Below are 56,192 nucleotides of genomic sequence, written 5' to 3' on the forward strand. Positions count from 1 at the left end.
GGTGCCCCCACCGCGTCGATTTCCTCCTCCGCCTTGCGATGTACGGCACCAGACCCCGCTCACTGATCCGGCCTGATCGACCGGACAGGACCTAGAGGTTCTTGAGCGCCTCGCGCGCGGAGAGCGGTGCGAGCCGGTCACGGGCTCCGGCGACGAAGTCGCGCACCGCGTCCGGGTCGGTCTTGGCGTACTCCCGCAGGCTCCAGCCGATCGCCTTGCGGATGAAGAAGTCGGTGTGGCCGGACTGGCGGAGGCAGTACCGGAAGAGCCGTTCGGCGTCGGTGGTGTCCTTGCGGCGGAGTTGGTGGAGGAGGGCGGTGCGGGCGATCCAGAGGTTGTCGTCCTCGATCCACTCGTCCATGACGGGCACGAGCTGCGGATCGGCGGCCACAAGTGGGCCGACGACATGTGCGGCGAGCGCGTCGACGGTGTCCCACCAGGGGACGGTGGCGATGAGGTGCCGTGCGACCGGCAGGACTCCGGATGAGCAGCGTCCGACGTGGCGACGCAGATAGTCGACCGCGAAGTAGTGGTACTCGCGCTCGGGCAGCTCCCAGCAGCGCAGTGCGACGGCCGTGCAGTCGGCTTCGGCAGGGCTCGGGGTGCCTTCGAGGACGGTACGGGACAGGGCACGCCGGTCGGGTGTGCGGATGCCGAGAAACGGCGCGACGTCCTTCATGTACGCGGCGGCCTCCGCGGCCCTGTCCGGGTCGGCCGCCGCGGCGTATGTGGTGGTCAGCCGCTCCAGCAACGTGTCGGCGAGGGCGCTGCGGGGCGTGGCCGGGTGCGTCATGCGGCACAGGTTACGGCGATCAGCCGGTTGCGTCGGTTACTCTCCCCGAATGCTCGACCCCGTCCCCGGGCCGCGCGACGGCCTCGTTCTCCGCTGCGGCCGGGCCTTCCTCTCACCCTGGGCCCGGCTGGCGCTGCTCGTGCTGCTGCTGGCGTGCGCGGCCTCCGCGATGGTGCTGTACGAGCCCGAGCGGCTGCTCGCCACGGGGCTGCCGTTCCAGGTGAGCGGCGGCGCGGCGGTGGTCCTGTTCGGTGTGGCGTACGGCCTGTGCACGGCAGCGTTCGTGCCACGGCCCCTGCTGAACCTGGCCGCGGGCGCGCTCTTCGGCTCCCAGGCCGGCCTGGCCGCCGCGGTCGCCGGCACAGTCATCGGCGCGGGCATCTCCTTCACCCTGGGCCGCCTACTGGGGCAGGACGCGCTCCGGCCGCTGCTGCGCGGCCGCTGGCTGACCGCTGCGGACGGCCAGCTCAGCCGCAACGGCTTCCGCTCCATGCTTGCCCTGCGTCTCTTCCCCGGCATCCCCTTCGCCGCGGCCAACTACTGCGCCGCGGTGTCCCGCATGGGTTACGTCCCCTTCCTCCTGGCGACGGCCCTCGGCTCGATCCCCAACACGGCGGCCTACGTCGTCGCGGGCAGCCGCGCGGCCTCGCCGACCTCGCCGGCCTTCCTCGCGGCGACGGGCTTCATCGCACTCTCTGCCGTGGCCGGGGCCCTGGTGGCCTGGCGCAAGCGGCACCGGCTCCGCAAGGTCTGACGGCCAGGACCCCCGCGGCTCGGACGCCGGCGGGGCCGAGGTTCAGCCCGTCCGGCGTTTGATGACGGACACGCGGGCGGCCACCGGACGGTACCGGTCGCCCCCGCGCACCCCGCACCCCGCACCCCGCACCCCGCACCCGCGCGCACCGCACCGCACCGCCGTACGGCTACAGCGCCTCCAGGATCGTCGCGTTCGCGAGGCCGCCCGCCTCGCACATCGTCTGGAGGGCGTAGCGGGCACCGCGGGCCCGCATCGCGTGGACGAGGGTGGTCATCAGGCGGGTGCCGCTCGCACCGAGGGGATGGCCGAGGGCAAGGGCGCCGCCGTGGACGTTGAGCCGGGAAGGATCCGCGCCGGTCTCCTGGAGCCAGGCCAGGACGACGCTCGCGAAGGCCTCGTTGACCTCGAAGAGGTCGATGTCGTCGAGGGCGAGGCCCGCGCGCTGCAGGACCTTCTCCGTGGCCGGGAGCACTCCCGTCAGCATGAGGAGCGGGTCGGAGCCGGTGACGGCGAAGCTGTGCAGCCGGGCGAGCGGGCGCAGGCCGAGCCGGTCGGCGGTCTCGCCCGCCATGACGAGGACCGCCGACGCCCCGTCGTTCACGGGGCTGCTGTTGCCCGCCGTGACCGACCATTCGATCTGCGGGAAGCGCTCGGCGAAGGCCGGGTCCTCGAAGGAGGGCCGCAGGCCCGCCAGGATCTCGGCCGTCGTCCCCGGCCGTACGCTCTCGTCCCGCGTCAGCCCGGCGATCGGCGCGACCTCGGCGTCGAAGAGCCCGTCCGCCCACGCCGCGGCCGCCCGCTGATGCGACGTCACCGCGTACGCGTCCATCGCCTCCCGCCCGATGGACCACTTCGCGGCGATGAGCTCGGCGCTGATCCCCTGCGGCACCAGCCCTTCCGGATACCGCTCGGCGACCCCCGGCCCGAAGGGGTCGGCGCCCGGCGGCACGTTGGACCACATCGGTACGCGGCTCATCGACTCGACGCCGCAGGCGATGACGACGTCGTACGCGCCCGCCATGACGCCCTGGGCCGCGAAGTGCACGGCCTGCTGCGAAGAGCCGCACTGGCGGTCGACCGTCGTGGCGGGCACGTGCTCGGGGAACCCGGCGCCCAGCCAGGCGTACCGCGTGGTGTTCATGGCCTGCTCGCCGACCTGGTCGACGGTGCCGCCGACCACGTCGTCGACGACGGCCGGATCGATTCCGCTGCGCTCCACGAGGGCGCGGAGGGTGTGGGAGAGCAGTGCGACGGGGTGGACCTGGGCGAGCGCGCCGTTCGGCTTGCCCTTCCCGATCGGCGTACGGACGGCTTCGACGATGACGGCATCACGCATGGAGCGCGCCTCCTCCGCTCACGGCATGGCACTGCACCGCGGCGCAACACGGCGCGGCGTGTGCATGAGTTGGAAAATTGGACTCACTGGCTACTCAACAGTAGCCGGGTAGGTTGGGATTTCCAACCCACCCCCCTCTAGGCTGGGACCCATGAAGACCCCGCGACCCTGTTCCATCGCCGACACACTCGCTCTCGTCGGCGAGAAGTACGCCTTGCTCGTCCTGCGCGAGGTCTTCCTCGGTGTCCGCCGCTTCGACCGGATCGCCCGCAACACCGGCGCGCCCCGCGACATCCTCACGGCCCGGCTGCGCCGCCTCGTCGAGGCCGGAGTCCTGGAGAAGGTCCCGTACAGCGAGCGCCCGCAGCGCTTCGAGTACGTCCCGACGGAGGCCGGCCGCGAACTGCAGCCCGTCCTGCTGACCCTGATGGCCTGGGGCGACCGGCACCTCACGGAACGCCCCCCGACGGTCCTGGAGCACGCCTGCGGCGAGCAGCTCACCCCGGTGGTCGTCTGCGCGTCCTGCGGTGGCGAGGCGACCACGGACAACCTCACCCCGCACGTCCATGCGCCGGGCTGGACGGTGACGGGCCCGGCGGACGACTGAAGGCCCGCTGCGGCCCGAACCGAAGCCGGCACCGCCGGCCGCCCTGGTCGGCGGCAGCGGCCGGGCGTCGATCCGGTGGGGAGTTCGCCGTGCGACAGCCCGCCCGCGGGCCGGAAATCCGATGACGCTACGCTGCCACGCGACGGACGCATGATCGCGGTCCGCTTCACCCGTTCAGACCTGACCAGCACTTGGATGGCTTAGCTTTCATGTCGTGGTTCGAATCACTCATCCTCGGGCTCGTCCAGGGGCTGACCGAGTTCCTGCCCATCTCGTCCAGCGCGCATCTGCGCCTGACGGCGGCGTTCGCGGGCTGGCACGACCCGGGGGCGGCGTTCACCGCGATCACCCAGATCGGTACGGAGACGGCCGTCCTGATCTACTTCCGCAAGGACATCGCACGGATCGTCTCCGCCTGGTTCCGCTCCCTGACGAACAAGGCGATGCGCCATGACCACGACGCGCAGATGGGCTGGCTCGTCATCGTCGGCTCGATCCCGATCGGTGTGCTCGGCGTCACGCTGAAGGACCAGATCGAGGGTCCGTTCCGGGATCTGCGGCTGATCGCCACCACGCTCGTCGTGATGGGCATCGTGCTCGGGATCGCCGACCGCCTCGCGGCCCGCGACGAGACGGGCGGCAAGCACCGCGCGATCAGGCACCGGAAGTCCCTGGAGGAGCTGTCCGTCAAGGACGGTCTGATCTACGGCGTCTGCCAGGCGATGGCCCTCATCCCTGGCGTTTCCCGTTCGGGCGCCACGATCAGCGGCGGTCTGCTGATGGGTTACACCCGCGAGGCGGCAGCCCGCTATTCGTTCCTGCTCGCGATCCCCGCGGTGCTCGCTTCGGGCCTGTTCGAACTGAAGGACGCGGGCGAGGGCGGGCATGTGTCCTGGGGGCCGACCATCTTCGCGACGATCATCGCATTCGGTGTCGGATATGCAGTGATCGCCTGGTTCATGAAGTTCATCTCGACGAAGAGTTTCATGCCCTTCGTCATCTACCGGATCCTGCTCGGCATCCTGCTCTTCATCCTCGTCGGCACGGACACGCTCAGCCCCCACGCGGGCGAGTCGGCCGGCTGACGACGCCGGGGCCGAGCGACCGTCGGCGCCTGCCGGCCCGCTACCGCACCGCCGGTCCGCCAGTGGCGCCGCCTTGCGCACCTCGTCGGTCGCGTGCGGCAGGTGCGGAGTGTGGTTCACGAGCCGGGCCGGGTTTCCGAACGCGGCAGCCACGATGGCCGCCATGGGCATCGACCGACGGACCGTACGACCGACAGACGGACGCGGCCCCGGCACCCACCCCCTCCCGCACCCCTACGACCCCGTACGGACCCCGCTTCGCGTGTGGGCCCGCCCGGCGCGGCGGGGCGCGGCGGGCGGGGCTGCCCCGCATACGCTCGCGTCCGTGTTCAACGTCACGGCGTTCCTGAAACGGCTGGTCATCGGGCGCGCGCTGCGCAGCGAGGAGCTGGGCGAGACGCTGCTGCCGAAGCGGATCGCGCTGCCGATCTTCGCCTCCGACCCGCTCTCCTCGGTCGCGTACGCCACGCAGGAGATCCTGCTGGTGCTCACTCTCGGCGGGCTGGCCTATCTGCACTTCACGCCGTGGATCGCGGCCGCGGTCGTGGCGCTGATGACGATCGTGGTGCTCTCGTACCGCCAGGTGGTGCACGCCTATCCGAGCGGCGGCGGGTCGTACGAGGTGGCCTCCACCAATCTGGGCCCGTCCGCGGGGCTGGTGGTCGCCGCGTCGCTGCTGGTCGACTATGTGATGACGGTGGCCGTGTCCGTGGCATCCGGCGTCGACAACATCATCTCGGCGATTCCGGAACTGGCCGAGCACCGGGTGCTGATGGCGCTCGTCTTCGTCGCCCTGCTCACCGCCATGAATCTGCGCGGGGTGCGCGAGTCGGGCCGGGCGTTCGCCACCCCGACATATCTGTTCATCGCCGGCGTGCTGATCATGTGCGGCACGGGGCTGCTCCGCTATCTGCTCGGCGACGCTCCCGTCGCCCCGACCGCCGCGTACGGCATCGAGCCGGATCCGGCCGACGCGAACCTGGCGGGTCTGGCGCTGGTCATGCTGGTCCTGCGCGCGTTCTCCAGCGGCTGCACGGCACTGACCGGCGTCGAGGCGATCTCCAACGGCGTGCCGGCGTTCCGCAAGCCCAAGTCCCGGAACGCGGCAGCCACGATGGCCGCGATGGGCATCATCGCCATCACGATGTTCGTCGGTGTCACGACGCTCGCGATCGTCGCGAAGGTGCACATCGCGGACGACAGTTGCCGCCTGACGGGTCTGCCCGACTGCGAGAACTACACGCAGCGCACGGTCATCGCCCAGCTGGCGGCATCGGTCTTCGGCGGCGAGAACAGCTTCGGCTTCTACTACGTCCAGGCCGCCACCGCGCTCGTCCTGATCCTCGCGGCGAACACGGCCTTCAACGGCTTCCCGCTGCTCGCCTCGATCCTCGCCCAGCACCGCTATCTCCCGCGGCAGCTCCACAACCGCGGTGACCGGCTGGCGTTCTCCAACGGCATCCTGGCCCTCGCGATCGTGGCCGGACTGCTGCTCTGGGGATACAAGGCGAACGTCACCAACCTCATCCACCTGTACATCCTGGGCGTCTTCACCTCCTTCACGCTCTCCCAGACCGGCATGGTCCGGCACTGGAACCGGGAGCTGCGCACGGTGACCGCCCCCGCCGTGCGCCGGCGCTGTCACACCGCACGGGCCGTCAACGCGACCGGTGCGGTCACCACCTGTCTGGTTCTGGCCATCGTGCTGGCCACCAAGTTCACCCAGGGCGCCTGGCTGGCGGTGCTCGCCGCGATCGTGCTGTGGGTGATGATGCGGGGCATCCGCCGCCACTACGACGCCACATCGGCCGAGCTCATGGTCACCGACCCACGCAGTGAACTGCGGCCGCCCTCCCGGGTCCTGGCGATCGTCCTGGTGTCCACCCTGCACAAGCCCACCCTGCGCGCGCTCGCCTACGCCCGTGCCTTCCGGCCGGACCGGCTGGAGGCGCTGACCGTCGCCGTCGACCGGGATGCGGCAGCGGAGCTGCAACGGCAGTGGGAGGAGTACAGCATCGAGGTGCCGCTCAAGATCCTCGACTCCCCGTACCGGGAGATCACCAGCTCGGTGCTGATGTACGTGCGCTCCATCAGGCGCGAGAGCCCCCGGGACGTGGTCGCCGTGTTCATCCCGGAGTACGTCGTCGGGCACTGGTGGGAGAACCTGCTGCACAACCAGTCGGCGCTGTGGCTGAAGAGCCGGCTGCTCTTCACCCCCGGGGTCATGGTGATCAGCGTGCCCTGGCAGCTCAGTTCCTCGGCCCACGCCGACCACCCGGCCGCCCGCGCCCCCGGAGCGGTCCGCCGCGGCGAGCCCGCGAGCCGGTACAAGCGGTGATCCCGGATCCTGCGTGGACCCTTGGCGTGGCGCGGTCGCTGACCCACACTTGGCCGATGACGCAGCGCGTGAATCTCGCGACGGTGATGGACCGGTTGGCGATCGACGACGTGATCACCGGCTACGCGGTGGCCGTGGACGACGCCGACTGGACCGGCTACCGGGCTCTGTTCACCCCGGACGGCCGTGCCGACTACCGCGCCGCGGGCGGTATAGAGGGCCCGGCGACGGAGGTCGCGAGCTGGCTGGCGGAGACGATGCGGCTGTTTCCCGTACGACAGCATCTGATCGTCAACCGGTGGGTGCGCATCGAGGATCTCGGCGGCTATCCGGGCGACACGGCGGATGCGCAGGCCGACTACGTCAATCCGATGCGGCTGGAGTCGGGCGACGACTTCGTCTCCGGCGGGCGGTACGCGTTCGGCCTCGCGCGTACGGACGGTGGGTGGCGGCTGCGTTCGGTGACCGTGCAGGAGAAGTGGCGGCACGCCGCGTTCCTGGCCGCGGCCGCCGACTGATCGCCCGCGCACTGTCCCGGCCGGCGCGGCTCCTTCACACTGGAGACACACACTGCTCTCGGGGCTCCGGGCCCTCGGGTCTGGGGCGAGGAGGCGCGGCATGCGGATTCCGGTCGGCCGGCGGGAGCAGCTGACGAGGCTGTCGGCGTCGCCGTGGTGGCGCGGCGCGGCCGTGTTCGCGGCGGGCGCGCTGCCCGCGCTCGCGTTTCCGGCGCCGGGGCTGTGGTGGTTCGCGTATGTGGCGCTCGTACCGTGGCTGCTGCTGATCCGTACGGCTCCGACGGGTCGTCGCGCGGCCGTCGACGGCTGGCTCGGCGGCACCGGTTTCATGCTGGCCATGCATCACTGGCTGACGCCGAACCTCCATGTGTTCATCCTGCTGATCGCGGCGCTGCTCGGGGTGCTCTCGGCGCCCTGGGGGTGGCTGGTCCGCTCGATGCTGGGCGGGGCGGGCGGTCCGGGTGGACCCGGCGGGGCGCCGTCGGCGGGCCGGGCCGCCGCCGCGATCGCCGTCGTGCCGTCGGGCTGGCTGATGGTGGAACTGGTCAGGTCCTGGGAGGGGTTGGGCGGCCCGTGGGGGCTGCTCGGGGCCAGTCAGTGGGAGGTGCCGCCCGCGCTGCGGCTCGCCTCGGTGGGCGGGGTGTGGCTGGTGAGCCTGCTGGTGGTGGCGGTGAACACGGCGGTGACATTGCTGGTGGCGCTCCCGACGGCACGTGTCCCCGCGGTGGCGGGTGTCTGCGCGTGCGCGCTGGCGGTCGGGGCGGTGTGGCTGTGGTCGCCGCGGCCCGAGCGGAGCGGTGAGGTGTTCCGGGTCGCCGTCGTGCAGCCGGGGGTCATCAACGGGGTCGGCGGAGCCGACCGGCGTTTCGCGCGCGGCGAGCAGCTCACCCGGGAACTGGCGGGCCGGGACGTGGATCTCGTGGTGTGGGGCGAGAGCAGTGTCGGTGCGGATCTGGCCGCGCGGCCGGGATACGCGGCGCGGCTCGCCGCGGTGTCGCGTGCCGTGGGCGCCGACGTGCTGGTCAATGTGGACGCCCGGCGCTCGGACCGGCCCGGCATCTTCAAGAGCAGCGTGCTGGTCGGACCCGACGGCCCGACCGGGGACCGCTACGACAAGATGCGGCTGGTTCCCTTCGGCGAGTACGTCCCGGCCCGCGCGGTGCTCGGCTGGGCGACGTCCGTGGGCAAGGCTGCGGGGGAGGACCGGATGCGCGGCAGCCGTCAGTTCGTGATGGTGCTGCCGGACGGCGAGGGCCGCGCGGGTCTTCGGGTGGGTCCGATGGTGTGCTTCGAGTCGGCGTTCCCCGACATGAGCCGCCGGCTGGTCAGGAGTGGCACCCAGCTGCTGGTCGCGCAGTCCGCGACATCGACCTTCCAGGCCAGCTGGGCGCCCGCGCAGCATGCCTCGCTGGCGGCGCTGCGGGCGGCGGAGACGGGCAGGCCGATGGTGCATGCCACGCTCACGGGTGTGAGCGCGGTGTACGGGCCCGAGGGTGAGCCCGTGGGTGAGCGGCTGGGTACCGATGCCAGTGCCTCCGCCGTGTACGAGGTCCCGCTCGCCGGCGGCACGACGCCGTACGTCCGGGTCGGAGACTGGCCGGTGTACGGGGCGCTGGCGGTGCTGGCGGCGCTGTGCGCGGCCGAGGGTCTGCGGGCTCTCAGGAAGCCTGCGCCAGAGACTGCCGTACCACCCGCTCGCACAGCTCATGGGTCAGCAGTGCGTCCTGGGCGCTGAGGAACTTGCCCGCGCGGACGGCGTCGAGGAAGGCGGACACGCACTGCTCGATGCCGCGCTGGCGGGCCACCGGCACCCAGTCGCCGCGCCGTCGCACGGTCGGCTGGCCCTTGTGGTCGATGACGTCGGCGAGGTTGAGCACCTCCCGCTTGGTGTCCTGGCCCGCGACTTCGAGGATCTCCTCGGTGGAGCCGTTCAGCCGGTTCATCATGCCGATCGCGGTGAAACCGTCCCCGGAGAGCTGCAGGACGACGTGGTGCATGAGCCCGTCGCGGATCCGGGCCCGTACGTCGGTGTGCTCGACGGGGCCGGGGACGAGGAAGCGGAGGGTGTCGACGACGTGGATGAAGTCGTCGAGGACGAGGGTGCGGGGGTCCTCGGGGAGGCCGATGCGGTTCTTGCGCATGAGGACGATCTCGCGCGGGTGGTCCAGGCACTGGGCGTAGCCGGGGGCGAAGCGGCGGTTGAAGCCGACGGCGAGGCTCGTGCCGGTCCGTTCGGAGAGCTCCACGAGGCGTGCGGAGTCGGCGAGTTCGTAGGCGAGCGGCTTGTCGACGTAGGTCGGTACGCCGGCCTCCAGCAGCCGCGCCACGAGTTCGGGGTGGGCGGGTGTCGGGGCGTGCACGAACGCGGCGTCGAGGCCCTGGGCGAGGAGGGAGTCCAGGGTGGTGTGGCAGTGGGCGCCGGGGATGTGGTGGGCCGCCGCGATCCGGTCGAGGGTGGCCGGGGTCCGGGTGTGCAGATGCAGTTCGACATCCGCACGGGTGGTGAGCACCGGCAGGTACGCCTTCTGCGCGATGTCTCCGAGCCCGATGCAGCCGACCCTCACCGTTGGCCTCCCTCTCGCGTCATCGCGTCGCCGTGTGCGTGTCCGCGGTTCCGGCAGCACCGGCAGCATACGTGTGCTGCGGCGGTCGCCAGTCGGCGATGCCGTCGAAGCTGCGCAGGACGAGGCCGGGGCCGAAGCGGGAGACGGTCGCGACGAGGGTGTCGCGTACGGCGACGGCGACGGGGCTGCTGAGCATCGCCGTGCGACCCGTCCTCGTGGCCTGCCGCACGATCCCCATGGTGCGGGGCAGCCGGTTGCGGGTGTACTCGGCGAGGTCGTGGACGGCGTCCGCGCCGCGGCGTGCGTGGTGGGCGAGCACGATCGCGTCCTCGATGGCCTGGTTGCCGCCCTGGCCGAGGGTGGGCTGCATGGCGTGGGCGGCGTCGCCGACGAGGGCGACCCGGCCGTGGTGGTAGGCGGGCAGCGGCTCGGTCATGTGGTGCACGTCGTGACGCAGCACTCCGTCGGGCTCGGCGGCCGCGATGATGCCGGGGATCGGCTCGTGCCAGTCGCCGAAGCGGCGGAGCAGCTCGGCCTTCTCGCCGTCCGGGGCGTGCCCGCCGGCGGGCGTCACGGCGGCGGCGTACGCGTAGACGCGGCCGCCCTTCAGCGGCTGGGTGCCCCAGATGCGGCCCCGGCCCCAGGTCTCGTGCGGCGCGAAGGGGCGGTCGGGGGCAGGGACGACGACACGCCACGTGGTGAAGCCGGAGTACTGCGGTCCCCGGTGGTCGGGGAACAGCGCCCGGCGCACGGCGGAGTTGATGCCGTCCGCGGCGACGACGAGGTCGGCCTCCAGGTCGCCGCCGGGGGTGGCGACGACGGCGGGGCGGTGGTCGTCCCCCGCGTCCGCGAGGGTGGCGTTCACTCCGGTCCGTACGGCTCCGTCGGGCAGCGCGGAGGCCAGGATGTCCACGAGGGTGGCGCGGTGCAGCAGGACGAGCGGGCCGCCGAACCGCGCGGTGGTGGCGGCGCTGTCGGTGCGGTTCAGCCAGCGGCCCCTGGGGGTGCGCAGGCCGCCGTCGCCCTGCCAGGCGGAGAGGGACCTGACCCGCTCGCCGAGGCCGATGACGTCGAGGGCGCGCTGGGAGTTGGGGGCGAGGCCGATTCCGGCGCCGACGGGGGTGAGGGCGGCGGCACGCTCCAGGACGGTGGTGTCCCAGCCCTGCTGGTGCAGGGCGACGGCGGCGGTGAGTCCGCCGATGCCGCCTCCGACGACGACGGCGCGGGGAGCGCGGGTCCGGTCCATGACTCCTCCTCGTTACTACACCTGTAGTGACCTCGTCACCGTACTACAGGTGTAGTGCCAGAGGTAGGTTGTCCCCATGACCGCACGCACGTCCGCCACCCGCTCCGAACTGATCGCCGACGCCGCCCTGACCCTTCTCGCAGAGCGGGGCATGCGCGGGCTCACCCACCGGGCGGTGGACGAGGCGGCGGGGCTGCCGCAGGGCTCGACGTCCAACCACGCCCGCACCCGGCAGGCGCTCCTGGAGGCGGCCGTGCGCCGCCAGGCGGAGCGCGAGATGCAGGTGCTCACACCGGACGAGATGCCGGTCCCCGAGGGCGGTGCCGAGGCCCTGACCGACGCGCTGGCCCTCGCCCTCCACCGCTACCTCACCGACCACCGGGCGCTGCTGGTGTCCCGTTACGAGCTGGCCCTGGAGGCCACCCGCAGGCCCGAGTTGCGCGCGTACTACGACCGGGCGGGCGCCGCGTTCCGGGAGCCGCTGGTCGCGCTGATGGCGGGGGCCGGGTCGGCCGAGCCGGAGCGGCACGCCCTGTCGTTGGTGGCGTGGTGCGAGGGGCTGATGTTCTCCTGCGCCGCGGGGTCGTACCACGCGCGGGTGCCCAGCAGGGCGGAGCTCAGGAAGGGTTTCGTCGAACTGCTGCGCGGCATGCTGGGAGACCGGGCAACGGACCGTGGTCGCGCCGCGGACGCGGGTCCCGGCACGGACGCGGGTCCCGGCACGGACGGGAATCACCGCACGCTCGCCGGTTAATGCCTGGCCACGGGCCGGACCCATCGGCCAGGATGCCCGCCATGACAACAGCCGATCTTCGTACCGAGCCCTCCACCGTCGCCGACGAGCGCGCGCTGCTGGAGGGCTTTCTCGACTACCACCGCGAGACCCTGGCCTGGAAGTGCGCGGGGCTCGACGACGAACAGCTGCGCCGGGCTCCCCTCGCGCCGTCCGAGCTCTCTCTCCTCGGACTCGTACGGCATCTGGCGGATGTCGAACGCCACTGGTTCCGCCGCGTCCTGGCCGACGAGCAGGCCCCTCCGCTCTACTTCTCCGAGGAGGATCCCGACGGCGAGTTCCACGTCGGGGAGCAGGACACGTGGGACGAGGCCCATTCCACGTGGCGGGCGGAGATCGCCAGGGCCCGCGAGCTGACCGCGGCCCGTTCGCTCGACGACGTCTCGACACGGAAGGGCCAGGCAGGCGAGCCGTTCAGCCTCCGCTGGATCCTTCACCACATGATCGAGGAGTACGCCCGCCACAACGGGCACGCCGATCTCATCCGCGAGCAGATCGACGGCGCGACGGGCGAGTAGGACAGGGCCTGGCCGCGGACCGGTGGGCGGGACCGGGTCAGCCCTCCGCCAGCTGCCGGTCCAGCCGCGCGATCGCCGCGCGCACGCCGTTCCCGTACCCGTCGTCGCCGAGGGCGTCCGACGCCGCACGAGCGCGGTCCAGATGGGCGCGCGCGGCCTCCGGGCGGTGGAGCTTCACATAGTCCGCGGCAAGATTCAGATGCAGCGAGGGGTACATTCCGCGCACCGCGACCGCCGAGTCGTGCCGCGCCAGGCGCTCGTCGGTCAGCCCCTCCGCCGCGGACAGCGCCCGAAGATCCCAGGCCAGCTCGTCCCCGGGGTCGTCCTGGGTGTCGGCCATGTAGTGCGCGAGGGTGCAGCGGTGCAGCGGGTCGCCGACCTCGCCGATCTGCGCCCACAGTTCCCCGAAGCGGTTGCGCGCCTCCTCGCGGTCCCCCGCGTGGAGCAGCATGACCGCCTGCCCGATCCTGGTCATGACGGCGTCTTCCGACGTCTCGTGCTGCTCCCTCACCGCGGCCTCCAGCGCCTTGATCGCATGGACATGCGTGATCCAGACGCTAGCGGCCGCCACGGGTAATCCGGCACAGGCTCGGACCGGGGCCCGAGCCTGTCAGCCAGGTGCGCCCATACAGGCTCGGCTCACCCCCGGTGCGCTCCAGTGGCTGTCGACGGTCGATCGTGCTCGGCCCTTCGCTCCTCAGGACCTCCGCGCGCTCTTCCTTTCACTGTGCTCGACAGCGGCCTCCGGCCGTCGGCCACGCGCCTCTTCGCCCCACTCGCCAACCGTCAGCCGAGGTCCGGGATGCGCCAGTCGATCGGCTCGTGGCCCTGGGCCGCCACGGCCTCGTTGATCTGCGTGAACGGGCGGGAGCCGAAGAACTTCTTCGCGGAGAGCGGCGACGGGTGGGCACCCTTCACCACCACATGGCGCTGCTCTTCGATCAGGGGCAGCTTCTTCTGGGCGTAGTTGCCCCAGAGGACGAAGACCGCCGGGTCGGGCCGCGAGGCCACGGCGGTGATCACCGCGTCCGTGAACTTCTCCCAGCCCTTGCCCTTGTGGGAGTTCGCCTCGCCGGCCCGCACCGTCAGCACCGCGTTGAGGAGGAGGACGCCCTGCTGGGCCCACGGCATGAGATAGCCGTTGTCCGGCACGGGGTGGCCCAGCTCCTCCTGCATCTCCTTGTAGATGTTCCGCAGGGAAGGCGGGGTCTTGACGCCCGGGCGCACCGAGAAGCACAGGCCGTGGCCCTGGCCCTCCCCGTGATACGGGTCCTGGCCGAGGATCAGCACCTTGACCCGGTCGAAGGGCGTGGCGTCCAGCGCGGCGAAGACCTCCTCGCGCGGCGGGTACACCGGCCCCTTGGCGCGCTCGTCCTCGACGAAGTCGACGAGCTCCTTGAAGTAGGGCTTCTGGAGCTCCTCGCCGAGGACGCCGCGCCAGGACTCGGGCAGCATGGCGGTGTCGGTCACGTCAACAACCTCCGGTATGCGATCAGTTCTCTGATCCGGTTCTCTGATCACAGAACCTACCCGCGGCCACTGACAACCGCCGCCGGCGGCCGGGCGCAAGCCCGGCCGCGGCTCGTCTACCAGCTGGTCTTCCGCTGCAGCTCCCACACCTGCATGATCGTCTGCGGGTCCATGGCGCGCTCGCAGCCTGCGATCTCCTCGCTGGCCGCGATGTGCAGCTTGCCCTGCCACAGCGGGAGCAGCCGGACGTCCTGCACGAGGACGTCCTGCGCCCGCTCGAACGGCTTCGACACGGCCCCACGGTCGCTCTCCTTGCGGGACAGCGTGAGCTGCTCGGCGATCTCCGGGCTGTCGTAGGGCGTGCCGAGCGCGTTGTTCTTGCCGACGAACGGCGCGATGAAGTTGTCCGGGTCCGGGAAGTCCGGGAACCAGCCTCGGCCGAACACCGGGTACTCGCCGTTCTTGTAGCCCGCCTGGTACTCCTTCCAGGGCTTGCTCTTCAGCGTGATCCTGAACAGTCCGGACGCGTCCAGCTGCCGCTTGAGCTCGGCGAACTCGGGAGCGGTGGACGAGCCGTAGCGGTCCGTGGTGAACCAGAAGGTCAGCTCGACCGGTGCGTCGATCCCGGCCTCCCGGAGGATCTTGCGGGCCTTGTCGACATTCGGGTCGCCGAACGTGTCGAAGAAGCTGGTGGTGTGCCCGGCGATGCCCTTGGGGACCATGGAGTACAGCGGCTCGGCCGTGCCCTGGTAGACCTTGGCGACGAGCGCCTCACGGTCGACGACCTGGGCGATCGCCCGGCGTACCGGGAGCTTGGCCGCGGCCGGGTCCTTGGGGTTGAAGACCAGGTAGCGGATGTCGGCGCCGACGGTCTCGACGACCTGGAGGCCCTCGTTCTCGGGCGTCTTCTCCTGCAGGGCGACGACCTCTTCCGCGGTCAGACCACGGTTGGTGACGTCGATCTCCTTCTTCTTGAGCGCGCCCACCATCACTTCGGAGTCCTTGAAGTACCGGATGATGACGGCTTCGTTCTTGATGTCGGCGAACCCGTTGTAGCTGACGTTCCTCTTCAGCCGGGCCTCGGAGCCCTCCGTGTACGACTCCAGGGTGTAGGGGCCGGAGCCGAGGAGCTTGCCGTCCTCGCGGAGCTTGTCGGCCGGGTACTCGGCAGGGTCGACGAGGGACATCGCGGGCGTGGCCAGGATGAACGGGAAGGTGGCGTCCGCCTTGGTGAGCCGGAAGGTGACGGTGCGGTCACCTTCGGTCTCCACCTCGCTGAGGGATCCGAGCAGTCCGTTGGGACCGCCGTTGACGTTGATCTTCTGGATACGGTCGATGGAGTGCTTGACGGCGGCGGCGTCCAGCTTGTGCCCGTTGGAGAATTTAAGGTTTTCGCGCAGCGTGCACTGGTACGCCGTATTGGTCGGATCAATGAATTTACAGCTCTGAGCCGCGTCGGGCTGCGGGCTCGTGCTCCCGGTCGGGAAACTCAGGAGCGTCTGGAACACATTGCGGTACAGCTCCCACGAGCCGTCCCACGCGGCGGCTGGATCGAGTGTGCTGGGCTCACTCGTCGTACCGACCACCACTGGCTTGGCCCCATCGGCGTCATCGTCCGAAAACAGACCGCATCCCGCTACCAGGGATATGGACGCAAGGGCTGCAGCCGCCCGCAGCATCGTCCGGTTGAACACGTGCACGCTCCTCGTTCAGCCATGGGTCGGCGAACCATACCGCAGTGCCCCGCCGGATCAACGGGGAGGTCCGACGGGGCACTTGAGGTAATCCTGAGCCATTCAGGCACAAACCGGCTCAGTGAACTCCGGCATTAAGGAAAATACCTCCGTCGACCACGAGTGTCTGACCCGTGATCCAGTCCGACTGGTCGGAGGTGAGAAACGCGGCGGCCCCGCCGATGTCCCGGGGAACGCCGAGCCGGCCCAGCGGATAGGCCGCGGCCGCCTCCGCCTCCCGGCCCTCGTAAAGGGCTTCCGCGAACTTTGTCTTGATCACCGCGGGTGCGATCGCATTGACCCGGACGGCCGGGGCGAATTCGTGCGCGAGCTGGAGGGTCAGATTGACCATCGCCGCCTTGCTCATGCCGTACGCCCCGATGAACGGGGACGCGGAGATCCCGGCGATCGACGCGATGTTCACGATCGCACCGCCGTTCTCCTTCTGCCAGGCCTTCCAGGTCTGCTGGGCGAAGCCGAGCGCCGAGATCACATTGGTCTCGAAGACCTTGCGGGCCACCCCGAGGTCGAGTTCGGCGATCGGGCCGAAGACGGGGTTGGTGCCGGCGTTGTTGACGAGGAAGTCGACGCGGCCGAAGGCGTCCATCACGTGCTCGACGGCGGCCGCCTGGTGCGCTTCGTCATGGGCCTTGCCCGCGACGCCGATCACCCGGTCGGCGCCGAGCTGCTCAACTGCCTCCTTGAGGGCGTCCTCGCCGCGGCCGGTGATGCAGACGCGGTCACCGCGGGCGACGAACGCCTCGGCGATGCCGTAGCCGATGCCCCGGCTGCCGCCCGTGACGAGGGCGACCTTGCCGGAGAGCGGGGGAAGTTCCTGTGCGCTCATGTCTGTCGCCTCCGATTCAGTTGAGCGGGCCGCCGGCCACGTACATGACCTGGCCGGAGATGAAACCGGCGTCGTCGCCCGCGAAGAAGGCGATCGCGTTGGCAACGTCCTCCGGCCTGCCGACACGCTGGACCGGGATCTGGGTGGCCGCCGCGGCCTGGAACTCCTCGAAGCCCATGCCGACGCGCGCGGCCGTCTGGGCCGTCATCTCGGTGACGATGAAGCCCGGCGCGACGGCGTTGGCCGTGATGCCGAACTTGCCGAGCTCCTTGGCGAGGGTCTTGGTGAAGCCCTGCAGCCCGGCCTTGACGGCGGAGTAGTTGGCCTGGCCGCGGTTGCCCAGCGCCGAGCTGGAGGAGAGGGACACGATCCGCCCGAAGCCGGCGTCCACCATGTGCTTCTGGCAGGCCTTCGCCATCAGGAACGCGCCCTTGAGGTGCACGTTCATCACGATGTCCCAGTCGGACTCGCTCATCTTGAAGAGCAGGTTGTCGCGGAGCACACCCGCGTTGTTGACGAGGATCGTCGGCGCGCCGAGCTCGTCGGCGACCCGCGCCACAGCGGCCTCCACCTGGGCGGAGTCCGAGACGTCGCAGCCGACCGCGATGGCCTTCCCGCCCGCCGCGGTGATCTTCTCGACGGTGTCCTTGCACGCCGCCTCGTCGAGGTCGAGTACGGCGACGGCACGGCCCTCGGCCGCCAGACGCACGGCAGTGGCGGCGCCAATGCCTCGCGCCGCTCCGGTCACGATCGCGACGCGCTGCTCGGTGGTGGACATGGTTGGTTCTCCTCGCCCTTGGATCCCGTTGGATGCGGTCGCCCGGCACGGCCCAGATGAATGAGCGACCGCTTAGTACCTTCAGCAGACGAGACGCTAGAAGCCCTGGCACCCGGTGTCAACGTTCCCCCCTCTTTGGAGGGCTCGGTTCACCTCCGGGGCGCTTCGGCGTGCGCCGACGGTCGATCGCGCTCGGGATCGATCAGCGCACCAGCACATCGAGCAGACGCTCGATCTCGGCCTCAGGATCGGCCGTGAGTCCGGTGTGCACGGGACCCGGCTGGACGACCGTCGAACGCGGCGCGATCAGCCAGCGGAAGCGCCGGCCGGCGTCGTCCCGCGCCGCCTGCCCCGCGTCCTCCCCGCCCTTGCACACGCCCTCGACGGCGTGCAGTGCGGCTCGCACGCCGACGACGTCGGCCTGCGGGTCCAGGGCCCTCAGCTTGGTCTCGTCCAGGTACGTACGGGCGGCCACATAGGACCGCGCGCGGCAGTAGACCACCACGCCGGCGTTGAAGCACTCGCCGCGCTCGACGCGCGGCACGACGCGCAGCAGTGCGTACTCGAAGACATCGCGGTCGCTCACTTGCCCCCGCCCTTCTTGGTGGGGTGCGGCCAGGGGGTGAGGTGCTCGATCAGCCAGCCCGGCGCCTGCGAGGGGCGGGGCTTGGAGGGCGCGCTCAGGGTGATCCGCTCGTGGATGGTGGCGGCCCGCGACAGGAGCGCCTCCACATAGGCGCGCCGCAGTGCGTCGGTGGAGTGGAAGCCGGGCTCGTCGACCAGCCACTCGTCGGGGACGTCGGCGGCCGCCTCGGTCAGCAGCTCTTCGGTGACGCGCGGTGCCAGCTCGGCGGCAGCGGCCGCGATGTCCGGCGCAAAGGGCGCAAGCGCGTGGTCCGAGGCGTCGTACGTCTTGGCCGCGGAGGCCTGCGCGCCCGGCCAGTTGTGGTGCCAGATCATGGTGGCGCCGTGGTCGATCAGCCACAGGTCGCCGTGCCAGACGAGCATGTTGGGGTTGCGCCAGGACCGGTCGACGTTGTTGATCAACGCGTCGAACCAGACGACCCGGCCGGCCTCCTCGGCACTCACCTCGTACGCGAGCGGGTCGAAGCCGATCGAGCCGGGCAGGAAGTCCATCCCGAGGTTGAGGCCGCCGCTGGCCTTCAGCAGCTCCTGCACCTCCTGGTCCGGCTCGGAGAGGCCGATGACCGGGTCGAGCTGGATCTGCACGAGCTCCGGGACCCGCAGTCCGAGCCGGCGCCCGAGCTGTCCGCAGATGACCTCGGCGACCAGGGTCTTGCGGCCCTGTCCGGCTCCGGTGAACTTCATGACGTACGTACCGAGATCGTCGGCCTCGACGATGCCCGGGAGCGAACCGCCCTCACGCAGGGGCGTGACGTAGCGGGTCGCTGTGACTTCTGTCAGCATTTCCCCAGGCTATACGGCTCCGCTCCCTGGCAATCCACGGACAAGGCCGGCGCCGTCCAGCCTGGGGAATCGCCTCCCAGGCCTGGGGAGAATCTGGGGAGTTTCGACCGGCCAGCAGTCCGTCGATGACGGCGCGCCCCTTCGTCCCGGCCTCCGGCATGAAGTGGGCGCAGTAACCGAGCGTGACAGCGGGCGAAGAGTGCCCGAGCCACCGCGCCACAGTCACCACAGACTCCCCCGCCTCCAGCATGATCGAGGCGTAGGTGTGCCGTAGCACATGAAAGCCGTCCCCTTCCTCGTGGACCGCGAGAACGAACGGCTGATCCGGACTGCTACCAGCCGACCCGTGCGGCAACAGGTCGCCGACTACGAGCGTCGTCTGCGACGCGAGGTCGCCCACGCTCAGAACGCGGTGGTGAAGCGGGCTGACCGGGAGGAAGGTGGCCAACCCCTGGGCGCACGCTCGTGCCCGATCCGTGTCCGACAGGTGGAGCCAGAGGTCCTGGAGCAGATCGTGGGTCACGACCGTTCATGATCGCGGGCCCGGTGACCCTCCGTGGCTCCGGCACCAAAAGTGATCCAGAACCTCATTTCACCCGTCGACGACAATCGCCCGGGCGGCTGACAGGACCGCCACCGGCGTCGGTGGCGGTCCGTCCTTGCCACTGGTCACCGCACCGGGCCGGGAGGAACTGCTGACGCGGGGAGTCGGTCGCAGCGGGGCGGCCTCCTCCTACGAGGGGAGGGCGGTTCCGCATTTCTGAAGGGGTGCGAGATCGAGGAGCAGCGGGTGGAGAGATGTGGTCGGATCGATCCATGGAGCAGAACGTAGGAGCGCCCCACGGTGCGCGGCGCCCCGGGGCGGAGCCAACGGGCGTGGGGCAGCTTCGACGCGTTCGTCCAGCTCTGCGAGGCGCCGTACGGGAGGTGCGCGCGGGTGTGACTTGCCGCGGCGTGATGGTTCAGCCGGGCCCGGCGAGGCCGGTCAGCGGGCCCAGTGAGGCGATCTGGCGAGGCGGTTCGTCGGCGGCGGGTCCGTCCGGCAGGGGTACGGCGTGCAGGTGGCCTGCAAGGTCGGAGACGTAGGCGATGCCTGCCTGGCTGTCGAGGGCCAGGCCGATCGCTTCGTGGAAGCCGTCTGCGAGGATCTCGGGTGCCCGGCCCGCTTCCCCGTCCGCCGGCAGGGGTGCCCGGTTCAGGGTGTTACCGGCCGGTGGTGCGCCGCGGTCGGTCCAGTACAGCCAGTCGCCGTCGAGGTGCAGGTCGATGGGTTCGGGCAGGTCGCTCCAGAGGACTTCGATGTCGGAGCGGTTCTCGGCGCTCTGGCCGGCGGGGATCTGAAGGCCTGCGCGTAGGATCCGGCCTTTGCCGCCCTTGGACGGGCCTTTCTGTGTCCAGTACAGGTGGCCGCGGGCGGTATCGACGGCCACGCCGACGCATTCGCCCATGACGGCGTCGTCGGCCGGGGTGATCACCAGGTCGGTCAGGCCGGTGCCGTCGGTGCGTACGCGGCTGATCCGGTGGCCTTCGCGGTCGGCCCAGTACAGCGTGCCGACGCCGTCCGAGGTCAGCTGTTTGCCGGTGGTGATCGTCCCGGGCGGGAGCAGGTCGTGCTGGTTCCCGCCGTCCAGGGCCACGGCGTGGAGGCCGCCGTTGCGGGGGGAGAAGTCCCAGGCGGCTTCTCCGGGGGTGGCGGGGCCGACGATCGGGGTGCCCATGGTGGTCCAGTGGACGGTCCCGGCCTCGACCACGATGCCGTCCGGAAAGGGCCCGGCGTCCTCGACCAGGGTGTCCACCCGGCCGTCCGGGATGCCCACCCGCAGCACCTTGCCCGGTCCGGCTTGGAGGGCCAGCAGTTCCTGCCACATGGGGGTCGTCGTCTCCTTCTGTTCTCTGTTCGTGCTGTCCGGCGCGTTGCCGGTCACTTGCCCGGGCCCTTCGCGGCCGGCGGTGTGGGCCAGCCCAGTGGCTCAAGGACGGCGCGGGTGCGGGTGTCACGCAGGTCGGCCAGCCGTTCGTAGGCCGGTTCTCCGGTGCCGTAGGAGGCCTCGACCGCGTCCAGTACCTCGCCCATCCGGGCCGGGTCCGACCTGCCGGTCTCGAAGGTCATCTGCGAGCCGACGTGCGAGGCCAGGTGCCGCATGCCTTCCGGTCCGCCGCCCAGGACACCGCTTTGGAACGGGCCAACCGTCGCCCAGCGCAGGCCGAGCGAGGCCCTCACCAGATCATCGAGGTCCGCCACGTCGATCACGCCCTGCTGCACCAGGTAGAACGCCTGGTCGTTGAAGACCTTCTGCAGCCGGTTGCCGACGAAGCCCGGGATCTCCTTCTTCAGCCGGATCGGCAGCTTGCCCAGCGCGCGGTACACCTCGACCGCCCGCTCCACCGTGCTCGCCGAGGTCTGCGGTCCGGGGACCACCTCGACCAGCGGCATCAGCTCAGGAGGGTTGAACGGGTGGCCGATCACAATCCGGCCGGCCGCCGGGTTGCCGTTCGCGATGGCGGACGGCAGCAGCGAGGACGAGGAGGAGGCCAGCACCACGTCGTCGCGGGTGTGCGCGGCGAGGGTGGCGAACATCTGCTCCTTGATGTCGATCCGCTCCGGCCCGGCCTCCTGGACGAAGTCCGCGCCTTCCGCGGCGGCCGCCAGGTCCGCGGTGAGCGTGACCTCAAGGCCGGCCAGGTGCTCGTCCGCCACGTCCTTCAGGTCCGGCCTGGGGTCGCTGATACGCACCTGCCAGCCCGCCCCGGCGAACAGGCGGGCCCAGGAGATCCCGATCACGCCGGCACCGACGATCGTCACCACAGCCATGAAGAACCACTCCGACCGAAGAATTGAGGACACCGAGAAGCAGACAGGTGGAACGCGGGGGCCGGCCCGGGGGCGCGCCGGGCCGGGGCGTGGGGGGTCAGTGCGGCGCGGTGCGCCACACGGGCTCGTCGGCGCCCATGGGGCTGAGCACGGTGGTGAAGTCCCCCTGGCGCAGGGAGGTGAACTGCAACTGGTCGGTCATCCCCTGGTAGAGGCCCAGCGGGGTCCGGGCGGTGAACAGGTCCGGGTCGACCAGCGTGTGCTCCGGCGTCGAGCCGACCGCGGTACGCACGTAGTCGCGGTCGAAGACGCCCAGCGAGATCAGCCACAGGCAGGTCTTCGTCAGCGAGACCCGCACCCGGTATGAGCCGCCCTCGGTCGCCCGGCGGCGCAGCGCGGTGAGGGTGCCGATGGTGGCGAGCCAGCCGACGATGTTGTCGACGACGGGGAGCATGGGGGGCTGCTTGGGGTCTTCGAGGGTGCCTTCGATGGCGAAGACGCCGCTGACGCAGGCGCCGATTTCGTCGAAGCCGGGGCGGTGCTTCCAGGGGCCGGCGGGGCCGTGGAGGGTGACCTCGGTGTGGACGATGCCGGGGTGGTTGGCGGCGAGGTCCTCGGCGGTCAGGCCGTGCTGGGCGAGGTATCCGGGATGGCGGTTGGCGAAGAACACGTCGGCGCCGGCGAGGAGCTGGTCGAGGCGTTCGCGGTCGGCGCCGGAGTCGCCGAGGTAAGCCGAGCGCATGCCGACCTGGGTGTCCCAGTAGAACGGCTCGATCTCGACGTCGTCGGGGCGCCAGATGTTGAGCACGTCCGCGCCGAAGGAGGCGAGGTCGCGTCCGATCGCGGCGCCGGCGATGACGTGGCCCATGCCCAGGGCCCGGATGCCGTCGAGCGGCTGGCGGGCGCCGTCCGTGAACGGCACCGGCGCGCTGTCGGCGATCTTCTGGACCTCGATCAGCGGCAGGTCGGCGAGCACCTCGGTGTACTGGGGCTCGGCGAGGAACTCCTCAAGGGAGCGCACCTTCGCCAGGACGATGCCCGCGTCCGCCGAGGCCTGTTCGAGGTCGTCGGCGTCCCACTGCGCGATGGCCGCGTTCACGGCCTCGGGGGTTTCCGGGCAGCCCAGCAGGTCCAGTGCCCGGGTGCGCAGGCCGGGGTAGATGTTCAGCGCGACCACGCTGCGGCCGTCCTTCGTGCGGCGGAACAACGGCATCTCGACGAAGGGGTTGCGCTTGTTCCACTTGATCGACGGCTGTCGGCCGTTGATCAGCTCCCACCGGAAGTCCGCGAAGCCGGCGAAGCGGCGGAATGCCTTGCGGACGTCGATGGTGACGTCCTGGTCCTCCCCGCCCCGGTCGCGCCAGATCGCGGATGCGGCGATGCCCTTGCCCGCCAGTGCGAGCGCGGCGGCGGAGCCGAACCGGAAGCGGCCGGGCACCAGCGGGTCGGCCCCGGAGGTGAAGGCCACCGTCCCGCCGCAGTCCATCGGCGTCAGGCCCGCCTCGCGCAGAACCTCCTCCAAGTGCTGCTCGAAGGGGAAAACGTTTGAGGAGACCGGGTTCTCGGCCGCCTTGCGAAGCCGTTCGGTCAGGTTCACTGGTTCACCGTCCTGGGGGTGTTCGGCCTGCCCGATCGGGGCAGGGCCGTTTCCGCTGGTACCGCCGCCCGCCGATGCGATCGGCGTCCGCATCACCCAGTGCACACCCCCCACACCAGTCTGTCCAATATATGATCTAGTCATGGTTTATATGAGTGAGGATATGAGTCTGTCGAGGCGCCTGCTGGAGCAGTTCCTGGCGGTGGCCGAGGAGAAGCACTTCGGCCGCGCCGCCGCACGCCTGTCCATGAGCCAGCCACCGCTCAGCCAGTCGATCCAGCGCCTCGAACGCACCCTGGGAGTGCGGCTGTTCGACCGCGGGCCGACCGGAGCCACCCTCACCCCGGCGGGCGAGACCTTCGCCGCCGACACCCGGCGCCTACTCGCCACCCAGGCCGCGGCCGTCGAACGGGCCAGGCGCGTCGCCAACGGCCTGGAGGGCGACATCCGCATCGGCTACACCAGCATCCTCAGCCACCACTACCTGCCCCACATCCTGCAAGCCGCCGCCCAGGACCTGCCAGGACTGCGCCTGCACCTGCACCAGGGCCCGGCGGGCACCGTCGCCGAGATGGTCCGCTCGGGCACCCTCGACCTGGGATTCCTGCGCGACCCCGCCACGCTCCCCGGCGACCTCGTCGGCCATGAACTCGCCGCAGAACGCATCGCCGCCGCCCTACCGCACGACCACCACCTGGCCGGCGCGGACACGATCACTTTGGCGGACCTGCGCGATGAGGACTTCGCCCTGCCCGACCCACGCGCCCTGCCCGCCCTCGCCCAGCGCGTTCACCACGCCTGCCTCGAAGCCGGCTTCGCCCCCCGAAGCCGCGCCGAAGCCGACGACCTCACCGGCCTGTTCAGCTACGTCGCCTCCGGCCTGTGCGTGAGCCTGCTGCCCGAACGCCTGCGCGACTTTCTGATCCCCGGAGTCCGGTTCCTCACCCTGCGGGACACCTCACCCCACCTGGAGACCACCATCGTCGCCGTCCGCCGCCCCGAAGCGGACCCGGCCGTCCTGCGGCTCCTCGACCTGATCAGCCGAGTCGCCCGGTAGAGAGGTAGAGAGTAGGCGGGGCGGGAGTTCACTCCTCGCCTTGCTGCGGGTCACAGCCCTGCCGAGCCCCGCCGCGACCTGTCCCATGTCCTGCGCTGGTCGGCCTGGCGCCGCCGCCAACAGCACCGCGCAGCCGCCTGCGGTGTGATCGGCCTGGAGGACTTCCACACCAAGCGCCACGGTGCCGACGAGGTCGTCACCGCCCGGATGCGCCCCCGCGACCAGCTGAGGACGGCCCCGTCCACGATCAGCCTGTCGGAGGCGAACGAACTCATCTGGGAGCACCGACTGGACGTACTGCCGGTCGTGGACGGAGATAGGCTCGCCTCGCTGGTCCTCAAGCGGGACTACCAGGCACACAAGACGTTCCACAATGCGTCCGTGGACGACCAGAAGCGATTCCGGGTCGGCGCCGGCATCAACTCCCGTGACTTTGAGGAGCGCGTCCCCGCTTTGGTCGAGGCCGGAGCGGACGTCTTGTGCCTCGATTCAACGGACGGCTATTCCGTCTACCGGAAGAAGGCCCTGGAATCCGTGCGCACAAAGTACGGAAATGACGTGTTCGTAGGCGCGGGAAATGTCGTCGACGGACGCGCATTCCGGTATCTGGCGAGGCCGGGGCCGATTTCGTGAAGGTCGGAATCGGCGGCGGATCGATCTGCATCACCCGTGACCAGAAGGGCATCGGCCGAGGTCAGGCCTCCGCGCTGATCGACGTGGTCAAGGAGCGGGACGCGTACGCCGCCGAGACCGGCATCTACGTACCGATCTGCTGCGACGGCGGGCTGCTCAGCGACTACCACATGGCGATCGCCGTCGCGATCGGCACGGACTTCATCATGCTGGGCCGGTACTTCGCACGCTTCGACGAGTCCCCCTCGCGCAAGGTCCGCGTGGACGGCCAGTACTACAAGGAGTACTGGGGCGAGGGATCAAGGCGCGCCCGGAACGCCGCCCGCTACGGGCAGAGCGACGAGATCGCCTTCGAGGAGGGCGTGGACGGCTTCGTGCCCTATGCGGGCAGCCTGTACGACAACGTAGAGCTGACCAGGTCGAAGCTGACCGCCACCATGATCAGCTGCGGTGCGACCACGCTGAAGCAGTTCCACCAGGAGGCGGTCATGGTCCAGGTTTCCGAGCGCTCCTACGAGCAGAACATCGCCGAGGTGCGGCTGCGGGAGCGGTCCGTCGACTCCGGCGAGTGACACACGATCTGCCGGCCGCGTCGTCCCCGCCACCCCCATTCCGGGTGGCGGGGACGACGTACTCACGGGCGAGATGAAGCCGGGGACGCCGTACCGGCGGTCGCCGGGCCATCGCGCTCGCGGTGCGCGGACCGTGCCGGCCTGGTCGGCGGCGGTGCGATACCGGCCGCCTGCGCCGGACTCGTCCTGTACGGTGCGCTCAACCCCGGCGGCGCCGAGCGCCCGGCCCGACGCTCCGCCCTGGAGCGCCGCCAACGGCGCTTCGGCCGTCACCATGCGACGGATCTGGCGCGGTGTGACCCCCACCGCCCACAGAAATGCCGTCTCGCGGCGGGCGGGCGGCCGCTCTGCCCGAACCTGTCAACGCCGACCGGACCCGGCTGTAACCACACGGCGGCGCGACACCACCCTGCCCAGGGCAAGCGTCCCTACGGTCACAACCGGACCGGACCGGCTACTTGGCCTCGATGCCCGTGGTACCCACGCCGAGCAGGGCGTTGGTGGAAGTCATCGACGATATCCGGCCGGCCGGGTGCGAAGAGGCTGCCCGCCACTCTCACCTCACCTGAGAGCACTGCCCAGTTGCTACCTGCCGAACCGGGCGAGGTCGGCATCGGCGTGCCGTGCCGGCGGTCCTGCCGGCACGGCGGGGGCTGGTCGGGGTCGTCCGGAGGGCGGGCTCGGCCGCCCGCGGCACCGACTTCAGGACATGCCGAATCGCACCACGTCGCCCGCCCTGCTGCCTGCGAGGACGTCGATCCGGACGCCGGTGTCCGGGTCCGTGAACGTCTGGCCGGGTGTGTACGCCGCCAGGTCGAGCTGGGTGCAGCCGACGGGCGGTGTCGCGGCCGGGTTGCCGTTCATGATCCGGACCGGTCCCTCACCGGTCGGGATCGCGGAGTCGACCTTGTAGATGAGGATGCCGGTCGAGCACGCGGCCCGGTCATTGCCCTCGGCGCGGCGGGATTCCGCCACATACGCTGTCGTCCCGCTGGTGCGCAGTACGGCGATCTTGGTGCCGCCGGGGCGTTCCACAGGGGTCAGCCGTACGGTGCGGTGTCCGGGTGCGGACAGGCAGGCGACCTGGTCGTCGCGGGTCCATCCGAGTTTCCAGGAGTGCCAGCCCAGGTACTGCGGGGCGGGGCCGGCGATGTTACCCATGACGTCCCAGCCGCCGACGTGCTGGTGGGTGGCCCCGGTGAAGGAGTACAGGTCGGGGAGACCGAAGGTGTGGCCGGTCTCGTGGGCGGCGACCTTGGGGCCCCAGCGCCAGATGTCCTGACCGAACGTCACGGCCCACTTGAGGCGGATGCCGTCGGCGGTCACGCCTGACGCGGTGGGGTCGTAGAGGTACGTCGGGGAGAAGGAGATCGCGGACGCCGCCCTCGTGGGGACGACGTAGACCATGTCGTAGCGGGAGAAGTCCGCGTACGGATCGGCGGCCTTGATCGCGTCGCGTACGTACTTCTCGTGGGTCTCGAAGGTGAGGCCGCGTGCGAATCCGTACGAGTCCGAATCCGCCGGCATACGGATCCAGCGGTGCAGTGAGGTGACCGCGAGACGGGAGCGGCCGTAGCTGGCTGCGCGCATCCAGTCGGCGGCGGGGGCGAGTTGGGCGGCGTATGCATCCGTGGAGTCGGTGGCCCCGGCGTCGGGGAAGTCCACGAAGAGCATCAGGACACGCCGGGTTCCGGTGGAGGGCTGGAACTGGGTGCGGTCGGTGTCGTGGCCCTCGTCGGTCCAGCCGGTCCTGCCGGGCAGCGCGCATTCGGCGGCGGGGGCGGAGGAAGCAGGCAGCGGGGGTGGGGCGGCCGCGGTCGCCGTAGTGGAGGCGGCGAGACACGAGGCGAGGGCGAAGGTCGCGGCGAGGGGGCGCAGGCGGGTCGGCAGGACAGGCATGTCTCTCCCGTCGGAGGCGGTGGCAGGGGAAGGACGGAGAAGGGAAGAGAAGGGGAAGGGAAGAGAAGGGGAAGGGGAAGGGACGGCGCGAGGAACAGCGCCGAGGAACAAGGGGGTTACGCGCGGCCTGCGGCCAGGTCCATCAGCCGGGCGAGTACGCGGCCGCCTGAGGCGGTGACGCCGTCGTGCTCCCACTCATTGGTGACCCAGACGCGGGTGGCGCCGACCTCGCGTGCGGTGCGCACGGAGAGTCCCGCGTCGACGTACATGTCGTCGTGGTAGACGACCGCGGCAAGGGGGACATGGTTGGTGGCGAGGCTGTGGGAGTCGTAGAGCGGGGGCCAGTCGGTGCGCCCGGCCAGGATGTCTGCGGCGTCCGCGAAGGGGCGCAGGCCCGCGATCTCCCGGAACATCCAGGGGTAGATCATTTCCCCGGTGAGGAGCAGGGGGTCTGCCTCCTCGGCGAACTCGGGGAAGTCGGCGAGTACCCGGGAGGCCGCCCAGCCGGTCGGGCCGGCCCCCTGCCCGTACAGCGTCTCCTGCATGACGGCGAACAGCGGGTTGTCGGTGAAGCCGGTCAGGGCCACCACCTGATGGAGGAAGCTGTCGGTCAACTCGCCGTCCGCGTCGAGTGATTCGTCGAGCAGCCAGTGGATCCGTTCGAAGCCGTCGCCCATACCGAGGGCGAGGCCGAGGGTGCGCAGACGGCGGGTCGTGAGGCGGTCCCCGCCGGGCAGGCGGACGTCGTCGGCCGCGAGGAGATCGGCGATCTTGCGGAGGCGAGGGGCGTCGCCCGGGTAGCGGGCGTAGAAGTCGAGGACCCGGTCCCGCACCCGGGGGTAGGTGCGGGCGTACACGTCGTCGGCGGTTGCTGCCAGACCGGGCAGGCCGCCGGTCACGTAGCAGGCCCGCAGACCTTCGGGGGCCCGGGAGAGGTAGGTGAGGGTGATGAAGCCGCCGTAGCTCTGGCCGAGCGTCTCCCACGGTGCGTCGCCGCACAGCCGGGTGCGTATCAGTTCCGCGTCGGCGACGATCGCGTCGGCACGGAAGTGGGCCAGATACGCCGCCAGTTGGACCGGGGAGGCGAACCGGGAGGCCATCCGCGCGGTGACCGGGGTGGAGCGGCCGGTGCCGCGCTGGTCGAGGAGCAGAACCCGATGGGTCTTCAGCGCCTGGGGCAGCCAGCCCGGCGAACCTGCCGACGGACGGGGGGCCTTGCCGCCGGGACCGCCCTGCAGATAGAGCAGCCAGGGCAGTTGTTCACCGGCGCGAGCCGGGTCGGCGACCTCGCGCGCGAACACCTCGATGGTCGGACCGTGCGGGACGGAGTGGTCCAGCGGGACGGTGAAGAAGTGATCGGTGGTGGCGTACGCGGGGTTCATGGATCCCTTTCACGGCATGGGGGCCGCAGATGAGGCGTGAGGATGTGAGGTGTGACATTGCATACCTCAGCGTGAACCAGTCGCACCTTGCCGAGGAGCCCTCACTTACGCATAACCCCGTGTTATGGGGGACCCGCCCCGCCTCGGTCGGGGCGCTACCCGGCGCGTCCCGCCGGTCTCGTGGTTGCGGCCGAGGCAGAGCCGGCGCTGGTGGCCCACAGAGAGCGGACATGGCCCAGGTGCTTGGCCATGCACCTCTCCGCGCCCTTGGCGTCACCCGCGAGCATCAGGTCGAGCAGCTCCAGGTGCTCCTCGGCCGAGGGGATCAGCTGGTCGCGCTCGTCCAGGGCGGTGAGCCCGTACAGGCGGGAGCGCTTGCGCAGGTCGCCGACGGTCTCGACGAGGCGGTCGTTGCCGGAGAGCGCGAGGAGCGACAGATGGAACTGCCGGTCGGCCTCCAGGTAACCGATGAGGTCGTGGTCACGGGCCGCCCGCACGATCTCCTCGGCGACCGGGCGCAGCGCCTCCAGCTCGTCGCGGGTGGCGCTGCGGGTGACCCGGCCGACCATGGGGATCTCGATCAGTGCGCGGATCTCGGTGTACTGGTCGAGATCACGCTCGCTGACCTCGGTGACCCTGAAGCCCTTGTTCCGGACGGGCTCGACCAGGCCCTCGCGGGCCAGGTCGAGCATCGCCTCGCGCACCGGGGTGGCGGAGACGCCGAAGTCCTCGGCAAGCGCGGGCGCCGAGTACACCACGCCCGGGCGTAGCTCACCGGAGATCAGGGCGGCCCGCAGGGCGTTGGACACCTGGTCACGCAGCCGCTCCCGGGTGGCACTGAGGTCGCGGTGCTTCAGGTTCCCCATGACGGTGGCGATCCCTTCGTTTGGTATGGACCACCACTGTACAATGTCACGTTGCGCTTACAGGTGACAGGGTGTAGGTGCGGCCGGAGGTGTAGAACTCAAGAGCCGCCCGGCCCTGTTCGCGCGGCCCGTGGCTGGATGCCTTGGCGCCGCCGAACGGCAGGTGGAAGTCGACGCCGGTGGACGGGGCATTGATCCGGATCATTCCGGTGTCGAGCCGGTCGAGGCCGCACAGAGCCGTGTTCAGATCGGCGGTGTGCACCGAGGTGACCAGTCCGTACGGCACGGAATTGGTGATCCGCACCGCGTGGGCCAGGTCGTCGGCGGGCAACAGGGCCGCGATGGGGCCGAAGACCTCCTCGCGCAGCAGGCGGTGCCCCGGGGGGACCTTCTCGACCAGAGTCGGGGCCGTGTACCAGCCGGGCACGTCGGGCACGGTGCCGCCGGTCAGCGCGCACAGGCCGTGCCAGGCGCCGCTGACCTGATCGCGGGCGTGTTCGTTGATGAGCGGCCCGCACACGGTGGCCGCGTCGGCCGGGTCGCCGACCGGAACGGCCCGCAGCGCCTCGGAGAGTGCCTCGCGCAGGGGGTCGAGGGCCGCGCCGACCACGATGACACGACTGGTGGCGGTGCACTTCTGGCCCGCGTACCCGGCGATGGAGGCGGCGATGTGGGCCGCGGCCTGCTCGATGTCGGCGTCCGGAAGGACGATGGCCGCGTTCAGGCCGCCCATCTCGGCCTGCACCGGGATGCCCCGGGCCGTGGCGGCGCGTGCGACGGCCTGGCCAACGGCGGTCGAGCCGGTGAAGGAGACGACATCGGCGGAGGAGACGAGCGCGTTGCCCTCCGTCGCTCCGCCGGGCAGGACGGTGAACACCCTGGCCGGCAGGGCCTGCTGGACGATCTCGGCCAGGCGCTGTGCACAGGCGGTGGCCTCGGGGGCGGGCTTGAGCACCACCGCGTTGCCGACCGCGAGCGCCGGGGCGGCCTTCCAGCTCGGGATGGCGAAGGGAAAGTTCCACGGCGTGATCAGCCCGGCGACACCGTGCGGGCGGCGACGGGTCATGAGCAGGCCGGGACCTGCGGCGGTCTCGTGGACGGCGCCGGTGGGTTCATAGGGGGCCTGGGCGTAGTAGTGCCAGATCGCGGCGGTGCGCGCGACTTCGGTCCGGGCTTCGGCAAGGGGCTTGCCCACCTCGCGGACGGCGAGCGCGGACAGCTCGGCCCCGGCGGCATCGATGGCGGCGGCGACCGCTCCGAGGGCGGCCGAGCGGGCGGCCGCCCCGCCGAGCAGCCAGCCGGGCTGCGCGGCGCGGGCCCGCTCGACGGCGTCGGCCACCGCGAAGGCGCCGGGCGCCGGGATCTGCAGGAGTACGTCGGAGGGGTCGGCCGGGTTGTGTGAGGTGAGGGAGGATACGGGGGCGGTCACAGGAGGAAACCTCCGGGGAAGGGGTCGTCCGGGTCGAGGAAGTACTGGGCGGTGCCGGTGATCCAGGCGCGGCCGGTGACGGTCGGCACGACGGCGGGCACCGCGCCGACGGTGGTCTCCTCGGTCAGGCGGCCGGTGAAGCGGGTTCCGATGAAGGACTCGTTCACGAAGTCATGGTCGAGGGGCAGTTGGCCGCGGGCGTGCAGCTGGGCCATCCGGGCGGAGGTGCCCGTGCCGCACGGGGAGCGGTCGAACCAGCCGGGATGGATGGCCATCGCGTGCCGTGAGTGGCGGGCGTCGGAGCCGGGAGCGGCCAGGTACACGTGCTTGACTCCCGCGATCTCCGACTGCTCGGGATGGACGGGCCGGTCCGGCGAGGCGTTGATCGCGTCCATGATGGCGAGTCCGGCGGCCAGCAGGTCGTCCTTGCGGGCACGGTCGAACGGCAGCCCCAGCGCCTCGAGCTCGACGAAGGCGTAGAAGTTCCCGCCGAACGCGAGGTCGTACGTCACCGCGCCGTATCCGGGCACCTCGACCCTGCGGTCCAGAGCGGCGCAGAACGCGGGCACGTTGGTGAGCGTGACCGACGTGGCCGCACCGTTCTCCACCTGGACGTCGACGGTCACCAGCCCGGCCGGGGTGTCGAGCCGCACCGTGGTGACCGGTTCGCTCACCGGCACCATGCCCGTCTCGACCAGGACGGTGGCGACCCCGATGGTGCCGTGCCCGCACATCGGTAGGAGTCCGGAGACCTCTATGTAGAGGACTCCGAAGTCGGCGTCGGGGCGGGTGGGCGGCTGGAGGATCGCGCCGCTCATGGCGGCATGGCCGCGCGGCTCGTACATCAGGAGCGTCCGGAGATGGTCCATGTGCTCGATGAAGTACAGCCGGCGCTCGGCCATGGTGGCGCCGGGGACGACCCCGACGCCACCGGTGATCACGCGCGTGGGCATGCCCTCGGTGTGCGAGTCGACTGCGTGAAAGACACGACGCGTACGCACGGGCTTCCTTTCGACGAGCGGATGTTGTGGTCAGCGGTGGCCGTTGGCGACGGCCTTCTCGGTGGCGGCCCGCACTCCCGCTTCGATCTCCCCAATGAGCGGGGAACGCGGCGGGCGGGTGGGCCCGCCGGGCCGTCCGACGATGTCCATGGACAGCTTGATGGACTGGACGAACTCGGTCCTGGAGTCCCAGCGCAGCAGCGAGTGCAGGGACCTGTAGAGCGGGAGGGCCTTGGCCAGGTCGCCTGCGACGGCGGCGTGATACAGCGCCGCGCAGCTGGCGGGGAAGGCGTTGGGGTACCCGGCGATCCAGCCGACGGCACCCGCGACGGCGAGTTCGAGCAGGACGTCGTCGGCGCCGATCAGCAGGTCGAGCTCCGGGGCGAGTTCGGCGATCTCGTACGCCCTGCGGACGTCGCCCGTGAACTCCTTCACAGCGACGATGGCGCCGTCCTGGTGCAGCCGGGCCAGCAGGCCGGGGGTGAGATCGACCTTGGTGTCGATGGGATTGTTGTACGCGACCACCGGCACCCCTGCCCGGGCGACCTCGGCGTAGTGGGCGTGCACGGTCTGCTCGTCGGCCCGGTAGGCGTTCGGGGGCAGCAGGAGCACCGAGCCGCAGCCCGCCTCGGCCGCCCGCTCGGCCCAGCGGCGGGCCTCGGCACTGCCGTAGGCGGATACGCCGGGCATGACCCGTGCGCCGCCGGCCACCTCGACCGCGGTCCGCACCACGCGGGCCCGCTCCTCGTCGCTGAGCGTCTGGTATTCACCGAGCGAACCGTTGGGCACGACGCCGTCGCAGCCGTTGTCGATCAGCCAGCGGACGTGCTCGGCGTAGGCGTCGTAGTCGACGGACAGGTCGTCGCGCAGCGGCAGGGCGGTGGCGACCATGATGCCTCGCCAGGGACGGGCACTGTTCCAGGTGGTGGTCATACCGGCAGAACCTCTCTATATCATGTGACATTTCATTGATGGATGTGCGACAGCCACAAGTGCGGCTCGCGGTCAGCCGTCGACGTCAGGGACGGCGTCGGGCTCGGAATCGGGTTCGGGCTCGGCGGGTTCGTCGAGTGCGGCGATCGCCGAGAGCGGGACAGGCACGGCGAACGGGCGGCGTTCGGCCGGGAGGTCGGCAGCTCCGTCGCGGGCCGCGAGGCAGGCCACGGCCGGACCGCAGATCCGCCCCTGGCACCAGCCCATACCGGCCCTGGTGAACAGCTTGACGGTGCGTGCATCACGCGCTCCCAGGTCCTCGACGGCCTCACGGATCCGCCCGGCGGTGACCTCCTCGCAGCGGCACACGTCGGTGTCCCCGGTCAGCCAGCGCAACCACCCCGGGCCGGGCGCGTGGGCGGCGGCCATCACATCGGCGAAGGAGCGCATCCGGTCCCGGCGGCGCTGGAGCTCCCGCACCCGGCCGCCATGGGCAGGACGTCCCAGCACCCGGGCGGCGGCGGCGACTCCCGCCAGCTCCCCTTCCGCACGCGCAAGTTGAGCCCCTCCCACTCCCCCGGTCTCGCCTGCCGCCCACAGGCCGCGCACCGAGGTCTCCTGGAGACCGTCCAGGGCGAGCGCCCTGGTGCCGTCCGGCAGTGGGCGGGTGACGCAGCCGAGCGCGGTGGCCAGTTCGATCTGGGGGATCAGGCCGTGCCCGACGGCCAGCGCGTCGCAGTCGATCCGGCGTCCCGTCCCCGGTACGGGCCGCCAGTCGCGGTCGAGCCGGGTGACGGTGACGGCCTCCACCCGGTCGGCGCCGTGCACCTCGGTGACCGCGCTGCGCAGCCGTAGCCGCACCCGGTGCCGCAGCAGCGCTGCGCCGTGGACCAGCGCCTCGGCCGCCTTGTGCGGATTCGCGACGAGCGCCCGGGGGTGCCGGGCGTACCGCAGATAGCCGGACGCCTCGACCACGGCAGGCACCCGCGCACCGGCCGCGGCCAGCGAGGAGGCGACCGCCAGCAGCAGGGGACCGCTGCCCGCCACGACGATCCGCCTGCCGGGCAGCACCAGCCCGGACTTGAGCATGGCCTGCGCTCCTCCGGCACCCACGACACCGGGCACGGTCCAGCCGGGGAAGGGCAGTTGGCGTTCGTACGCCCCGGTCGCGAGCAGCACCGCACGGGCCCGCACCCGCACCGGCCGCTCGTCGGTGCCGTCGGCCCCGGTGACGGCATGCACCGCCCACAGTCCGTCGATGGCACCGTCGTCCTTCATCACGCTCCACACGTGGTGTCCGGGAAGATGGCTGACGTCGCTCGCCGCCAACCGTCGGCGCAGGTCGGCGTAGGCGGACCAGTCGTGGTGCAGCGCCTCGGGCCGTACTGCTCCCACAGCCGGAGCCGGATGCCGGTAGAACTGCCCGCCGGTGTGTGCGGAGGCGTCCAGCAGAGCGACGGACAGGCCGAGTTCACAAGCGGCGACGGCTCCGGCGAGACCGGCGGAGCCCGCCCCGACGACCGCCAGGTCGTACGGTTCAGACACCGAGGCGGTCATGTCCGTGTCCCTCCTGTGTGGTGATCGCGTCGCCGGGGCGCGCGGGTACCAGACAAGCCCTGCGGTTGGGCTGCGCGTTGATGGTCGCCAGGCAGTCGAAGCACTGGCCGATGCCGCAGAACACGCCCCGAGGGCGACCTCCGACGCGGGTGGTGCGCCAGGCCAGGATCCCGGCTTCCCACAGTGCGGCCGCGACGGACTGCCCGGGCCGGGCAGCGATGCGACGGCCGTCGAAGGTGATCTCGAACGGCGTATCGGGCTGCGCCCCGACCAGATCGGCGGGGGTACGGGCCACGGTGGGTCCCCTCTCTCTTGACGGCGCGACAGAAGGCAGGCGGGTTCAGGCAGGTCAAGCGTGCTCAGGACGCGGCGGACGCGAACCGCTCGGGCCGGAACGGGTGGGTGTCCAGTGGCGGATCACCACCGGTCAGGCACCGTGCGACGATCAGCCCCGTCGCCGGCGCCAGTCCGATCCCGGCCCCTTCGTGGCCGCACGCGTGCAGCATGCCGGGGACGCGCGGGTCGGGGCCGATCGCGGGCAGGTGATCCGGCAGATACGGGCGGAAGCCCGCGTACGTGCGCATCGCCCGCACCGTGGCCAGTACCGGGAACAGTGCCGTGGCCCCGGTCGCCAGGCGCCGTAGCACCTCCACCGACAGGGTCCGGTCGAAGCCGACCCGTTCACGGCTGGCGCCGATCAGGACCGGGCCCGCCGGGGTGCCCTCGACCACCGCCGAGGTCTGCAGCGCGGCGGACCCGCTGGCCACGTCCGCCACGTAGTCGGCCGCGTACACCTTGTGCCGCACGACACGCGGAAGCGGCTCGGTGACGAGGACGAACCCCCGGCGGGGCAGTACGGGAAGCTCCACACCTGCGAGGCGGGCGAGTTCGCCGCCCCAGGTGCCGGCGGCGTTCACCACGTACGGGGCGTGGATCTCCCCACTGGGCGTCCGCACGCCGCGCACCTCGCCGCTGGCCCCGACGAGCAGGCCGGTGACCTCTTCCCCGAGCCTCAGGTCCACCCGGTCGCCGCCGGCCCGCAGGAGATGCGCGGCGGCGAGGGCCGGCATGACCTGCGCGTCCTGGGGGTAGTGGAAGCCGCCTGCCAGGCCGGGGGCGAGGTGGGGCTCCGCGTCGTACAGCCGGTCCCCGGAGATCTCCTCTGCCGTGACTCCTGCCTTCCGCTGCCGGGCCGCGAAGTCCCTCAGCGCGGCCATCCCGGCCTCGCCCGGGGCGACGACGAGACCGCCCTTGGGTTCGTACTCGATCCCCGGCGGCAGCATCCCGGCCAGCTCGGTCCACAACCGCGTGGAGAGCAGGGCGAGCTCCAGTTCCGGACCGGGTTCCTTGTCGGAGACGAGGAGGTTCCCCTCACCGGCCCCTGTGGTGCCGCCCGCGACGGAACCGCGGTCGACCACGGTGACACGGAGGCCGGCGCCGGCGGCATAGTAGGCGCAGGCCGCGCCGACCACACCGGCGCCGACGACGATGAGGTCCGAGGCGTTTTTCGTGAGCACGGGCAGTAATATTTCACATTGCACTGCCGTCCGCCAAGGGCTTCGCCCATCCGGCCGACAACCGGCGTTGCGGGCAGGGGCCCATCGAGGCCGACGCTGGCCCCTTTGGACACAGGTGGGTAACGGACTTGCCGACATCCTGTTCAGTGCAATTTCACATTACTATGTTACAGGTCACATTCCAGCTGCCGATGGCATCCGACTGCTTACGGAGTGACCACTGATGAACAAGCGCACCTGCACCGCTCTCGCCGCGCTGGTGGCGGCCCTCGCTCTCGGCACGGCCGGATGCTCCGGCGGACAGAAGGCGGGCGACGGCCGCAAGGGCAACCCCGCAACAGCGAACAACGGCAAGCTGGTTGGCGGCACGCCGCAGAAGGGCGGCACCCTCACCGTCCTGTCCAACCAGGACTTCACCCATCTCGACCCGGCGCGCAACTGGGTGATGGGCGACATGGACTTCGGGACCCGGCTGCTGTACCGCACCCTCGTGACGTACAAGGCCGAACCGGGTGCGAAGGGCGGGGAGTTGGTCCCCGACCTCGCCGAGGACCTCGGCGTCTCCTCCAACGGGGCCAAGACGTGGACCTTCAAGCTCAAGAAGGGCCTGAAGTACGAGGACGGCTCGCCGATCACCGCCCAGGACATCAAGTACAACGTGGAGCGGTCCTTCTCTCCCGACCTGCCCGGCGGCCCCGACTACGCGGCCCGCTACCTCGCGGGCGCCGAGGGCTACCGGGGTCCGGCCCAGGGCAAGCACCTCGACTCCGTCAAGACCCCCGACGACCACACGATCGTCTTCGAACTGCGCAAGCCCTTCGCGGAGTTCCCCTACGCGACGGTCCTGCCCACCTTCGCCCCGGTGCCGAAGACCGAGGACAAGGGGCCCCAGTACGACAACCGCCCGTTCTCGTCGGGCCCTTACAAGATCGAGTCGTACGGCCGCGACAAGCAGCTGGTGCTGGTCCGCAACACCCACTGGGACGCGAGCACGGACACCGTGCGCAAGGCGTACCCGGACAAGGTGGTCGTGGTGATGGGGCTCAAGGCCAACCAGATCGACGACCGGCTCATCGCCGGCCAGGGCCCGGACGCCTCCGCGGTCCCCTGGGGCAAGCTGCGTCCCGAGAGCACCCCCAAGGTGCTGACCAAGGCCGACGTCAAGGCGCGACTGCTGGCCGAGTCCACCAACTGCACCGAGATGGTGCAGATGCACACGGGCCGAGCGCCCTTCGACAACCTCAAGGTGCGCCAGGCCGTGCAGTACGCCCTGGATCGCGAGGGCATCCTGACCGCCTCCGGCGGACCGGCCCTCAACGACGTGGCCACCGCCCACATGCCGGGTCCGCTCTTCGACGGCGGCAAGCAGCCCGACATCCTCAAGATCCCGGCGACCGGTGACGTGGAGAAGGCCAAGAAGCTGCTGAAGGAGGCGGGCAAGCCGGACGGCTTCTCCACCAGCATCACCGTCTCCAACGGCGACAAGGGCGTCGGCGAGGCGATCCAGCAGTCCCTCGGCCGGGCAGGAATCAGGGTCACCATCGAAACCGTGGACCCGTCCGCCTTCTACGACACCATCGGCGACACCAAGAACCGCACCGACCTGGTCTACACCGGCTGGTGTCCGGACTACCCCTCCGGCTCCACCTTCCTTCCCTTCGTCTTCGACGGCCGTTACATCAAGGAGAAGGGCAACTCTGGCAATCACTCCCTCTTCCGCGACGAGACGACCATGAAGCGGATGGACGAGATCGCCGCCATGACCGATGCCCGGCAGGCGGGCCAGGCATGGCAGGAACTGGACGGGCAGATCCTCGCCAAGGCCCCGGCGGCACCCGCCGTCATCGAGCGCATGCCCCTGCTGCTCGGCACCAACATCGCGGGCGCCTTCGGCCACACCTCCTTCGGCGGCCAGATCGACTACGCCACGATCGGCCTCAAGGACCCTTCCAAGAGCGACAACTGAAGGGCTGAAGGTACGTCACCACATGGCTACCACCTCCGTCTCCGCTCCTACGGGCAGTGGCCCCTGGCAACTCGCCCGCGCGGAGCTGCGCCGTCGCACCGCAGTGAAGGTCTCCCTCGTCGTGGTCGCGCTCTTCGCGGTCATGGCAGTGGCCGCCCCGCTCTTCAGCGCGCTGGGCGGCTGGTCCCCCGAGGAGTTCGACAAGTCCGCGATCGACCCCTACCTGGGCGGCCAGCCCATCGGTCCGCTCGGCGGCGTCTCGGCCGAGCACTGGCTCGGCGTCGAACCCGTCACGGGCCGTGATCTGTTCGCCCGCGTCGTGCACGGCGCCCGGGTCTCCCTGCTCATCGCCTTCGCCGCCACCGCGATCGTCGTCGTCGCCGGGACGGCGGCCGGCATCGCGGCCGGTTACTTCGGCGGCCGGACCGACGCCGTGCTGTCCCGTCTGATGGACCTCACCATGTCCTTCCCCTCACTCATCTTCATGATCGCGATGATGTCGGTGGCCAGGGACGTCAACCGGGTCGTCCTGATGACCGCAGTGATCGGCCTGTTCGGCTGGCCGGGCATCGCCCGGGTCGTACGCGGCCAGACCCTCTCGCTCAAGCACCGCGAGTACGTGGATGCCGCGCGTGTCGGCGGATCGGGGCCCTGGCGGATCCTCAGCCGCGACATCCTCCCGGGCGTCGCCGGGCCCGTCATCGCGTACACCACCCTGATCATCCCGGGGATGATCGCCACCGAGGCGGCCCTGAGCTACCTGGGCGTCGGCGTCCGCCCGCCCACCCCGTCCTGGGGGCAGATGATCGCCGAGGGCGTCGCCTTCTACGACACCGATCCCATGTACTTCGTGATCCCGAGCCTCTGCCTGTTCCTCACGGTGCTCGCGTTCACCCTGCTCGGCGACGCGCTGCGCGACGTCCTCGACCCGAGGGGAAGCCGCACATGATCCTCTACCTCGGCCGCCGACTGCTCGGCGTCATCGGCGTCCTGATCGCCATAGCCGCCGTCACCTTCACCATCTTCTACGTGCTGCCCTCCGACCCGGCCGCAGCGGCCTGCGGCAAGTCGTGCAGCGTCGAGCGCCTGGCGGCGATCCGCGCCCACATGGGTCTGGACCAGCCGCTGTGGCGGCAGTTCGCGGACTTCGTCACCGGCATCTTCACCGGCCGCACCATGGGCAGCGGCCAGTACGCCCTGCACTGCGAGTTCCCGTGCCTGGGGTACTCGTACGAGAACAGCCAGGGCGTGTGGGACCTGCTGATGGACCGGCTACCGGTCTCCGCCTCGCTCGCCCTGGGTGCCGCGGTGATCTGGCTGCTCCTCGGGCTGACCGCGGGAGTCACCTCCGCCCTGCGCAAGGACACCCTCACCGACCGCGCCCTGATGGTCGGCGCGGTCGCCGCCGCCTCACTGCCCGTCTACTTCACCTCGGTGATACTGATCTACGGGGTGATCCGGGTGGCCGGACTGCTCCCCTACCCGACGTACGTGGAGTTCGGGTCCGACCCCCTCGGCTGGGCCTCGAACCTGCTGCTGCCCTGGCTGGCCCTGGCCGTCCTGTACGCGGCCATGTACGCGCGGCAGAGCCGCAGTTCGATGATCGAGACGATGGCGGAGCCGTACATCCGCACCGCCCGCGCCAAGGGACTGCCGCGCCGCACGGTCGTGATCAAGCACGGGTTGCGGGCCGGTATGACGCCCATCCTCACCATCTTCGGGATGGACCTGGGCGGGCTGCTCGCGGGCGCGGTGATCACCGAGTCCATCTTCGGGATCCCCGGCGTCGGGCGGCTCTTCTACGGAGCGCTGTCCACCGGCGACCAGCCGGTCATCCTCGGGGTCACGCTGCTCGCCGCCGCCTTCATCGTCGTGGCCAACCTGGCCGTCGACCTGCTGTACGCCGTCGTCGACCCCCGAGTGAGGTACTGATGAGCGCCCCGGAACCCGTGCTGTCGGTACGGGACCTGACGGTCACCTTCCCGACCAAACACGGTCCGGTACGGGCCGTGGACTCCCTCACCTTCGAGGTACGGCGCGGAGAGACCCTCGGCATCGTGGGCGAGTCCGGCTCCGGCAAGTCCGTCACCTCCCTGGCGGTGATGGGTCTGCACACCGGCGCTTCGGTCACCGGCTCCATCACCCTCGGCGGCCGGGAACTGACCGGCCTGCCGGAGCGCGAACTGAACCGGCTGCGCGGCCGGAAGATGGCGATGATCTTCCAGGACCCGCTCTCCAGCCTCCATCCGTACTACACCGTGGGCGAACAGATAGCCGAGCACCACCGGGTGCACTTCGGCAGCGGCAGAAGGGCTTCCCATGAGCGCGCCGTGGAAGCGCTGGCCGAGGTCGGCATCCCCGAGCCCCGGCGCCGGGCGCGGGAGTACCCGCATCAGTTCTCCGGCGGCATGCGCCAGCGCGTGATGATCGCGATGGCCCTGGCCTGCGAACCCGAACTGCTCATCGCGGACGAGCCGACCACCGCCCTGGACGTCACCGTCCAGGCCCAGATCCTGGAGCTCATCGCCCGGATCCAGCAGGAACGGGGGCTGGCCGTCGTCCTGATCACCCACGATCTGGGCGTGGTCGCCCGCGTCGCCCACGAGGTCCTGGTGATGTACGGGGGCAGGGTCGCCGAGCAGGCCGCCGTGGACACCCTGTTCGCGACACCGGCCCACCCCTACACCCGGGGCCTGCTCGACTCCCTTCCCCGCCTCGACGACAGCGACGACGAACCGCTGCGGGCGATCCCCGGCAGCCCGCCGTCCCTGCTCACTCCCGCGCCCGGCTGCGCGTTCGCGCCCCGCTGCCCGCGGCCGGCCGTCGCCTCGGACCAGGAGCGCTCACGCTGCGAGACGGTGCTCCCGCTCCTCGAGGGCCCGGCCGGACATCCGGCCGCCTGCCACTTTCCCGCGTACGAAGGCATCGCCTCATGAATCCCACTGAACCCCTGTTGTCCGTACGCGACTTGACGATGACGTTCCCCGGCAGGCGACGGGCCGCGCCGGTCCGGGCCGTCGACGGCATCGACTTCGACGTGGCGGCGGGCGAGACGCTGGGCCTGGTCGGCGAATCCGGCTGCGGCAAGTCCACCACCGCCCGCATGATCGTCCGGCTCCTGGAGCCCACCGCCGGCTCGGTCAGCTACGACGGACGCGACATCAGCCATCTGTCGCAGCGCGAGCTGAAGCCGCTCCGCAAGGATCTGCAGATGGTCTTCCAGGACCCGCACTCCTCCCTCAACCCCCGTCAGACAGTGGCCCGGATCATCTCCGATCCGCTGCTGGTGCAGGGCAGTTCCGCGGCCGACGCCCGCAAGCGGGCCGTCGAGCTGATGGACCTGGTCGGCCTCATCCCCGAGCACATCGACCGCTATCCGCACGAGTTCTCCGGCGGGCAGGCCCAGCGCATCGGCATCGCCCGCGCACTGGCCACCGGCCCCCGGCTCGTCGTCGCCGACGAGCCGGTCTCCGCCCTCGATGTCTCCGTCCAGGCCCAGATCGTCAACCTGATGGAGCGGCTGCAACGCGAACTCGGTCTGGCCTACCTCTTCATCGCCCACGACCTGTCGGTCGTCAAACGGGTGTGCGACCGGATCGCCGTGATGTATCTGGGCCGGATCGTCGAGATCGGGGAGAAGGAACGGGTCTACGCCGCCCCGGCTCACCCCTACACACGCGCGCTGCTGTCCGCCGTGCCGCTGCCCGACCCGGCCGCCGAACGGGCCCGCGAGCGGATCACCCTGCTCGGGGACCCGCCCAGCCCGGCCGCTCCCCCGCCCGGCTGCACCTTTCACCCGCGCTGCCCCAAGGCCCAGGAGATCTGCCGCACCGAGGCGCCGTCGCTGCGGTACGCGACGGCGGGCGCGGCGCCCGACGCGGCGGCGGGTACGTCGCGCCAGGTGGCCTGTCACTTCCCCGAGGCCGCCTGAGCGTGACGGTGCCCCGGCTCCTTCCGAGGAGCCGGGGCACGGCTGTCCGCGTGGGCTATGACTTGATGATGCGTACCGTCTCGCCGTACCCGTCGGCGCTCAGCACGTCGATCCGCACACCTGCCGCGGAGTCGGTGAACGACTCACCGGCCCAGAACGGGGCGTCGTCCAGCGGGCGGCAGCCGTTCGCCGGCGTGGCAGTCGGCTTGGCGTCCATGACCCGGATCGGCCCCTCACCGGTCCGTACGGAGGAGTCGATCCGGTAGATCAGCGCGCCGGTCGAGCAGACGGCCGTGTCCGCCTGGACGGCCCGTCTCGATTCGACGACGTACGCGGTCGTGGGGCCGGTGCGTATCACCGCCATCTTGGTCCCTGCTCCGTACTCGACGGCGGTCAGGTACACGGTGTCGCTGCCTGCCGAGGCCCGGCAGACGACCTGACTGTCATCGGTCCAGCCGAGTTTCCAGGAGTGCCAGGCGAAGTACTGCGGCCCGGCCCCTCCGATCAAGCCCATCACATCCCAACCGCCCACGAAGCGGTGGGCGTCACTGCTCGCATCGAAGGCGTACAGGTCGGGCAGTCCGAAGGCATGGGCGGTCTCGTGGACCACCAGCTTGTGCCCCCAGTGCCACATGTCCTGGCCGAAGGTCACCGCCCACTTGATCAGGCGGCCGTCGGCGACGACGCCCGCGGTTCCCGGGTCGTACACATAGGTGGGCGTGAAGGAGATCGCCGACGCGTTCCTCGTCGGCACGACGTAGACCATGTCGTACTGCGAGAAGTCCGTGTACGTGTCGGCCGCCGCGACCGCGTCCTTGATGTACGCCTCGTGCGTCTCGTGCGTCAGTCCGCGAGCGAAGCCGTAGTCCGTGGAGCGGTGCGGCATTCTCACCCAGCGGTGGTGCTGGGTGATGGCGAGCCAGGTCTTGCCGTACGAGGCGTTCCACAGCCGGTCCGCGCCGGGCGTGATCTGTGCCGCGTCGTCGGCCGGGGACTCGGTCGCGGCCGCGTCCGGGAAGTCCACGAAGATCATGGCGACCTTGACGGTTCCCGCCGGGGGCTTGAACACGGAGAAATCGGTGTTGTGCCCTTCGTCCGTCCAGCCGGTGGTACCACGCAGCGCACAGGCCGACACGCTGTCCGTGGCCGTGGCGGCGCGGGCGGGAGCGGTGCCCCCGAGGAGCAGCGGGAGCAGGGCGGCGAGCAGCAACGGCAAGAGCGCTGGTCGGGTGGGTGGCAAGGGGCGTGGCCGTCTCACGGGATCACTACCTCTCCATGTATGGCGTGTGACATTTCACATAAGACTGCGGACGCACGACCCTGTTCGTAAGCTGTCGCCGGTCCATAACATCCGCGCCATGGACCTGGAGATACGGCACCTGCGGGTGCTGTGTGCGATCGCCGAGGCAGGCAGCCTCACCCGCGCCGCCGCCACGCTCCGCATGACACAACCGGGACTCAGCGCACAACTGCGCCGCATCGAGGCCATGCTGGGCGGGGCCCTGTTCGACCGGCGTCAAGCGGGCGCCGTCCCCACTCCCTTCGGCGAGCTGGTACTCGGCCGGACCCACGCCATCCTGCCGGGCATCGACGGGCTGCTCGCCGACACGGCCCGGGCCGCCCACCGGATGCAGGTCGCCGACCGGATCCGCATCGGCTCGGTCGGCGCCCCGCTGCTCGGCCATCTCCTCCTGGCCGTAAGGGAATTGCTGCCCGGAGCAGACGTGACCTCCCGCTGCCAGTACTCCCCCGTCGCCCTGCTCGACGACCTCGCGGCAGGCCGGCTGGAAGCGGCGGTGCTCGGCGATCACCCCGACCAGAAGCTGCCGGAACGTGAGGGCGTGGCACTCCATCCGATCGTCACCGAGCCGGTCTTCGCCCTTGTGCCGGCGACCCACCCGCTCGCGTCACGGGACGAGGTCTCGCTGGCGGAGCTCCTCGACGAGGACTGGGCGGCTCCCCGGCCCGACAGCGACCGGACGCGCGAATACTGGTCCTCTGTCTGCGCCCTGACGGGCCGCCGCCCGTTCACCCCGTACGAGGCCGAAGGACGGCAGCTGATCGAGATCGTACGGGCGGGTCTGGCCGTGAGCCTCTGCCAGGCGACCTTCATCGAGGCACCGGGCGTCGCGGTCCGCCCCCTGGCCGGAAACCCCTTGTGGTACCGGCACGTTCTGGCGTGGCACCATGACGGCCCTCTCGCGGCCCGTGGCGCCGAGATCCTGCGCCGGGTCGTCGACGGCTACCTGGGCACCTGCGCTGCCGGCCCGGCGTACTCGCGCTGGCGGGAACTGCATCCGTATGCGGCCAGGCCGACAGCAACCGCACCCTGAAGCTGGAGATCGCCGTGAACCTGGAGATCGCCGTGAACCCGGAGATCGTCGTCGATGTCTCCGGGGAGTCCGAGCCCGTAAGCCGGAAACCCGGGAAAGACCCTCAAAGAAGCATTCCTGCAGGTCAGCGCCACATGGCCGCGGGAACGCCCAGGTCAATGGCTTGACCTCGGAGCGCAGTACGGCGGTACTACTGCGCGGTTCTCCGGCGTGGCCCATGGGGACCGGTCCGCTGATCCCGCCTACTGAAGGTCCTCCACCTCGCCCTCCTCCTCGTCCGGGATGGTGTGCATGGCCGCCTCCTCCGCGGACGCCGCCCCACCGTCGATGCCGATGTCGTGAGCGAACACGTCAATGGCGCCACCCATGGCGTCGACCTCCGGCAGGAGCCTGCCGGTGCGGGCCTCCCCGGCTTCTTCGTCCATGGGTTCACCGTCGGTCGGCAGATCACCGATGCCGTCCCCCTCGAGCTGCTCCACCTCCGGCATCTCCTGGGCCAGTCGCTCCTCCAGCGGCGCGCCCCGCATCTGCTCCTCTCCCGTGGTGCCGTATCTGTCCACGGCCAGCGGGGACTCCAGCGGCGAATAGCCCTCGTCGAGGGTGCCGTCCAGGTCTTGCTCGTCCAGCACGTTCTCCAGGTCGAGATCGTCGACGGGCGGGTTCTTCACATCGGAGTGCTCCGGCTGGTAGACGTCGTCGCCTCTTGCCTGGTCCGACATCACGTCCTCCTTTCCCGTGCGCTTCTCGGCCTCGAGGTACTGCGGCCACCCGTTCTTAGCCTCTCCCAGCCCCTGGGACGACCGCATCACGGTCCCGCTTGCCTACTCTTGCGCCGCTATCGAACGATATGAAGAAAAACGCGGCTACCTATGCCGTACCCGAAAATCGCTTCGCTCCCGCTCAGGCGTACCTCGGCGTCCTCGGTACGACGGGTCGTCGCCGCCGTTTCACCAGGTCGGGGCCATGGCCAGGGTCAGGGTGGGTTCGGGCGTCAGCCGGCGAGCGCCGCCGGGTCGGCCGCGTGGACGTGCGGACGGGCGAGATTGTTCGGGAGCAGGATGCGCTGGAGCTCGTCCTTGGTCAGCAGGCCCCTGTCGAGGACGAGGTCATGGACGCTGCGGCCCGACCTGAGGGCCTCCTGGGCGACGGAGGTGGCCTGCTCGTAGCCGATGTGCGGGTTCAGCGCGGTGGCCAGGCCGATGGAGTGGGCGACAAGGCCGGCGAGGTGCTCACGGTTGGCGGAGATGCCGCTGACGCAGCGTTCTGCGAGGGTCAGGCAGCCGGCCCGCAGGTGCGTCAGGCTCTTGAGCAGACTGTGGGCGATGATCGGCTCGAAGGCGTTCAGCTGGAGCTGGCCAGCCTCGGCGGCCATGGTCACCGCCATGTCGTTGCCGATGACTTCGAACGCGATCTGGTTGACCACCTCGGGGATGACGGGATTCACCTTGCCCGGCATGATGCTCGAGCCGGCCTGCACCGGCGGCAGGTTGATCTCGGCGAAGCCGGCGCGCGGTCCGCAGGACAGCAGCCGGAGGTCGTTGCAGACCTTGGAGAGCTTGACGGCGATGCGCTTGAGCACGCCGGACAGCTGGACGAACGCCCCGGCGTCCTGCGTGGCCTCCACGAGGTCGTCGGCGACCGTGAGCGGCAGTCCGGTGATGGTCCGCAGATGCCGGCAGGCCAGCGCCGCGTACTCGGGGTGGGCGTTGAGCCCGGTGCCGATCGCCGTTCCCCCGAGGTTGATCTCACGGATCAGCTCGCGTGCCTCCGTGAGGCGCTTGTGGTCCTCGCCGAGCATCACGGCGTACGTCGCGAACTCCTGGCCCAGGGTCATGGGCACCGCGTCCTGCAGCTGGGTACGCCCCATCTTCAGGACGTCCCCGAACTCCTCCGACTTCGCCGCGAAGGCGGAGCGAAGGACCTCCATGGCGTCCAGCAGACGCTGGGCGGTGAAGTCGAGGGCGATCTTGACGGCGGTCGGGTAGACGTCGTTGGTGCTCTGTCCCGCGTTGACATCCTCCAGCGGGTGCAGATGTGCGTACTCGCCCTTGCGGTGGCCGAGGAGTTCCAGGGCGCGGTTGGCGACGACCTCGTTGGCGTTCATGTTCGTCGACGTGCCGGCGCCGCCCTGGATCACGTCGACCACGAATTCGCCGTGCAGCTTCCCGGCACGGATCTCCTCACAGGCGGTCACGATCGCGTCCGCCCTGCGGCCGTCCAGCAGGCCGAGCTCCCGGTTGGCCAGGGCCGCGGCCTGCTTGACGCAGGCGAGGGCGGTGACCAGGTCCGGGTAGGCCGAGATCGGGGTGCCGGTGACAGGGAAGTTCTCCACGGCCCTCAGGGTGTGGATCCCGTAGTAGGCATCGGCCGGGACATCCCGGTCGCCGAGCAGATCGTGCTCGGCGCGGAAAGCGGGGTGGGCGTGGTCGTTCGTGGCCATGGAGGTGCGGACTCTCTTGTCTGGTGCGTATATGGAGAGGGGGGAGCGTGAGCGGCTGAGCGGGTTACAGGGCCGGCGCGCTACGTAGGTCCGACGGACTGTGGGACCTGCTTCCGATCAGGCCCCTGCCTGGGCGAGCGCAACGGCCGGGCCGGCGTCGGCGGGCACGGCCTCGCCGAGCGCGTGCCGCAGCACCCGGTTCCGCTCCCGTGGGTCGGTGGAGGCGAGCAGCGCGGCGAGCACGGCGATCCGGGCCTGGCCGGCGCGCAGCGTGCCGGTCGGCACGGCGCCCGCGGCCACGAGGTCGACCGCGCCGCCATGGGTGTAGATCTCGGCGACCGGTCCGGCCTGGACACGGGTGGTCAGCGCGATGAGCACGCCGCGGGCGGTGGCGGAGGCGACGGCCTCGACGATCTCGGGGGTCGCGTTGCCGGCGCCGGTGGCCACGAGGACGATTCCCTGGGCACCGGCGTCCACAGCCGCGTTCAGCAGCAGCGGATCGCCGTCGGCGTGGTGCATCACCATGTCGACCCGTGGCGGGCTGTCCGGCATCCAGGGCAGCGCGAGCGCGGCGGGGCGCCGCGGAGGGCGCAGTACGGAGACCCGTCCGAAGCCGACGTTCCCGATACGGGCGCCGGACGGGTCGCCGAAGGCGTCACGGGCGAGCGTCTGCGTCTTGACGGTGCCGCGGGCCGCGTGCACCTTGCCGTCGAAGGCGACCAGTACGCCGAGACCGCGCGTGGTCGCGGCGGTCAGCAGTGCGTCCTGGAGGTTGTCTGCCCCGTCGCCGTCGGCCGCGTCGAGCGGAAGCTGTGCACCGGTGAAGACCACCGGGCGGAGGTCGTTGTGGTGGAGGTCGACCAGGAACGCCGACTCCTCCAGGGTGTCGGTGCCATGGGTGACGACGATGCCGTCCACGCCGGGATCGGCGAGCACCTCGTGCACCGTGCGCAGCAGGGTGAGCTGGTGGGCGGTGGTGAGGCGGGGGCTGTTCACGCTGAACAGGTCGACGACCTCGATGGTGATGCCGTCCGGCACCGCGGCGGTCGCCATGACTTCCCGGCCATGCGCGGCGGCGGCGAAACCCGAACCCTGCCAGCGGCTGGCTATCGTCCCACCGGTGCTGACGACGACGATCCGTCCCACAGTGCCCACTCCTCGTCCGTGCCGCAGGGGAGGCGGCGAACCCGTCAGGACACGCGGCCCGGCCTCGCTCTTGGCCCCGGCCGGGCTGCGTCCCATGGCTGATCCGGGGGTACCCGGTGCAGTCGAACGCAATGATAGGGATATCGCCCCGCAATTTGATCGCCAGTTTCGGCGCAACAGCGGCGAAGCGTGGTGGATGATTGCTCCATGGATGAGATTGACCGTGAAATCTTGCGCGAGCTCCAGAACGATGGACGGCTGAGCAATCAGGAACTGGCACAGCGCGTGGGCCTCACCCCCTCGCCGTGCATGCGCCGCGTTCGGCAACTGGAGCAGGACGGGGTGATCCAGGGGTATCGGGCCGTCATCGACCCGGAGGCGGTCGGCCGGAGCTTCGAGGTGCTCGTCTCCATCGAGGTCGAGCGCGACCGTGACGTGGTCGAGGCGTTCGAGTCCGCTCTCCAGGACATCCCTGACGTCATCGAGGCACACCGGCTCTTCGGCAGCCCGGGGTGCCTGCTGCGCATCGCGGTGGCGGATCTGCGCGCGTACGAGCGGCTGTGGATCGAGAAGCTGACCGCGCTGTCCGGCGTCACCGAGGTCAACTCACAGATCATCATGAAGCGGATCAAGGAGCCGCACGGTCTACCGGTGGACCGGTGACGCCGCCGCGCCGGGCACGCTGTGCAAGGCGGATGAGATTACCGACTATTGCGCGGTTTTCGGCGTGGCCCGTTGAACGGGGTGCCCCCGGGTCCCGTAGAACATCAAGAGCGGCCCGAACCGGGGGCCGACCGTTGAAGGGGAGTCGGGCATGACCGGAACGCAGGGACCGGCACGCAGGGTGGCACGGCGCACCGTTGTGGCGGCGGCGGGCGGAGCAGGGCTCGCCGCGGCGCTGACGGCGTGCGGCGGCTCGGAGAGCTCGGGCAGCGTGGGCGAACAGCCGAGCGGCAGCGGCGGTACCACCGGCGGTTCCGGCGGCAGCACGGGAGGCACGACGGGAGACACGACGGGCGGCACGACGGGCGGTGGCGGCGGGGGCAAGGTGCTGGCGAAGACCGCGGACATCCCTGAGGGCGGCGGCATGGTCGTCGGCGATGTCGTGGTGACCCAGCCGAAGGCGGGCGAGTTCAAGGCCTTCTCGTCCAAGTGCACCCACCAGGGCTGCGCGGTGAAGGACGTCACCAACGGCGAGATCATCTGCCCCTGTCACAACAGCAAGTTCGACGCGACGGACGGCAGCGTGAAGGCCGGTCCCGCCACCACGGGCCTGCCGGCCGCGTCGATCGTGGTCGAGGGAGACTCGATCAAGCTCGCGTGACGGGTGTGCGCCGAGGACGCTTCCAGCAGGCGAGTACGTCGTCGGTGGTGGTGACCGTGGCGACGAGCGACAGGGTGTTGCGGATCATCGCGGGGGTGTAGTCGGCCGGCACCCCCGCGATGGCGTCCCCCGGCACGACCGTCGTGTAACCCAGATTGACGGCGTCGAAGACGGCGTTCGGGATCGCCACATTGGCCGAGACGCCCGTGACGACGAGGGTGCGGCAGCCGAGATTGCGCAGGAGCGCGTCGACGTCGGTCCCGGCGATCGGGGACAGCCCGTGCAGCCTGCGCACGACGATGTCCTCGTCCGCGACCTCGATCGGCTCGGCGATCCGGACCGCCCTGCTGCCCGAGTGCTGCTGTACGGGCAGACGCTCGGCGGCCCGGAAGAGCCGGGCGTTGCGGTTCGAACCGCGCCCGTCGGGCCGTCGCTCCGCGACCGCGTGGAGGACCTGCACCCCGGCGTCGTGCGCGGCGGCGACGAGCCGCGCGATCTGGGTCAGGGCACCGGATGCCCGGGCCGCTGCGGCGAGTTCGGGCAGGGCGCTGTCCTTGCCGACGACACCGTTCTGGCACTCGACGGTCAGCAGCACCGTGCCGGCCGGCTCCAGCTGCTCCACCAGCTGTTCGAACGACGGCATTTCTCCGCCCTCCCTCGTCGACGCGTCCGGCAGTTCACCGGGCGCGCGACGGTAACCGGCATTGCGCCATGAGGGAAGAGCGTCCATGATTTCTGACACCCAGTCAGTTGCCGGGAGTCAGCTATCGGGAGGAACCTGGTATGGCCGTGACGCAGCGCCGTGGCCGCCGGATCATGATGACACCGGCCGAGCTGGACGCGTTCCTCGCCGAGCAGCGCACATGCCGGGTGGCAACGGTGTCGGCGGACGGTCGGCCGCACGTCAGCGCCCTCTGGTTCGCCTGGGACGGGACGTCCCTGTGGCTCTACTCGATCACCCGCAGCCGCCGCTGGACGGACCTGCGCGGCGATCCGCGGATCGCGGTCGTCGTGGACGCCGGCGAGGAGTACGGCGACCTGCGCGGCGTGGAGCTCTCGGGCACGGCCGTCTTCGTCGGCGAATCCCCGCGCACCGGCGAGCCCTGCCCCGAGCTCGAGGCCCCCGAGCGTCTCTTCGCCCGCAAGAACTTCGGCCTGGACGGGATGCCGCACGACGGCCGCCACGCTTGGGTACGGCTGACGCCGGACGCGATCGCGTCGTGGGACTTCCGCAAACTCTGAGCCGGGGCTCATCCTGCGCGGCGGCACCTTCTCGGCCCGTCCGGCGCTCGAGGAACACCGGCCGTCCCGTCGCGGGCGTACGCTTCGCAACCCCGCCCGCAGGGCGCGAACGGGCCCCCGGGGGCCGGGCCCCGGGCGGTCAGAGCGCCGCCGCGGCCTCCCGCAACGCCTCCACCGCCGCCCGGATCGAGGGCCGCCTGTCCGCGTCGGCGCGCCAGATCGCGTAGATGTGCCGGAGCATCTTCTGCCGTACGGGAACGAGCCTGACCCCCTCCGGCACCGGACCGCGCCCCAGCCTCGGCGTCACACAGACCCCGAGACCCGCCGCGATCAGCGCCAGCTGGGTGTGGTGCTCGCCCGCCATGTGCGCGATCCGGGGCTCGATGCCCTTGGAGCGGAGGGTGAAGACGAGCCACTCGTAACAGAATTCGCCCTCCGGCCAGGACACCCACTCGTCGTCCGCGAAGTCCTCCAGATCCACCTCCGCGCGCCCCGCGAGCGGGTGGTCCACCGGCATCGCGACGTCCGGCGCGTCGTCCAGCAGCTGCGCCCTGGCGAGCCCGCCCGGCACCGGCAGCCGCTTGTTGCTCCAGTCCAGCACGACGGCCAGGTCGAGATCGCCGCGCATCACCTGCCGTACCGCATGCTCGGGCTCCAGCTCGCTGGAGCGCACGCGCAGTTCGGGATGGGCGGTGCGCAGCGCGCCGACGGCCGCCGGGAACAGTCCGCGCGCCGCAGTCGGGAAGGCACCGATCCGCACCTCGCCGACCACCTGCCCGCGCTGCGCCTCGATGTCGGCCTGGGCGATCTCCACCTGGGACAGGATCCGCGCGGCGTGATCGGCGAGCAGCTGTCCGGCATCCGTGAGCCGCACACCCCGCCCGTTCTTGGCGAGCAGCTGCTGGCCGACCTCCCGCTCCAGCTTCGCCATCTGCTGCGACACGGCCGAGGTCGTCACATGCAGGCCGTCGGCGGCCCCGCTCACCGAGCCGTGCCGGGCCAGCGCGTCCAGTGTCCGCAGGCGCTCCAGGTTCAACATGTAAGCAATGCTAAGCCCAGCCCTCAAAGAAGTCTCGCTTGTCCTACGAGATCCGGGCCGCGAAGCTGGACGCCATGAGCACCGCCGCGCCGACGTCGCACACCTCGCACACCTCCACTGCAGCCGATTCCCGGGCCGCCTCCCAGCCCGCTTCCCCCCTCGCCGCCCCGCCCGCCACCGCGAAGCGCCGCCCGGCCCTCGACTGGCGCATCAGGTTCGCGGTGCTCGCCCTGATCTGGGGTTTCAGCTTCCTGCTGATCAAGCTCGGGACCGAGGCGTACGCACCGTTCCAGGTCACCTTCGGCCGGCTGCTGTTCGGTACGGCCGTACTCGCCGTGGCCATGGCGGTCAGGCGCGAGAGGCTCCCGCGCGGGCTGCGCACCTGGGGTCATCTCATGGTCGCGGGCTTCTTTCTCAACGCCCTGCCGTTCTCGTTGTTCGCCTACGCGGAGCTGACGATCCCCTCGACGCTGGCCGGGATCTGCAACGCCACGTCGCCGCTCTGGGGCATGGCCCTCTCCCTCGTGGCGCTCTCGGAGGACAGGCCGACCCGCCGCCGGGTCGCCGGCCTCGGCATAGGGTTCATCGGCGTACTGACCGTCCTCGGTGTCTGGCAGGGCTTCTCCGGACTGGACGTGACCGGAACCGCGATGGCGCTTCTCGCATCGCTGAGCTACCCGGTCGGCTGGATCTACGTCCGCCGTACGCTCGCGGGCTCCACCCACTCGAACCTCTCGCTCACCGGCGCCCAGCTCCTGCTCGCCACGCTCCAACTGGCGTTGGTGACCCCGCTGTTCACCACGCTCCCCACGTCCTTCCCCGTGATGCCGCTGCTCGCCGTGATCGCCCTGGGCGCACTCGGGACGGGCTTCGCGATGCTCCTCCAGTACGGGCTGGTCGCCGAGGTCGGCCCCACGACCGCGACGATGGTCACGTACTTCATCCCGGTCATCGCCACAGCGGCCGGCGTGATGCTGCTGGACGAGCGACTCGGCTGGAACACCCCGGTCGGCGCGGTCATCGTGCTCGCGGGCGCGGCGCTCACCCAGAGCGGACGCCGGCCGTAGGGCCGCCTCCCGCCGACCGACGCGCAGCGACGGCCGACGGCACGGCCGTCGCGTCAGCCGTAGCTGCGCGCCGGCATCGGACCGGCCGCCGAGGCCACCGCGTCGGCCAGGACCTCGATGTCGGCCATGGTCAGCCCGGAGACGGTGAGCCGGATCCCGGACGGCGCCGACATCCGGAAGCGCGCGCCCGGGGCCACCGCCCAGCCGGCGTGCAACAGCCGCGCCACGGCACCGGTCTCGTCGGCGACGGGCACCCACACGTTCATTCCGCTGCGTCCGTGCGCCTCGATCCCGCGCTCGGCCAGCGCCCGCAGCAGCGCGTCCCGCCGCTCACCGTAGGCGCGCGCCACCGCCGCGGGGTCGACGACACCTGAGGTCCACAGCTCCACGACCGCGCGCTGCACCAGCCTGCCGACCCAGCCGGGGCCGAGCCGCTGCCGTCCGAGGACCCGGTCGACGGTCAGGGAGTCGCCGGTCAGTACGGCGAGCCGCAGGTCCGGCCCGTACGCCTTGGCGGTCGAGCGTACGAGCACCCAGCGGTCCGTCACCCCGGCGAGCGGGTACAGCGGCTGGTCGACGATGGCGTAGCCGTGGTCGTCCTCGATGAGCAGCACCTGCGGATGGCGGGCGAGGATGCCGCGCAGCTCCTTCGCACGAGACCCGGTGATCACGGACCCCGTGGGGTTCTGGGCGCGGCAGGTGACGATCAGCGCCCGCGCTCCTGCGTCCAGGGCACGCGCCACCTCGTCCGGGCGGGGCCCGTCCTCGTCGAGGGCGACCGGAACGGGCCGCAGGCCCAGGGCCGGGATCAGGTCCAGCAGACTGCCCCAGCCGGGGTCCTCGACGGCGACGGCGTCCCCGGGCCTGAGGTGGGCGCCGACCACGCGCTCGACCGCGTCGAGCGAACCGGAGGTGACGGCGATCGGCCCGTCCGGCACCCCGTCGGCGTCCAGCCCGGCCCGGGCGAGCCGCGCCAGCTCGGGGTCGACGGGGGCGTCCCCGTACAGCACGGGCCGCTCGTCATGCCGGCGCGCGGCGGCCGCGAACGCGTCGTACAGCGGCGGCAGCAGAGCGACATCGGGATTGCCGTCCGAGATCTGGCGGACGCCCGGCGGTGCGTCGATGCGGAGCGAGTCGCGCGCCGTGCTGGCCGGGCGCGACCGCACGCGGCTCCCCCTGCGCCCCGCGGTCTCGATGACGCCGCGCTCGCGCAGCGTGCGGTACGCGGCCGCGACCGTGTTCGGGTTGACCCCCAGCTGGGTGGCCAACTCCCGCATGGGCGGCAGTAGTTGGCCTGGAGCAAGACCCCCTGCCCCGACCGCATGCTCCACGCTCGCGGCGATCTCCGATGCGCGACGACCCGTAATCCGATACTCTCCTAGCACAAACACGATTATGCACTAGTGCAATGGAGAAGGCAATGACCACGCTGCCGACGGACTCCTCCTACCGGACGACCGAGCGCACCTACCCCACCCGTGGCCGGCACCGCGCCTCCTACGACCGCGAGCTGGTGCACTCGATACTCGACGAGGCGTACGTCTGCCACCTGGGATTCGTCCGCGACGGAGCCCCTGTGGTGCTGCCGACGCTCTACGGCCGGATCGGCGAGACGCTGTACGTCCACGGCTCCACCGGCTCCCGCCCGCTGCGCATGGCCGGGCAGACCGATCCGGGTCTCCAGGTCTGTCTCACCGTCACCCACGTCGACGGGCTGGTCCTCGCGCGCTCGGCCTTCCACCACTCGATCAACTACCGCTCCGTCGTCGTCCACGGAACCGCCCACCAGGTCACCGACGAAGAGGAGAAGCGCAGCGCCCTCGACGCGCTCGTGGACCAGGTCGTCCCCGGCCGCTCCTACGACTCCCGCCCGGCGAACGACAAGGAGCTCGCCGCCACCGCCGTGCTCCGCCTCGACCTCGACGAGGTCTCCGCCAAGGTGCGCACCGGCGGCCCGAACGACGAGCCCGAGGACCTGTCCCTGCCGCACTGGACGGGCGTCGTTCCGCTGGTCCACGGCCACGGCACGCCGGTCCCGGCGGACGATCTGGACGCGGCCGTCCCGCTGCCCCAGTACCTGTCCGTGCTGTAGGGGCGCGCGCCCGGGGATCTGACGGAGATCGATCGCGGGGAGCGGGTGCGGGGAGCGGGTGCGGGGAGCGGGTGCGGGGAGCGGGAATCGCGCACGGGGGTCGCGGTTCCCGGCTCTCGGTTCCCTGCCCTCGGTGCCCGGAGGGGTGGGCGAGGGCGGGGCTCGTACGGCCGGCGGTCGTACGAGCCCCGCCCTCGCCCTCGTACGTCAGCCGGCGAGCGCCCCCGCGGTCCCCCGCCTGAGCGCCGCCGGCCGGGCCTCCTGCCACGCCAGGCCGACGACCGCGACCAGCAGCAACAGCGTCCCGACCACCGTCGCCGCGGTCAGCCGCTCGTCGAGCGCCGTCACCGCGAGGACCGCCGCGCTCACCGGCTCCAGCAGCATGATCACGGAGACCGTCGCGGACCTGACGACAGCGGCGCCCGCGAAGTAGAGCGCGTACGCGAGCGCCGTCGGCACGGCGGCGACGTACACCAGCAGCCAGATCACCCTCACCGGATCTGCGGTGTGCGGCAGCAGCCCTTCGACGAGCGCGAACGGCAACAGCCCGACCGCGCCGACCGCGAACGTCCACGTGGTCGTCGAGAGCGCGTCACCGCCCTTGCCGTCCCGCCCCAGCCATCGGGTCAGCAGCGTGATCGCCGCGTAGCCCGCGGCCGACAGCACGGCCAGCGCCACCCCGAGCGGGCGCACCGAGCCGCCCTCGCCGCCCAGTACGAGCACGACGAGTCCGGTGAGCGCGCCCGCGACGGCGGCGATGCCGCCACGTCCCAGCCGCTCCCCCATGGTCAGCCTCGCCCCGAGGGCGATCAGCACAGGGCCCGCGCCGAGCGTGACGACCGTACCGACCGCGAGTCCTGTCTCCTCGACGGCGGCGAAGTAGGCGCTCTGAAAGACCGTCAGGCCTGTGCCCGTGCCGAGGATGCGCACCAGCCGGCGGCGGCGCTGCTCGGCCTCGGCGACCGCCCTGCGCGGGCGCAGCGCGAGCACACCGGCGAGCAGCACCAGTCCGCCGAGACAGCGCCAGAACGAGAGGGCGAGCGGGCCGAGGTCACTGACGCCGAAGACCAGCGAGGCAGCCGCCCCGGCGGTCCCCCAGGCCACACCGGCCACGACGAGATAGAAGAGGCTGCGTCCGACGGGCAGGCCGGAAGCGGCGGAGGAGGAAGGATTCGACACGTGAATGCTCCGTGTGCAGAAGACTGACGGGTTGGCCGCTCGGCTCCACACGCGGGCAGCGACGAACCGCCCGGGGGACACGACACCCCGGAACAGGTCTTCGTCAGCGGATGGCCGCCCGCGCTACGCGGCGGGCGGCGGAAGAACGGTCGAATGCATGATCGCCACCCTAAGTCGCGGCCCGACCGGCCGACAACTCCGTTGCCGCCGGCTCGACGTCCGACGACTCCGCCTCCGGCCTCGTGGGCGCCGGTACCGTCGCGCCGGCCACCGGCCCCGACGGCGCCTTCGGCGTGGACGACTGGGCGATGAACGCCCCTACGAGCACCACCGCCCCACCGAAGATCTGGGGCGCGGACAGATGCTC

The 56,192-nt window shown here is 71.0% G+C and carries 52 protein-coding genes and 2 pseudogenes (1 of these 54 running past the window's edge); 21 read left to right on the plus strand and 33 right to left on the minus strand.

Annotation, left to right across the window (positions count from 1 at the left end):
• Window positions 1-91: 91 nt before the first annotated feature.
• Complete coding sequence (locus ACWCXB_RS31600; protein ID WP_450727199.1) at window positions 92-793, minus strand: DNA alkylation repair protein; 702 nt, start codon at window positions 791-793, stop codon at window positions 92-94.
• Between the two features lie 49 nt (window positions 794-842).
• On the opposite strand from ACWCXB_RS31600, the gene ACWCXB_RS31605 reads away from it, so the two are divergent.
• Window positions 843-1,547, plus strand: coding sequence for a TVP38/TMEM64 family protein (locus ACWCXB_RS31605; RefSeq protein WP_450727200.1), 705 nt, complete (start codon window positions 843-845; stop codon window positions 1,545-1,547).
• Window positions 1,548-1,716: 169 nt separating this feature from the next.
• On the opposite strand, the gene ACWCXB_RS31610 is transcribed toward ACWCXB_RS31605, so the two are convergent.
• Window positions 1,717-2,886, minus strand: a complete 1,170-nt coding sequence (locus ACWCXB_RS31610) for a thiolase family protein (RefSeq protein WP_450727201.1) — start codon at window positions 2,884-2,886, stop codon at window positions 1,717-1,719.
• Between the two features lie 151 nt (window positions 2,887-3,037).
• Between ACWCXB_RS31610 and ACWCXB_RS31615 the strand changes: the two genes are divergently transcribed.
• From ACWCXB_RS31615 to lnt, 5 genes are all read left to right on the plus strand, one after another.
• A complete protein-coding gene (locus tag ACWCXB_RS31615) occupies window positions 3,038-3,493 on the plus strand; it encodes a winged helix-turn-helix transcriptional regulator (protein WP_450727202.1) in 456 nt (151 codons plus the stop codon).
• A 209-nt stretch (window positions 3,494-3,702) separates the two neighbouring features.
• On the plus strand, window positions 3,703-4,578 hold the full coding sequence (locus ACWCXB_RS31620) for an undecaprenyl-diphosphate phosphatase (RefSeq protein ID WP_450727203.1): 876 nt from the start codon (window positions 3,703-3,705) through the stop codon (window positions 4,576-4,578).
• Between the two features lie 325 nt (window positions 4,579-4,903).
• Window positions 4,904-6,916 (plus strand): APC family permease, encoded by a 2,013-nt coding sequence (locus ACWCXB_RS31625; RefSeq protein WP_450727264.1) that lies wholly within the window; start codon window positions 4,904-4,906, stop codon window positions 6,914-6,916.
• Window positions 6,917-6,972: 56 nt separating this feature from the next.
• Window positions 6,973-7,434, plus strand: coding sequence for a nuclear transport factor 2 family protein (locus ACWCXB_RS31630; RefSeq protein ID WP_450727204.1), 462 nt, complete (start codon window positions 6,973-6,975; stop codon window positions 7,432-7,434).
• A gap of 100 nt (window positions 7,435-7,534) precedes the next feature.
• Window positions 7,535-9,169 (plus strand): apolipoprotein N-acyltransferase, encoded by a 1,635-nt coding sequence (gene lnt, locus ACWCXB_RS31635; protein ID WP_450727205.1) that lies wholly within the window; start codon window positions 7,535-7,537, stop codon window positions 9,167-9,169.
• Here lnt and ACWCXB_RS31640 read toward each other — a convergent pair.
• The gene (locus ACWCXB_RS31640) at window positions 9,093-9,998 is read right to left on the minus strand and encodes a Gfo/Idh/MocA family protein (RefSeq protein ID WP_450727206.1); all 906 of its coding nucleotides are present in this window, start codon (window positions 9,996-9,998) and stop codon (window positions 9,093-9,095) included. The two genes, lnt and ACWCXB_RS31640, sit on opposite strands and share 77 nt — an antisense overlap.
• A 19-nt stretch (window positions 9,999-10,017) precedes the next feature.
• Complete coding sequence (locus tag ACWCXB_RS31645; RefSeq protein WP_450727207.1) at window positions 10,018-11,244, minus strand: FAD-dependent monooxygenase; 1,227 nt, start codon at window positions 11,242-11,244, stop codon at window positions 10,018-10,020.
• A gap of 76 nt (window positions 11,245-11,320) precedes the next feature.
• Here ACWCXB_RS31645 and ACWCXB_RS31650 point away from each other — a divergent pair, with 76 nt between their 5' ends.
• Together ACWCXB_RS31650 and ACWCXB_RS31655 are read left to right on the plus strand one after the other, a co-directional pair.
• On the plus strand, window positions 11,321-11,998 hold the full coding sequence (locus tag ACWCXB_RS31650; RefSeq protein WP_450727208.1) for a TetR/AcrR family transcriptional regulator: 678 nt from the start codon (window positions 11,321-11,323) through the stop codon (window positions 11,996-11,998).
• Between the two features lie 41 nt (window positions 11,999-12,039).
• Window positions 12,040-12,555: a DinB family protein gene (locus tag ACWCXB_RS31655; RefSeq protein WP_450727209.1), complete on the plus strand. Its 516-nt coding sequence runs from the start codon at window positions 12,040-12,042 to the stop codon at window positions 12,553-12,555.
• Between the two features lie 37 nt (window positions 12,556-12,592).
• On the opposite strand, the gene ACWCXB_RS31660 is transcribed toward ACWCXB_RS31655, so the two are convergent.
• The 11 genes and pseudogenes from ACWCXB_RS31660 to ACWCXB_RS31710 all read right to left on the minus strand — a co-directional run bounded on the left by ACWCXB_RS31660 (window position 12,593) and on the right by ACWCXB_RS31710 (window position 23,220).
• Window positions 12,593-13,066: a hypothetical protein gene (locus ACWCXB_RS31660; protein ID WP_450727265.1), complete on the minus strand. Its 474-nt coding sequence runs from the start codon at window positions 13,064-13,066 to the stop codon at window positions 12,593-12,595.
• A 275-nt stretch (window positions 13,067-13,341) separates the two neighbouring features.
• Window positions 13,342-14,025, minus strand: a complete 684-nt coding sequence (gene ung / locus ACWCXB_RS31665) for a uracil-DNA glycosylase (protein WP_450727210.1) — start codon at window positions 14,023-14,025, stop codon at window positions 13,342-13,344.
• Between the two features lie 116 nt (window positions 14,026-14,141).
• On the minus strand, window positions 14,142-15,719 hold the full coding sequence (locus ACWCXB_RS31670) for an ABC transporter substrate-binding protein (RefSeq protein WP_450727211.1): 1,578 nt from the start codon (window positions 15,717-15,719) through the stop codon (window positions 14,142-14,144).
• 118 nt (window positions 15,720-15,837) lie between these two features.
• Entirely contained in the window at window positions 15,838-16,605 is a 768-nt protein-coding gene (locus ACWCXB_RS31675; protein ID WP_450727212.1) for an SDR family oxidoreductase, read from the minus strand.
• Between the two features lie 16 nt (window positions 16,606-16,621).
• Window positions 16,622-17,383 (minus strand): 3-oxoacyl-ACP reductase FabG, encoded by a 762-nt coding sequence (fabG, locus tag ACWCXB_RS31680; RefSeq protein ID WP_450727213.1) that lies wholly within the window; start codon window positions 17,381-17,383, stop codon window positions 16,622-16,624.
• Window positions 17,384-17,585: 202 nt separating this feature from the next.
• Window positions 17,586-17,969 carry a DUF3037 domain-containing protein gene (locus tag ACWCXB_RS31685; RefSeq protein WP_450727214.1) on the minus strand — a complete coding sequence of 128 codons (384 nt, stop codon included), beginning with the start codon at window positions 17,967-17,969 and terminating at the stop codon, window positions 17,586-17,588.
• Window positions 17,966-18,811, minus strand: coding sequence for a HipA family kinase (locus tag ACWCXB_RS31690; RefSeq protein ID WP_450727215.1), 846 nt, complete (start codon window positions 18,809-18,811; stop codon window positions 17,966-17,968). The genes ACWCXB_RS31685 and ACWCXB_RS31690 overlap by 4 nt, the downstream gene beginning before the upstream one ends.
• A pseudogene (locus ACWCXB_RS31695) lies at window positions 18,765-19,100 on the minus strand (tyrosine-type recombinase/integrase); the annotation flags it as partial. The pseudogene ACWCXB_RS31695 and the gene ACWCXB_RS31690, both read right to left, overlap by 47 nt.
• A gap of 673 nt (window positions 19,101-19,773) precedes the next feature.
• Window positions 19,774-20,736 carry a hypothetical protein gene (locus ACWCXB_RS31700; protein WP_450727216.1) on the minus strand — a complete coding sequence of 321 codons (963 nt, stop codon included), beginning with the start codon at window positions 20,734-20,736 and terminating at the stop codon, window positions 19,774-19,776.
• Window positions 20,733-21,623, minus strand: coding sequence for a 3-hydroxyacyl-CoA dehydrogenase NAD-binding domain-containing protein (locus tag ACWCXB_RS31705; RefSeq protein WP_450727217.1), 891 nt, complete (start codon window positions 21,621-21,623; stop codon window positions 20,733-20,735). The genes ACWCXB_RS31700 and ACWCXB_RS31705 overlap by 4 nt, the downstream gene beginning before the upstream one ends.
• A 97-nt stretch (window positions 21,624-21,720) precedes the next feature.
• On the minus strand, window positions 21,721-23,220 hold the full coding sequence (locus tag ACWCXB_RS31710; protein ID WP_450727218.1) for a CoA transferase: 1,500 nt from the start codon (window positions 23,218-23,220) through the stop codon (window positions 21,721-21,723).
• 163 nt (window positions 23,221-23,383) lie between these two features.
• Here ACWCXB_RS31710 and ACWCXB_RS31715 point away from each other — a divergent pair, with 163 nt between their 5' ends.
• Both ACWCXB_RS31715 and ACWCXB_RS31720 read left to right on the plus strand, forming a co-directional pair.
• A complete protein-coding gene (locus ACWCXB_RS31715; protein WP_450727219.1) occupies window positions 23,384-24,277 on the plus strand; it encodes a LysR family transcriptional regulator in 894 nt (297 codons plus the stop codon).
• Between the two features lie 207 nt (window positions 24,278-24,484).
• Window positions 24,485-25,482, plus strand: a pseudogene (locus tag ACWCXB_RS31720) (IMP dehydrogenase).
• Window positions 25,483-26,184: 702 nt separating this feature from the next.
• Here ACWCXB_RS31720 and ACWCXB_RS31725 read toward each other — a convergent pair.
• The 9 genes from ACWCXB_RS31725 to ACWCXB_RS31765 form a co-directional block, all read right to left on the minus strand.
• On the minus strand, window positions 26,185-27,381 hold the full coding sequence (locus ACWCXB_RS31725; protein ID WP_450727220.1) for a M6 family metalloprotease domain-containing protein: 1,197 nt from the start codon (window positions 27,379-27,381) through the stop codon (window positions 26,185-26,187).
• A 116-nt stretch (window positions 27,382-27,497) separates the two neighbouring features.
• Complete coding sequence (locus tag ACWCXB_RS31730; protein ID WP_450727221.1) at window positions 27,498-28,763, minus strand: alpha/beta fold hydrolase; 1,266 nt, start codon at window positions 28,761-28,763, stop codon at window positions 27,498-27,500.
• Window positions 28,764-28,918: 155 nt separating this feature from the next.
• Complete coding sequence (locus ACWCXB_RS31735; RefSeq protein WP_450727222.1) at window positions 28,919-29,629, minus strand: GntR family transcriptional regulator; 711 nt, start codon at window positions 29,627-29,629, stop codon at window positions 28,919-28,921.
• Between the two features lie 46 nt (window positions 29,630-29,675).
• Window positions 29,676-31,058, minus strand: a complete 1,383-nt coding sequence (locus tag ACWCXB_RS31740) for an aldehyde dehydrogenase family protein (protein WP_450727223.1) — start codon at window positions 31,056-31,058, stop codon at window positions 29,676-29,678.
• Window positions 31,055-32,059: a proline racemase family protein gene (locus ACWCXB_RS31745; RefSeq protein ID WP_450727224.1), complete on the minus strand. Its 1,005-nt coding sequence runs from the start codon at window positions 32,057-32,059 to the stop codon at window positions 31,055-31,057. Before ACWCXB_RS31745 ends, ACWCXB_RS31740 begins: the two co-directional genes overlap by 4 nt.
• Before the next feature lie 30 nt (window positions 32,060-32,089).
• Window positions 32,090-32,992, minus strand: a complete 903-nt coding sequence (locus tag ACWCXB_RS31750; RefSeq protein ID WP_450727225.1) for a dihydrodipicolinate synthase family protein — start codon at window positions 32,990-32,992, stop codon at window positions 32,090-32,092.
• Between the two features lie 72 nt (window positions 32,993-33,064).
• Window positions 33,065-34,549, minus strand: coding sequence for an FAD-dependent oxidoreductase (locus ACWCXB_RS31755; RefSeq protein WP_450727226.1), 1,485 nt, complete (start codon window positions 34,547-34,549; stop codon window positions 33,065-33,067).
• Window positions 34,530-34,844, minus strand: a complete 315-nt coding sequence (locus ACWCXB_RS31760; protein WP_450727227.1) for a (2Fe-2S)-binding protein — start codon at window positions 34,842-34,844, stop codon at window positions 34,530-34,532. The genes ACWCXB_RS31755 and ACWCXB_RS31760 overlap by 20 nt, the downstream gene beginning before the upstream one ends.
• A gap of 64 nt (window positions 34,845-34,908) precedes the next feature.
• Window positions 34,909-36,066, minus strand: a complete 1,158-nt coding sequence (locus tag ACWCXB_RS31765) for an NAD(P)/FAD-dependent oxidoreductase (protein ID WP_450727228.1) — start codon at window positions 36,064-36,066, stop codon at window positions 34,909-34,911.
• A gap of 223 nt (window positions 36,067-36,289) precedes the next feature.
• On the opposite strand from ACWCXB_RS31765, the gene ACWCXB_RS31770 reads away from it, so the two are divergent.
• Genes ACWCXB_RS31770 through ACWCXB_RS31790 form a run of 5 tightly spaced genes read left to right on the plus strand, consistent with a single transcriptional unit; the run spans window position 36,290 to window position 41,963 of the window.
• Entirely contained in the window at window positions 36,290-38,032 is a 1,743-nt protein-coding gene (locus ACWCXB_RS31770) for an ABC transporter substrate-binding protein (protein ID WP_450727229.1), read from the plus strand.
• A gap of 22 nt (window positions 38,033-38,054) precedes the next feature.
• A complete protein-coding gene (locus ACWCXB_RS31775) occupies window positions 38,055-38,981 on the plus strand; it encodes an ABC transporter permease (protein WP_450727230.1) in 927 nt (308 codons plus the stop codon).
• Complete coding sequence (locus ACWCXB_RS31780; protein WP_450727231.1) at window positions 38,978-39,964, plus strand: ABC transporter permease; 987 nt, start codon at window positions 38,978-38,980, stop codon at window positions 39,962-39,964. Before ACWCXB_RS31775 ends, ACWCXB_RS31780 begins: the two co-directional genes overlap by 4 nt.
• Window positions 39,964-40,968, plus strand: a complete 1,005-nt coding sequence (locus ACWCXB_RS31785; protein WP_450727232.1) for an ABC transporter ATP-binding protein — start codon at window positions 39,964-39,966, stop codon at window positions 40,966-40,968. The genes ACWCXB_RS31780 and ACWCXB_RS31785 overlap by 1 nt, the downstream gene beginning before the upstream one ends.
• A complete protein-coding gene (locus ACWCXB_RS31790) occupies window positions 40,965-41,963 on the plus strand; it encodes an ABC transporter ATP-binding protein (protein WP_450727233.1) in 999 nt (332 codons plus the stop codon). Before ACWCXB_RS31785 ends, ACWCXB_RS31790 begins: the two co-directional genes overlap by 4 nt.
• Before the next feature lie 55 nt (window positions 41,964-42,018).
• On the opposite strand, the gene ACWCXB_RS31795 is transcribed toward ACWCXB_RS31790, so the two are convergent.
• On the minus strand, window positions 42,019-43,179 hold the full coding sequence (locus ACWCXB_RS31795) for a M6 family metalloprotease domain-containing protein (RefSeq protein WP_450727234.1): 1,161 nt from the start codon (window positions 43,177-43,179) through the stop codon (window positions 42,019-42,021).
• Window positions 43,180-43,321: 142 nt separating this feature from the next.
• Here ACWCXB_RS31795 and ACWCXB_RS31800 point away from each other — a divergent pair, with 142 nt between their 5' ends.
• The gene (locus ACWCXB_RS31800) at window positions 43,322-44,296 is read left to right on the plus strand and encodes a LysR family transcriptional regulator (protein ID WP_450727235.1); all 975 of its coding nucleotides are present in this window, start codon (window positions 43,322-43,324) and stop codon (window positions 44,294-44,296) included.
• 242 nt (window positions 44,297-44,538) lie between these two features.
• Here the strand turns inward: ACWCXB_RS31800 and ACWCXB_RS31805 are convergent, their stop codons facing one another.
• From ACWCXB_RS31805 to ACWCXB_RS31815, 3 genes are all read right to left on the minus strand, one after another.
• Window positions 44,539-45,015, minus strand: a complete 477-nt coding sequence (locus tag ACWCXB_RS31805; RefSeq protein WP_450727236.1) for a DUF5709 domain-containing protein — start codon at window positions 45,013-45,015, stop codon at window positions 44,539-44,541.
• Between the two features lie 272 nt (window positions 45,016-45,287).
• Window positions 45,288-46,736, minus strand: a complete 1,449-nt coding sequence (gene aspA, locus ACWCXB_RS31810; protein ID WP_450727237.1) for an aspartate ammonia-lyase — start codon at window positions 46,734-46,736, stop codon at window positions 45,288-45,290.
• Between the two features lie 117 nt (window positions 46,737-46,853).
• Window positions 46,854-47,882, minus strand: coding sequence for an asparaginase (locus tag ACWCXB_RS31815; protein ID WP_450727238.1), 1,029 nt, complete (start codon window positions 47,880-47,882; stop codon window positions 46,854-46,856).
• A 207-nt stretch (window positions 47,883-48,089) separates the two neighbouring features.
• Here ACWCXB_RS31815 and ACWCXB_RS31820 point away from each other — a divergent pair, with 207 nt between their 5' ends.
• Window positions 48,090-48,545 carry an Lrp/AsnC family transcriptional regulator gene (locus tag ACWCXB_RS31820; RefSeq protein ID WP_450727239.1) on the plus strand — a complete coding sequence of 152 codons (456 nt, stop codon included), beginning with the start codon at window positions 48,090-48,092 and terminating at the stop codon, window positions 48,543-48,545.
• Window positions 48,546-48,696: 151 nt separating this feature from the next.
• The gene (locus ACWCXB_RS31825) at window positions 48,697-49,206 is read left to right on the plus strand and encodes a Rieske (2Fe-2S) protein (RefSeq protein WP_450727240.1); all 510 of its coding nucleotides are present in this window, start codon (window positions 48,697-48,699) and stop codon (window positions 49,204-49,206) included.
• Here the strand turns inward: ACWCXB_RS31825 and ACWCXB_RS31830 are convergent.
• A complete protein-coding gene (locus tag ACWCXB_RS31830) occupies window positions 49,193-49,849 on the minus strand; it encodes a cysteine hydrolase (protein WP_450727241.1) in 657 nt (218 codons plus the stop codon). The genes ACWCXB_RS31825 and ACWCXB_RS31830 overlap by 14 nt on opposite strands.
• 140 nt (window positions 49,850-49,989) lie before the next feature.
• On the opposite strand from ACWCXB_RS31830, the gene ACWCXB_RS31835 reads away from it, so the two are divergent.
• Window positions 49,990-50,448, plus strand: a complete 459-nt coding sequence (locus ACWCXB_RS31835; protein WP_450727242.1) for a pyridoxamine 5'-phosphate oxidase family protein — start codon at window positions 49,990-49,992, stop codon at window positions 50,446-50,448.
• A gap of 139 nt (window positions 50,449-50,587) precedes the next feature.
• Here the strand turns inward: ACWCXB_RS31835 and ACWCXB_RS31840 are convergent, their stop codons facing one another.
• Complete coding sequence (locus ACWCXB_RS31840; protein ID WP_450727243.1) at window positions 50,588-51,487, minus strand: LysR family transcriptional regulator; 900 nt, start codon at window positions 51,485-51,487, stop codon at window positions 50,588-50,590.
• Between the two features lie 38 nt (window positions 51,488-51,525).
• Here ACWCXB_RS31840 and ACWCXB_RS31845 point away from each other — a divergent pair, with 38 nt between their 5' ends.
• Window positions 51,526-52,554 carry a DMT family transporter gene (locus tag ACWCXB_RS31845; protein ID WP_450727244.1) on the plus strand — a complete coding sequence of 343 codons (1,029 nt, stop codon included), beginning with the start codon at window positions 51,526-51,528 and terminating at the stop codon, window positions 52,552-52,554.
• A 53-nt stretch (window positions 52,555-52,607) separates the two neighbouring features.
• On the opposite strand, the gene ACWCXB_RS31850 is transcribed toward ACWCXB_RS31845, so the two are convergent.
• The gene (locus tag ACWCXB_RS31850) at window positions 52,608-53,939 is read right to left on the minus strand and encodes an aminotransferase class I/II-fold pyridoxal phosphate-dependent enzyme (protein ID WP_450727245.1); all 1,332 of its coding nucleotides are present in this window, start codon (window positions 53,937-53,939) and stop codon (window positions 52,608-52,610) included.
• 35 nt (window positions 53,940-53,974) lie between these two features.
• Between ACWCXB_RS31850 and ACWCXB_RS31855 the strand changes: the two genes are divergently transcribed.
• A complete protein-coding gene (locus ACWCXB_RS31855; RefSeq protein ID WP_450727246.1) occupies window positions 53,975-54,646 on the plus strand; it encodes a pyridoxamine 5'-phosphate oxidase family protein in 672 nt (223 codons plus the stop codon).
• A 207-nt stretch (window positions 54,647-54,853) separates the two neighbouring features.
• On the opposite strand, the gene ACWCXB_RS31860 is transcribed toward ACWCXB_RS31855, so the two are convergent.
• Window positions 54,854-55,825, minus strand: a complete 972-nt coding sequence (locus ACWCXB_RS31860) for a DMT family transporter (protein ID WP_450727247.1) — start codon at window positions 55,823-55,825, stop codon at window positions 54,854-54,856.
• 169 nt (window positions 55,826-55,994) lie between these two features.
• Window positions 55,995-56,192 carry the 3' portion of an EamA family transporter gene (locus ACWCXB_RS31865; protein WP_450727248.1) on the minus strand. 825 nt of this gene lie beyond the right edge of the window, so only the last 198 of its 1,023 coding nucleotides appear in the window; the start codon falls outside the window, past its right edge — the gene reads right to left on this strand; the stop codon is at window positions 55,995-55,997.

The sequence above is a fragment of the Streptomyces sp. NPDC001514 genome, from assembly GCF_053597075.1.

Bases quoted from the DNA above. Each gene is read 5' to 3' on its own strand.
- ACWCXB_RS31785 (WP_450727232.1), top strand. From the start codon at position 39,964: ATGAGCGCCCCGGAACCCGTGCTGTCGGTACGGGACCTGACGGTCACC.
- ACWCXB_RS31655 (WP_450727209.1), top strand. From the start codon at position 12,040: ATGACAACAGCCGATCTTCGTACCGAGCCCTCCACCGTCGCCGACGAG.
- ACWCXB_RS31800 (WP_450727235.1), top strand. From the start codon at position 43,322: ATGGACCTGGAGATACGGCACCTGCGGGTGCTGTGTGCGATCGCCGAG.
- ACWCXB_RS31715 (WP_450727219.1), top strand. From the start codon at position 23,384: ATGAGTCTGTCGAGGCGCCTGCTGGAGCAGTTCCTGGCGGTGGCCGAG.
- ACWCXB_RS31620 (WP_450727203.1), top strand. From the start codon at position 3,703: ATGTCGTGGTTCGAATCACTCATCCTCGGGCTCGTCCAGGGGCTGACC.
- fabG (WP_450727213.1), bottom strand. From the start codon at position 17,383: ATGTCCACCACCGAGCAGCGCGTCGCGATCGTGACCGGAGCGGCGCGA.
- ACWCXB_RS31770 (WP_450727229.1), top strand. From the start codon at position 36,290: ATGAACAAGCGCACCTGCACCGCTCTCGCCGCGCTGGTGGCGGCCCTC.
- ACWCXB_RS31650 (WP_450727208.1), top strand. From the start codon at position 11,321: ATGACCGCACGCACGTCCGCCACCCGCTCCGAACTGATCGCCGACGCC.
- ACWCXB_RS31705 (WP_450727217.1), bottom strand. From the start codon at position 21,623: ATGGCTGTGGTGACGATCGTCGGTGCCGGCGTGATCGGGATCTCCTGG.
- ACWCXB_RS31605 (WP_450727200.1), top strand. From the start codon at position 843: ATGCTCGACCCCGTCCCCGGGCCGCGCGACGGCCTCGTTCTCCGCTGC.
- ACWCXB_RS31730 (WP_450727221.1), bottom strand. From the start codon at position 28,763: ATGAACCCCGCGTACGCCACCACCGATCACTTCTTCACCGTCCCGCTG.
- ACWCXB_RS31840 (WP_450727243.1), bottom strand. From the start codon at position 51,487: ATGTTGAACCTGGAGCGCCTGCGGACACTGGACGCGCTGGCCCGGCAC.
- ACWCXB_RS31675 (WP_450727212.1), bottom strand. From the start codon at position 16,605: ATGAGCGCACAGGAACTTCCCCCGCTCTCCGGCAAGGTCGCCCTCGTC.
- lnt (WP_450727205.1), top strand. From the start codon at position 7,535: ATGCGGATTCCGGTCGGCCGGCGGGAGCAGCTGACGAGGCTGTCGGCG.
- ACWCXB_RS31630 (WP_450727204.1), top strand. From the start codon at position 6,973: ATGACGCAGCGCGTGAATCTCGCGACGGTGATGGACCGGTTGGCGATC.
- ACWCXB_RS31645 (WP_450727207.1), bottom strand. From the start codon at position 11,244: ATGGACCGGACCCGCGCTCCCCGCGCCGTCGTCGTCGGAGGCGGCATC.
- ACWCXB_RS31755 (WP_450727226.1), bottom strand. From the start codon at position 34,549: ATGACCGCCTCGGTGTCTGAACCGTACGACCTGGCGGTCGTCGGGGCG.
- ACWCXB_RS31830 (WP_450727241.1), bottom strand. From the start codon at position 49,849: ATGCCGTCGTTCGAACAGCTGGTGGAGCAGCTGGAGCCGGCCGGCACG.
- aspA (WP_450727237.1), bottom strand. From the start codon at position 46,736: ATGGCCACGAACGACCACGCCCACCCCGCTTTCCGCGCCGAGCACGAT.
- ACWCXB_RS31835 (WP_450727242.1), top strand. From the start codon at position 49,990: ATGGCCGTGACGCAGCGCCGTGGCCGCCGGATCATGATGACACCGGCC.
- ACWCXB_RS31805 (WP_450727236.1), bottom strand. From the start codon at position 45,015: ATGTCGGACCAGGCAAGAGGCGACGACGTCTACCAGCCGGAGCACTCC.
- ACWCXB_RS31690 (WP_450727215.1), bottom strand. From the start codon at position 18,811: ATGCTGACAGAAGTCACAGCGACCCGCTACGTCACGCCCCTGCGTGAG.
- ACWCXB_RS31610 (WP_450727201.1), bottom strand. From the start codon at position 2,886: ATGCGTGATGCCGTCATCGTCGAAGCCGTCCGTACGCCGATCGGGAAG.
- ACWCXB_RS31615 (WP_450727202.1), top strand. From the start codon at position 3,038: ATGAAGACCCCGCGACCCTGTTCCATCGCCGACACACTCGCTCTCGTC.
- ACWCXB_RS31825 (WP_450727240.1), top strand. From the start codon at position 48,697: ATGACCGGAACGCAGGGACCGGCACGCAGGGTGGCACGGCGCACCGTT.
- ACWCXB_RS31780 (WP_450727231.1), top strand. From the start codon at position 38,978: ATGATCCTCTACCTCGGCCGCCGACTGCTCGGCGTCATCGGCGTCCTG.
- ACWCXB_RS31725 (WP_450727220.1), bottom strand. From the start codon at position 27,381: ATGCCTGTCCTGCCGACCCGCCTGCGCCCCCTCGCCGCGACCTTCGCC.
- ACWCXB_RS31855 (WP_450727246.1), top strand. From the start codon at position 53,975: ATGACCACGCTGCCGACGGACTCCTCCTACCGGACGACCGAGCGCACC.
- ACWCXB_RS31790 (WP_450727233.1), top strand. From the start codon at position 40,965: ATGAATCCCACTGAACCCCTGTTGTCCGTACGCGACTTGACGATGACG.
- ACWCXB_RS31600 (WP_450727199.1), bottom strand. From the start codon at position 793: ATGACGCACCCGGCCACGCCCCGCAGCGCCCTCGCCGACACGTTGCTG.
- ACWCXB_RS31735 (WP_450727222.1), bottom strand. From the start codon at position 29,629: ATGGGGAACCTGAAGCACCGCGACCTCAGTGCCACCCGGGAGCGGCTG.
- ACWCXB_RS31775 (WP_450727230.1), top strand. From the start codon at position 38,055: ATGGCTACCACCTCCGTCTCCGCTCCTACGGGCAGTGGCCCCTGGCAA.
- ACWCXB_RS31750 (WP_450727225.1), bottom strand. From the start codon at position 32,992: ATGACCACCACCTGGAACAGTGCCCGTCCCTGGCGAGGCATCATGGTC.
- ACWCXB_RS31820 (WP_450727239.1), top strand. From the start codon at position 48,090: ATGGATGAGATTGACCGTGAAATCTTGCGCGAGCTCCAGAACGATGGA.